Origin of the sequence: Streptomyces sp. NPDC048278 (genome assembly GCF_040652195.1) — a bacterium.
Lineage (GTDB): Bacteria > Actinomycetota > Actinomycetes > Streptomycetales > Streptomycetaceae > Streptomyces.
Genome location: NZ_JBEZLP010000002.1, coordinates 55869 through 111674 on the forward strand (window position 1 = coordinate 55869; position 55806 = coordinate 111674).

The 55806-nt window shown below is 73.7% G+C and carries 52 protein-coding genes and 1 pseudogene (1 of these 53 cut by a window edge); 22 read left to right on the plus strand and 31 right to left on the minus strand.

All coding sequences use genetic code 11. The annotated features are described in order from the left end of the window. The first annotated feature begins 27 nt into the window (after window positions 1–27). Window positions 28–357: an antibiotic biosynthesis monooxygenase gene (locus AB0D74_RS03870; RefSeq protein WP_362580274.1), complete on the plus strand. Its 330-nt coding sequence runs from the start codon at window positions 28–30 to the stop codon at window positions 355–357. A 120-nt stretch (window positions 358–477) separates the two neighbouring features. Here AB0D74_RS03870 and AB0D74_RS03875 read toward each other — a convergent pair whose 3' ends face one another. From AB0D74_RS03875 to sigJ, 3 genes are all read right to left on the minus strand, one after another. After that, entirely contained in the window at window positions 478–1080 is a 603-nt protein-coding gene (locus AB0D74_RS03875) for a hypothetical protein (protein ID WP_362580276.1), read from the minus strand. Window positions 1081–1323: 243 nt separating this feature from the next. Then, window positions 1324–2574 (minus strand): FAD-dependent oxidoreductase, encoded by a 1251-nt coding sequence (locus tag AB0D74_RS03880; protein WP_362580278.1) that lies wholly within the window; start codon window positions 2572–2574, stop codon window positions 1324–1326. 129 nt (window positions 2575–2703) lie between these two features. Beyond that, the gene (gene sigJ, locus AB0D74_RS03885) at window positions 2704–3651 is read right to left on the minus strand and encodes an RNA polymerase sigma factor SigJ (protein WP_362580280.1); all 948 of its coding nucleotides are present in this window, start codon (window positions 3649–3651) and stop codon (window positions 2704–2706) included. Window positions 3652–3915: 264 nt separating this feature from the next. On the opposite strand from sigJ, the gene AB0D74_RS03890 reads away from it, so the two are divergent. Further along, on the plus strand, window positions 3916–4356 hold the full coding sequence (locus tag AB0D74_RS03890; RefSeq protein ID WP_362580281.1) for an HIT family protein: 441 nt from the start codon (window positions 3916–3918) through the stop codon (window positions 4354–4356). 49 nt (window positions 4357–4405) lie between these two features. Here the strand turns inward: AB0D74_RS03890 and AB0D74_RS03895 are convergent, their stop codons facing one another. Continuing rightward, window positions 4406–5797, minus strand: coding sequence for an aminotransferase class V-fold PLP-dependent enzyme (locus AB0D74_RS03895; protein WP_362580283.1), 1392 nt, complete (start codon window positions 5795–5797; stop codon window positions 4406–4408). Between the two features lie 195 nt (window positions 5798–5992). On the opposite strand from AB0D74_RS03895, the gene AB0D74_RS03900 reads away from it, so the two are divergent. The 5 genes from AB0D74_RS03900 to AB0D74_RS03920 all read left to right on the plus strand — a co-directional run bounded on the left by AB0D74_RS03900 (window position 5993) and on the right by AB0D74_RS03920 (window position 12184). Then, window positions 5993–6484: a MarR family transcriptional regulator gene (locus AB0D74_RS03900; RefSeq protein WP_362580284.1), complete on the plus strand. Its 492-nt coding sequence runs from the start codon at window positions 5993–5995 to the stop codon at window positions 6482–6484. Window positions 6485–6570: 86 nt separating this feature from the next. Beyond that, a complete protein-coding gene (locus AB0D74_RS03905) occupies window positions 6571–7683 on the plus strand; it encodes a substrate-binding domain-containing protein (RefSeq protein WP_362580286.1) in 1113 nt (370 codons plus the stop codon). Between the two features lie 27 nt (window positions 7684–7710). Then, window positions 7711–8490, plus strand: coding sequence for an ATP-binding cassette domain-containing protein (locus tag AB0D74_RS03910; protein ID WP_362580288.1), 780 nt, complete (start codon window positions 7711–7713; stop codon window positions 8488–8490). Then, window positions 8487–9689, plus strand: a complete 1203-nt coding sequence (locus AB0D74_RS03915; RefSeq protein WP_362580290.1) for a sugar ABC transporter permease — start codon at window positions 8487–8489, stop codon at window positions 9687–9689. Before AB0D74_RS03910 ends, AB0D74_RS03915 begins: the two co-directional genes overlap by 4 nt. A 95-nt stretch (window positions 9690–9784) precedes the next feature. Next, complete coding sequence (locus AB0D74_RS03920) at window positions 9785–12184, plus strand: SpoIIE family protein phosphatase (protein ID WP_362580292.1); 2400 nt, start codon at window positions 9785–9787, stop codon at window positions 12182–12184. A 17-nt stretch (window positions 12185–12201) separates the two neighbouring features. On the opposite strand, the gene AB0D74_RS03925 is transcribed toward AB0D74_RS03920, so the two are convergent. Both AB0D74_RS03925 and AB0D74_RS03930 read right to left on the minus strand, forming a co-directional pair. After that, a complete protein-coding gene (locus AB0D74_RS03925) occupies window positions 12202–12612 on the minus strand; it encodes a hypothetical protein (RefSeq protein WP_362580294.1) in 411 nt (136 codons plus the stop codon). 132 nt (window positions 12613–12744) lie between these two features. After that, window positions 12745–13764, minus strand: a complete 1020-nt coding sequence (locus AB0D74_RS03930) for an aldo/keto reductase (protein ID WP_362580295.1) — start codon at window positions 13762–13764, stop codon at window positions 12745–12747. A gap of 130 nt (window positions 13765–13894) precedes the next feature. On the opposite strand from AB0D74_RS03930, the gene AB0D74_RS03935 reads away from it, so the two are divergent. Beyond that, window positions 13895–14473, plus strand: coding sequence for a TetR/AcrR family transcriptional regulator (locus tag AB0D74_RS03935; protein WP_362580296.1), 579 nt, complete (start codon window positions 13895–13897; stop codon window positions 14471–14473). Window positions 14474–14658: 185 nt separating this feature from the next. Here AB0D74_RS03935 and AB0D74_RS03940 read toward each other — a convergent pair whose 3' ends face one another. The 7 genes from AB0D74_RS03940 to AB0D74_RS03970 form a co-directional block, all read right to left on the minus strand. After that, the gene (locus AB0D74_RS03940) at window positions 14659–15369 is read right to left on the minus strand and encodes a 2'-5' RNA ligase family protein (protein ID WP_362580298.1); all 711 of its coding nucleotides are present in this window, start codon (window positions 15367–15369) and stop codon (window positions 14659–14661) included. After that, window positions 15366–16751: an extracellular solute-binding protein gene (locus AB0D74_RS03945; RefSeq protein WP_362580299.1), complete on the minus strand. Its 1386-nt coding sequence runs from the start codon at window positions 16749–16751 to the stop codon at window positions 15366–15368. Before AB0D74_RS03945 ends, AB0D74_RS03940 begins: the two co-directional genes overlap by 4 nt. Before the next feature lie 57 nt (window positions 16752–16808). Beyond that, window positions 16809–17621: a carbohydrate ABC transporter permease gene (locus AB0D74_RS03950; protein WP_362580301.1), complete on the minus strand. Its 813-nt coding sequence runs from the start codon at window positions 17619–17621 to the stop codon at window positions 16809–16811. Continuing rightward, a complete protein-coding gene (locus tag AB0D74_RS03955) occupies window positions 17618–18460 on the minus strand; it encodes a sugar ABC transporter permease (RefSeq protein WP_362580303.1) in 843 nt (280 codons plus the stop codon). The genes AB0D74_RS03950 and AB0D74_RS03955 overlap by 4 nt, the downstream gene beginning before the upstream one ends. Window positions 18461–18769: 309 nt before the next feature. After that, window positions 18770–19789: a LacI family DNA-binding transcriptional regulator gene (locus AB0D74_RS03960; protein ID WP_362580305.1), complete on the minus strand. Its 1020-nt coding sequence runs from the start codon at window positions 19787–19789 to the stop codon at window positions 18770–18772. Continuing rightward, on the minus strand, window positions 19779–20483 hold the full coding sequence (locus AB0D74_RS03965; RefSeq protein WP_362580307.1) for an HAD family phosphatase: 705 nt from the start codon (window positions 20481–20483) through the stop codon (window positions 19779–19781). The genes AB0D74_RS03960 and AB0D74_RS03965 overlap by 11 nt, the downstream gene beginning before the upstream one ends. A gap of 344 nt (window positions 20484–20827) precedes the next feature. Then, window positions 20828–21427, minus strand: a complete 600-nt coding sequence (locus AB0D74_RS03970; RefSeq protein ID WP_362580309.1) for a TetR/AcrR family transcriptional regulator — start codon at window positions 21425–21427, stop codon at window positions 20828–20830. 113 nt (window positions 21428–21540) lie between these two features. Between AB0D74_RS03970 and AB0D74_RS03975 the strand changes: the two genes are divergently transcribed. Both AB0D74_RS03975 and AB0D74_RS03980 read left to right on the plus strand, forming a co-directional pair. Then, a complete protein-coding gene (locus AB0D74_RS03975; protein WP_362580311.1) occupies window positions 21541–21990 on the plus strand; it encodes a 4-oxalocrotonate tautomerase in 450 nt (149 codons plus the stop codon). Beyond that, on the plus strand, window positions 21983–23005 hold the full coding sequence (locus tag AB0D74_RS03980) for an alcohol dehydrogenase catalytic domain-containing protein (protein ID WP_362580313.1): 1023 nt from the start codon (window positions 21983–21985) through the stop codon (window positions 23003–23005). The genes AB0D74_RS03975 and AB0D74_RS03980 overlap by 8 nt, the downstream gene beginning before the upstream one ends. Window positions 23006–23008: 3 nt before the next feature. Here AB0D74_RS03980 and AB0D74_RS03985 read toward each other — a convergent pair whose 3' ends face one another. Further along, window positions 23009–24172, minus strand: coding sequence for an NAD(P)/FAD-dependent oxidoreductase (locus tag AB0D74_RS03985; protein ID WP_362580315.1), 1164 nt, complete (start codon window positions 24170–24172; stop codon window positions 23009–23011). A 126-nt stretch (window positions 24173–24298) separates the two neighbouring features. Between AB0D74_RS03985 and AB0D74_RS03990 the strand changes: the two genes are divergently transcribed. The 3 genes from AB0D74_RS03990 to AB0D74_RS04000 all read left to right on the plus strand — a co-directional run bounded on the left by AB0D74_RS03990 (window position 24299) and on the right by AB0D74_RS04000 (window position 26788). Continuing rightward, complete coding sequence (locus AB0D74_RS03990) at window positions 24299–25045, plus strand: TetR family transcriptional regulator (protein ID WP_362580316.1); 747 nt, start codon at window positions 24299–24301, stop codon at window positions 25043–25045. A 29-nt stretch (window positions 25046–25074) separates the two neighbouring features. Further along, entirely contained in the window at window positions 25075–25959 is an 885-nt protein-coding gene (locus AB0D74_RS03995; RefSeq protein ID WP_362580318.1) for a PhzF family phenazine biosynthesis isomerase, read from the plus strand. Window positions 25960–26044: 85 nt separating this feature from the next. Beyond that, complete coding sequence (locus tag AB0D74_RS04000; RefSeq protein WP_362580319.1) at window positions 26045–26788, plus strand: TOPRIM nucleotidyl transferase/hydrolase domain-containing protein; 744 nt, start codon at window positions 26045–26047, stop codon at window positions 26786–26788. 10 nt (window positions 26789–26798) lie between these two features. Here the strand turns inward: AB0D74_RS04000 and AB0D74_RS04005 are convergent, their stop codons facing one another. After that, a complete protein-coding gene (locus AB0D74_RS04005; protein ID WP_362580320.1) occupies window positions 26799–27653 on the minus strand; it encodes an LLM class F420-dependent oxidoreductase in 855 nt (284 codons plus the stop codon). A gap of 198 nt (window positions 27654–27851) precedes the next feature. Between AB0D74_RS04005 and AB0D74_RS04010 the strand changes: the two genes are divergently transcribed. Further along, entirely contained in the window at window positions 27852–29024 is a 1173-nt protein-coding gene (locus AB0D74_RS04010; RefSeq protein WP_362580322.1) for a right-handed parallel beta-helix repeat-containing protein, read from the plus strand. A 68-nt stretch (window positions 29025–29092) separates the two neighbouring features. On the opposite strand, the gene AB0D74_RS04015 is transcribed toward AB0D74_RS04010, so the two are convergent. Continuing rightward, window positions 29093–30499 carry an FG-GAP repeat protein gene (locus AB0D74_RS04015; RefSeq protein WP_362580324.1) on the minus strand — a complete coding sequence of 469 codons (1407 nt, stop codon included), beginning with the start codon at window positions 30497–30499 and terminating at the stop codon, window positions 29093–29095. A gap of 112 nt (window positions 30500–30611) precedes the next feature. Further along, window positions 30612–31649: pseudogene (locus AB0D74_RS04020) on the minus strand (chitinase); the annotation flags it as partial. 234 nt (window positions 31650–31883) lie between these two features. Between AB0D74_RS04020 and AB0D74_RS04025 the strand changes: the two are divergent. After that, window positions 31884–32924: an NlpC/P60 family protein gene (locus tag AB0D74_RS04025; protein ID WP_362580326.1), complete on the plus strand. Its 1041-nt coding sequence runs from the start codon at window positions 31884–31886 to the stop codon at window positions 32922–32924. A gap of 6 nt (window positions 32925–32930) precedes the next feature. On the opposite strand, the gene AB0D74_RS04030 is transcribed toward AB0D74_RS04025, so the two are convergent. Further along, a complete protein-coding gene (locus tag AB0D74_RS04030; RefSeq protein WP_362580983.1) occupies window positions 32931–33593 on the minus strand; it encodes a response regulator transcription factor in 663 nt (220 codons plus the stop codon). Between the two features lie 151 nt (window positions 33594–33744). Continuing rightward, window positions 33745–35073 carry a sensor domain-containing protein gene (locus AB0D74_RS04035; protein ID WP_362580328.1) on the minus strand — a complete coding sequence of 443 codons (1329 nt, stop codon included), beginning with the start codon at window positions 35071–35073 and terminating at the stop codon, window positions 33745–33747. Window positions 35074–35263: 190 nt separating this feature from the next. Here AB0D74_RS04035 and AB0D74_RS04040 point away from each other — a divergent pair, with 190 nt between their 5' ends. Genes AB0D74_RS04040 through AB0D74_RS04050 form a run of 3 tightly spaced genes read left to right on the plus strand, consistent with a single transcriptional unit; the run spans window position 35264 to window position 38801 of the window. After that, window positions 35264–35506: a hypothetical protein gene (locus AB0D74_RS04040; protein WP_362580330.1), complete on the plus strand. Its 243-nt coding sequence runs from the start codon at window positions 35264–35266 to the stop codon at window positions 35504–35506. Continuing rightward, window positions 35503–36252, plus strand: coding sequence for an ABC transporter ATP-binding protein (locus tag AB0D74_RS04045; RefSeq protein WP_362580332.1), 750 nt, complete (start codon window positions 35503–35505; stop codon window positions 36250–36252). The genes AB0D74_RS04040 and AB0D74_RS04045 overlap by 4 nt, the downstream gene beginning before the upstream one ends. A 2-nt stretch (window positions 36253–36254) precedes the next feature. Then, a complete protein-coding gene (locus AB0D74_RS04050; protein ID WP_362580333.1) occupies window positions 36255–38801 on the plus strand; it encodes an ABC transporter permease in 2547 nt (848 codons plus the stop codon). Window positions 38802–39063: 262 nt separating this feature from the next. Here AB0D74_RS04050 and gndA read toward each other — a convergent pair whose 3' ends face one another. Together gndA and AB0D74_RS04060 are read right to left on the minus strand one after the other, a co-directional pair. After that, window positions 39064–40503: an NADP-dependent phosphogluconate dehydrogenase gene (gene gndA, locus AB0D74_RS04055; protein WP_362580335.1), complete on the minus strand. Its 1440-nt coding sequence runs from the start codon at window positions 40501–40503 to the stop codon at window positions 39064–39066. A gap of 79 nt (window positions 40504–40582) precedes the next feature. Further along, window positions 40583–41548 carry a zinc-binding alcohol dehydrogenase family protein gene (locus AB0D74_RS04060; RefSeq protein ID WP_362580338.1) on the minus strand — a complete coding sequence of 322 codons (966 nt, stop codon included), beginning with the start codon at window positions 41546–41548 and terminating at the stop codon, window positions 40583–40585. 106 nt (window positions 41549–41654) lie between these two features. Between AB0D74_RS04060 and AB0D74_RS04065 the strand changes: the two genes are divergently transcribed. From AB0D74_RS04065 to AB0D74_RS04075, 3 genes are all read left to right on the plus strand, one after another. Further along, complete coding sequence (locus AB0D74_RS04065; RefSeq protein WP_362580340.1) at window positions 41655–42122, plus strand: MarR family transcriptional regulator; 468 nt, start codon at window positions 41655–41657, stop codon at window positions 42120–42122. Between the two features lie 88 nt (window positions 42123–42210). Next, window positions 42211–43206, plus strand: a complete 996-nt coding sequence (locus tag AB0D74_RS04070) for a M23 family metallopeptidase (RefSeq protein WP_362580342.1) — start codon at window positions 42211–42213, stop codon at window positions 43204–43206. Between the two features lie 76 nt (window positions 43207–43282). Further along, complete coding sequence (locus AB0D74_RS04075) at window positions 43283–44230, plus strand: glycosyl hydrolase (RefSeq protein ID WP_362580343.1); 948 nt, start codon at window positions 43283–43285, stop codon at window positions 44228–44230. Window positions 44231–44255: 25 nt separating this feature from the next. Here AB0D74_RS04075 and AB0D74_RS04080 read toward each other — a convergent pair whose 3' ends face one another. The 8 genes from AB0D74_RS04080 to AB0D74_RS04115 all read right to left on the minus strand — a co-directional run bounded on the left by AB0D74_RS04080 (window position 44256) and on the right by AB0D74_RS04115 (window position 52333). Continuing rightward, window positions 44256–45623 (minus strand): zinc ribbon domain-containing protein, encoded by a 1368-nt coding sequence (locus AB0D74_RS04080; RefSeq protein WP_362580345.1) that lies wholly within the window; start codon window positions 45621–45623, stop codon window positions 44256–44258. Beyond that, on the minus strand, window positions 45620–46132 hold the full coding sequence (locus AB0D74_RS04085; RefSeq protein ID WP_362580985.1) for a phage tail protein: 513 nt from the start codon (window positions 46130–46132) through the stop codon (window positions 45620–45622). The genes AB0D74_RS04080 and AB0D74_RS04085 overlap by 4 nt, the downstream gene beginning before the upstream one ends. A 76-nt stretch (window positions 46133–46208) precedes the next feature. Next, entirely contained in the window at window positions 46209–48170 is a 1962-nt protein-coding gene (locus AB0D74_RS04090; protein WP_362580347.1) for a putative baseplate assembly protein, read from the minus strand. Window positions 48171–48175: 5 nt separating this feature from the next. Then, the gene (locus tag AB0D74_RS04095) at window positions 48176–48619 is read right to left on the minus strand and encodes a GPW/gp25 family protein (protein ID WP_181806072.1); all 444 of its coding nucleotides are present in this window, start codon (window positions 48617–48619) and stop codon (window positions 48176–48178) included. 64 nt (window positions 48620–48683) lie between these two features. After that, window positions 48684–50594: a VgrG-related protein gene (locus AB0D74_RS04100; protein WP_362580349.1), complete on the minus strand. Its 1911-nt coding sequence runs from the start codon at window positions 50592–50594 to the stop codon at window positions 48684–48686. Next, complete coding sequence (locus AB0D74_RS04105; protein ID WP_362580351.1) at window positions 50594–51316, minus strand: LysM peptidoglycan-binding domain-containing protein; 723 nt, start codon at window positions 51314–51316, stop codon at window positions 50594–50596. Before AB0D74_RS04105 ends, AB0D74_RS04100 begins: the two co-directional genes overlap by 1 nt. A 15-nt stretch (window positions 51317–51331) precedes the next feature. Beyond that, window positions 51332–51754 (minus strand): phage tail protein, encoded by a 423-nt coding sequence (locus AB0D74_RS04110; RefSeq protein WP_089100302.1) that lies wholly within the window; start codon window positions 51752–51754, stop codon window positions 51332–51334. Window positions 51755–51835: 81 nt separating this feature from the next. Then, window positions 51836–52333: a hypothetical protein gene (locus tag AB0D74_RS04115; RefSeq protein WP_362580354.1), complete on the minus strand. Its 498-nt coding sequence runs from the start codon at window positions 52331–52333 to the stop codon at window positions 51836–51838. Between the two features lie 2098 nt (window positions 52334–54431). Between AB0D74_RS04115 and AB0D74_RS04120 the strand changes: the two genes are divergently transcribed. Next, window positions 54432–55469 carry a hypothetical protein gene (locus tag AB0D74_RS04120; RefSeq protein ID WP_362580356.1) on the plus strand — a complete coding sequence of 346 codons (1038 nt, stop codon included), beginning with the start codon at window positions 54432–54434 and terminating at the stop codon, window positions 55467–55469. On the opposite strand, the gene AB0D74_RS04125 is transcribed toward AB0D74_RS04120, so the two are convergent. Both AB0D74_RS04125 and AB0D74_RS04130 read right to left on the minus strand, forming a co-directional pair. Further along, window positions 55406–55576 carry a DUF6760 family protein gene (locus AB0D74_RS04125; protein ID WP_181808453.1) on the minus strand — a complete coding sequence of 57 codons (171 nt, stop codon included), beginning with the start codon at window positions 55574–55576 and terminating at the stop codon, window positions 55406–55408. The genes AB0D74_RS04120 and AB0D74_RS04125 overlap by 64 nt on opposite strands. After that, on the minus strand, window positions 55573–55806 hold the final stretch of the coding sequence (locus tag AB0D74_RS04130) for a hypothetical protein (protein ID WP_362580358.1). 237 nt of this gene lie beyond the right edge of the window; 234 of the gene's 471 nt are visible here — the last part of the coding sequence; its start codon lies beyond the right edge, outside the window; its stop codon occupies window positions 55573–55575. The genes AB0D74_RS04125 and AB0D74_RS04130 overlap by 4 nt, the downstream gene beginning before the upstream one ends.

Consider the following 55806-nt stretch of genomic DNA (forward strand, 5'->3'; position numbering starts at 1 on the left):
TGATCACCCTTGCGGCAGGATGGGCCCATGAGCGTAGTGAAGATCAACGTGCTGACCGTGCCCGCCGAACAGCGGGAGGTCCTGGAGAAGCGGTTCGCCTCGCGGGCGCATGCCGTGGAGAACTCCGACGGATTCGAGTGGTTCGAGCTGCTCCGTCCGGTCGAGGGCACTGACAGCTACCTCGTCTACACGCGGTGGCGCGACGAGGAGTCGTTCCAGGCGTGGATGGAGGGGCCCATGAAGGCGGCGCACCAGGGCGGCGGTGCGGAGGGCGCGGAGAAGCCGAAGCCGGCGGCGTCGGGGTCGACCCTGTGGTCCTTCGAGGTGGTTCAGCAGGCCGAACCGAAGCGCGCCTAGAAGTCGCCGGCGACCAGTCCGCGTTCGCCGTGGTGTTCGGATGTGGCGGCGGGTGAACGTCACGCTTCGGCTGGGCGTCGCTGCCCGCCGCCTGGGTGCTCCTCGGTTCTCGCCGGAGGCCTAGGCGGGCTTGCCCGGGGTCCCCGTCCACGGCCAGTAGGAGAAGCCGTTGCCGGTGTACCAGTCCAGGCGGGTGCTGCCGCAGGCACCGCTGTGCACGTCGAGGAAGTCGTAGTCGACAGCCTTGACGGACTTCTTGGGGAAGGTCACGGAGATCTCCGTGGTGACGGTGGCGCGCGCGGGGATCGTGCCCACGGCCAGGGCCGGGGAGTTCCACAGGGGCAGCGAGCCGTTGGTCCTGCTGTTCCAGTGCAGCGTCATCGCATGCCAAGAGCCCTTGCCGACACGCCACCGGACGTGGGGCGCGGGGCCCCGGTTCTTCATGAGGTTGCCGATGGCGAAGACGTACGACGCCTTGGTGAGCGCTGTGTTCTCGGTGTTGTGCAGCCGCAGCGTGGCGTAGAGCGCAACGCCGGGCTTGCGTGCGGTGGGTGAAGCCGATCCGGCCGCGTCCGAGACCGATACCGCTCCGTACCGGCAGGTGTACCCGGTGGCGGCGGCCTTGGGCTGAGCGGCAGCCGCGGCACCGTGGGCGGCGAGCGCGCCGAGGACCCCGGCGGTGGCGGCCAGAACGGCGCCGTGGCGCAAAGTGGTGTTCAACATCTCCTCCTCGTCGCCCTGATGCGACAGTGGCCGCGGCCTGCCGTCAATGATCTTTACGTGATCATTGCGAACTGGAGGACCGGCCCTGGCCCGTGCTTGACGGCCCGTGCTTGACGGCCCGTGCTTGACGGCCCGTGCTTGACCGCTCTGGTTCGCCGACTGGAGCCGGCGGCTTCCGCGGTGGCGCCGGTGCCTGTCGGGGGCACCGGCGCGATGGGGGGGTCAGGACGGGGTTGTGGGAGGTCAGGACGGGGTTGTGGTCCTGGGCTCGGTCGTGGATGTGGTCGTGAGCGGTGTGTGCGGTCGGGGCGGATTCGGTACGGTGCGGCGGCGCCGCGTCGGGAGGCCGAGGGTCGGGTGGGCGACGGCCCAGGCGGCGCCCTTGCAGATCAGTTCCTTGTAGCGGGCGGCGGTCCGGCCCGTGAGCGCGGCCCGTACGGCGCGGTCGTCGGCCGTGACGTACTGGATGAGGCCCTGCCTGCGGCCGAGCGAGACGCACTGGTTGAAGTAGCGCAGCGGGGTGTCGGGGAGCTTTCCGCCGGTCAGGCGGGCCGCGATGGCGTCGGCGGCCTGCCAGGCCATCGGTTGGCCCGAGGCGCAGGACATGCGGAGCGGGTTGCCGGCCGGGCCCGTCGCCTGGGCCGCGTCGCCGATGGCATACACGTCCGGGTGCGAGACCGAACGCATGGTCCGGTCGACGACGATCCGGCCGGAGTCGGTGACCTCCAGGGAGGTGGCCCGCGGGATCGGGTGGACGGCGAAGCCGGTGGTCCAGAGGGTGAGCGCGGCCGGGACGGAGGCGCCCTCGGCCGTGGTCACGTGGTCGGGTGCCACGGCGGTGACGGCGGTGTGCTCGTGCACGGTGACGCCGAGTCCGTCGACGACCTTCCGCAGGTGCCGCCGGCCCTTCGGGGAGAGCCAGTCGCCGAGGGCGCCGCGGGCGGCGAGGGCGACGTCGAGATCCGGGCGGGCCTCGGCGATCTCGGTCACGGCCTCCAGGCCGGTGAGCCCGCCGCCGACCACGAGCACCTGCTGCCCGGCCCCGAGGGCGGCGAGGCGCCGGCGCAGCCGGAGCGCTCCGGGGCGGCTCGCGATCTCGTCGGCGTGCTCGGCGGCGCCGGGGACGCCCTGGTCGTTCCAGGCGCTGCCGAGGGCGTACACGAGGGTGTCGTACGGCAGTTCCTGCGGCTCCGAGGGCTCCGGTGCGGCGGCGTCGGTGGTGGGGATCGTCGTGACCGTCCTGCGGTCGACGTCCACCGCCGTGACCCTCGCGAGCCTCAGCCGCACGCCGGTCCCGGCGAACATCTCGGCGAACGGCCGGGGCCGCAGCTCCTGGCCGGTCGCCAGCTGATGCATCCGGACGCGCTCGACGAAGTCGGGTTCGGCGTTGACGAGGGTGATGGCGACGTCTTCGGGGCGCAGCCGCCGGGCGAGGCGGCCGGCGGCGACGGCTCCGGCGTATCCGGCGCCGAGGACGACGATGCGGTGCTGCATGTCCGTGCTCCTGTCATCCAGCTCTTCAGCGGGTCGCCTCCTGAACCGGGCGGCCCGCCGTTTCCTGACAGAAGTGCGGTGTGAAGCGGCTCACATCAAGAAGCGGCTCACGTCAAAGCGGGCGGCGCGTCAGAAGAGGCGGAGCAGGGGTTCGCCGTGGTCCGTCGCCGCCCACTGCCTGGTCGCGCGCTCCAGCTTGTCGGGGTTGACCTGGTTGCGGAACGCGGCGATGCCCTCGGCGGTGATCTCCAGGCACATCACGCCGAAGACCCGGCCGCCGCCGGTGACCGCCACCAGGGCGGGCCCGCCGTTGGCGGTCGAGGCGTACAGGTGGACGGGGCCGCCGGCCAGGGCACGCTGCGCCGGGCCCTGTTTGAACAGGCCCCGCATGAACTTCGCGACCGCGAGGGCACCCTCGAACGCCCTCGCCGCCGCCGGGACCTTCCCGCCGCCGTCACCGACCGCGACGGTGTCCTCGGTGAGCAGCCGGACGAGCGGCTCGGTCCGGCCACTGGTCGCGGCCTCCAGGAACTCCTCGATGACGCGTCGGGCGGCGGCCTCGTCGACCTCGGCGCGGACCCTGCCCTGCGCGACGTGCTTCCTGGCCCGGTGCAGGATCTGCTGGCTGGCGGCCTCGGTCAGCCCGAGGATCGTGGCGATCTCCCGGTGCGGGTAGTCGAAGGCCTCCCGCAGCACGTACACCGCGCGCTCGGCCGGGGCGAGACGCTCCAGCAGGACCAGGACCGCGTACGACACCGACTCCCGCCGTTCCGCGGTGTCGGCGGGGCCGAGCAGCGGGTCGCCGGCGAGCAGCGGCTCGGGGAGCCACTGGCCCACGTAGGTCTCGCGCCGGGCGCGGGCCGAGGTGAGCCGGCTGAGGCACAGGTTGGTGAGCACCTTCGTCAGCCAGGCCTCGGGGACCTCGATACGGCCGGTGTCGGCGGCCTGCCAGCGCAGGTACGTGTCCTGCACGGCGTCCTCGGCCTCGCTCGCGGAGCCGAGGAGGCGGTAGGCGATGGCCGCCAGGCGCGGCCGGGCCGCCTCGAACCGGTCCACGTCGGTCACCGTCACAGCCATGCCCCGGATCCTAGCCCGCACGTCCCGCACGGGACCGCCGGCGCCGGAGGGAACGGCCGGCACCGGTGGGAACGGCCGGCACCGGTGGGAACGGCCGGGCTCCAGGCCTCCGGGCTCCGGGCTCCAGGCCTCCGGGCTCCGGGCTCCAGGCCTCCGGGCTCCGGGCTCCAGGCCTCCGGGCTCCGGGCTCCGGGCTCCAGGCCTCCGGGCTCCGGGCTCCGGGCTCCGGGCTCCGGGCTCCGGGCTCCGGGGGATACTCACCGCATGCCGACGCTCTTTTCCCGGATCCTCGCCGGAGAACTCCCTGCCCGCTTCGTCTGGCAGGACCCCGAGGTCGCCGCGTTCCTCAGCATCGCCCCGCTCACCCCGGGGCACACCCTGGTGGTGCCCCGGCGGGAGGTGGACCAGTGGACCGACGCGGACGGCGAACTGCTGGCCCGCTGCGTCACGGTGGCCCAGGCGATCGGCCGCGGGGTGCGGCGCGCCTGGGACGCGCCCCGGGCCGGTCTGGTCATCGCGGGCTTCGAGGTGCCGCATCTGCACATCCATGTCGCGCCCGCCTGGGGCATGGCCGAACTCGACTTCACCCGGGCCGCCGTCGAGAAGGACGAGGCCGCGCTGGACGACGCCGCGGCCCGCCTGCGCACCGCGCTGCGCGAACTCGGGTTCGCCGAGCAGGCCGGGCAGGCGTCGTCCGGCGGCTGACCGCGGCTGACCGCCGCCGGCCGGGGGTCCGGTGGGCGCGTCACGCGGGCTACCGGGCGGCCTCCCGAGGCCCGCTCCGCTGTGCGACCAGCCGCTCCACCCGCTCGTGCAGGTCCTCGACGTGGTCCTCCGACTCCGGCTTCATGAGGACGCTGCGCAGGACCCGGGCGCCCTCCGCGTCCGCCGTGATCTCGGGGTGGCGGGCGGCGAAGGCGGCGCGGTCGGCCTTGAGGGTGCTGAGGAAGACCGGGTCGGGGGCGGTCATGCCGTCGGCCAGGACGCGGGCGGAGGCGGCGTCGATCGCGGTGAGGGCGGCCGGTGCGGTGGCCGGGAAGTAGGTGACGATGTCCAGCTGGGGGCGCTGGTAGAGCTCCAGGACGTCCGACGCCTCGATCAGGTCCGCCCAGCGCAGGGCGGCCCGGCGCCCGGCCGCCAGCACCTGGCCGAGGCCGTCGGGCGTGGGCGGCAGCAGCCGGAAGGTGAGCCACAGGGCCGCCGCCGCGGCACCGGCGCGGGAGCACTCCAGGCTGATCTCGCCCAGGTGGAGCTCGCCGGAGGTGAAATAGGTGTACGGCGAGTCGTGCAGGTAGAAGCGGCCGACCTCCGGGTCGCGGAAGAGGACGGCCCCGCAGCCGTACGGCTGGAGTCCGTGTTTGTGCGGGTCGACGACGATCGAGTCGGCCCGGGCGAGGGCCCGCCAGGGCTCGGGCTCCAGCCCCTCCGGGCCGTCGGCGCCGGCGAGGAGCGTGAAGAAGCCGCCGTAGGCCGCGTCGACGTGGACGCGGACGCCGTACCGCCCGGCGAGCGGCAGGATCTCGTGGACGGGGTCGACGGCGCCGAGCCCGGTGGTGCCGGCGGTGACGACGACGGTGCCGACGTCACCGGTCTCCAGTACGTCCGCCAGCGCGTCGAGGTCCATCCGGCCCCGGTCGTCGGTGCGGACGGGGTGGCTGGTCATGTCCAGGACGTGGCACATGCGGCCGTGCGTGTAGTGCGCGTCGGCGCTGTGCGCGATGCCCCGGCCGGGGTGGAGTTCGCGGGCGACGAAGAGGGCTTCGAGGTTGGCGATGGTGCCGCTGGTGGTGAGGTGGCCGAGGTGGTGGGTGTCGTAGCCGAACATCGCGGCGAGTTGCGCGACCGTCTCGCGTTCCATCGCCGCGGTGGCGGGGCCGCCGTCCAGGGCGTGGTTGTTGGGGTTGATCAGCATCGCGGTGAGGTGGCCGACCACCGCGGCGGGGTGCGGGGGCTTGAGCATCTGGCCCGCGTAGTGCGGGTGGAAGAAGGGGTAGTTGTCCTTCAGCCGGTCCGTGAACTCCGCGAAGACCGGAGCGAAGCGGTCGTCGGTGACGTCGAGGGACGGGTGGGAGCGGTAGGGGCCGAAGGTGCCGGCCCACTCCTGTATCGCTTCGGTGGCGCGGCCGAGCCAGTGCTGCAGATCCACGGGTCCGCCTTCCTCTCGTTCGCGGGTGCTCCTCCACCGTACGATTTCATTGATCAGTCAGCAATTGACTGATCAGCGATTGAGACAGCAGTTACTGATACGGCAGTGACTGATGCAGCAGTGGCTGATGTAGCAGTGGCTGATGTAGCAGTGGCTGATGTAGCAGTGGCTGCGATCGCAGTAAGGTCGCCGGCGATGAACCCCACGCCCCAGCACGACGACGAAGCCGCCGCCCGCGCCGCCAACAGCCCGCTCGTCCGGGACTTCGGGCTGCTGATCAAGTCCGCCACCCGGCTGGAGCAGCGCATCGACAGCGCGCTGCGCCGCGAATGCGGGATCAGCCACACCATGCTGGAGGTGCTGATACGGCTCTGCCGCCGGCCCGGCGAGGAGGTCTCCCAGCGGCAGCTGGCCGACGATCTGACCCTCACCAGCAGCGGCACCACCCGGCTGATCGACCGCATGGAGGAGGCCGGTCTCGTCCGGCGCGCACCGTCCCCCGGAGACCGGCGGGTGGTGCTGGTGGAGCCGACCGACGAGGGGCGCACGGTGTTCCTGGGCGCGGCGGCCGTGCACGCCCGGGTGGTCGAGGAGTTCTTCGTCCGACCGCTGGCCGCCGACGACTACACCCGGCTGACCGCCGCGCTGGGCACGATCGACCAGGCGCTGCGGGAGGAGACCGGCTGACCGCTTGGCTACCCTGACATCAGACCCCCATAGAGGGTGATTTCAGGCGGAACCCCACAAGGGCGGAACCCCACAAGGAACGGAAGATGGGCCTCGGTGTCGACGTTCCGAAGCGCAGGCGTCTGTCCCGTGCGGCCGTGGCGGTCGCGGTCGGCGCCGGGCTGGCGCTGACCGGCGCCTGCGGCGGGAGCGGGCACGGCGACGGCAGCCGCGGCGGCGGCCTCAGCGTCGGTGTGCTGCTGCCCGGCGGCGGGGCCTCCCGGTTCGGGCAGTTCGACCGGCCGCTCATCGAACGGAAGCTGAAGGAGCTGTGCCCGGACTGCCCGGCACCGGCCGTCGCCGCCACCTCCGAGCCGGACGTCCAGCAGCAGCAGCTCGACGCCATGATCACCCGGGGTGTGGACGTCCTGATCCTCGCCGCCATCGACCCCAAGGCGCTGCGCTCGTCCGTCGAGGCCGCGCACCGGGCCGGCATCCCGGTCGTCGCCTACGACCGGCTCGCCCAGGGCCCGGTCTCCGGTTACGTCACCTTCGACGGCGCGGCGATCGGCAGGCTCCAGGGCGAGGCGCTGCTCAAGGGCATGGGCGCGAAGGCCGACGGCGGCCAGATCGTCATGGTGAACGGCGCCGCGATCGACCCGAACGCCGCCTGGTTCGAACGGGGCGCGCTCTCCGTACTCCGGGGCAAGGTGAAGATCGGCAAGTCGTACGACACCGCCGGCTGGCGGCCGGAGAACGCCTTCGCGGACATGACCGGCGCCATCGCCGCCCTGGGCGCCGACCACATCGACGGCGTCCTCGCCGCCAACGACACCCTCGCCGGAGCCGCGATCTCCGCCCTCGACGCCAGTGCGGTCCGGCCGCTGCCCCCGGTGACCGGTCAGGACGCCGACCTCTCTGCGGTGCAGCGGATCGTCGCGGGCCGCCAGTACATGACCGTCTACAAGTCCTACCGGGCCGAGGCCGACGCGGCGGTCGAGATGGCCGTGGCCCTGGGGCACCGCGAGCCGGTCGGATCCCTCGCCACCGCCACCGTCGACAGCGCGACCACCAGGGGGATCCCCTCGGTGCTGCTGCCGTCGTCCTCGGTGACGGTCGGCACGATCAAGGACACTCTGGTAAAGGACGGTATATACACCATCGACCAGATATGCACCCCCAAGCTCCGGTCCGCCTGTGCCCGGGCCGGACTCACCTGACGCCCCGCGGAGGAAGGAGGTGGCCCCTTGGTTCAGCCGCTGCTGGCGCTGCGCGGCGTCTCCAAACGCTTCGCCGCCGTCCAGGCACTGGCCGACGTCGAGCTGGAGATCCGGGCCGGGGAGGTGGTCGCCCTGGTCGGCGGCAACGCCGCCGGCAAGTCCACCCTGGTCAAGGTGATCTCGGGGGTCCTCTCCCCGGACCGGGGCGTCATCCTGTGGGAGGGCCGTCCCGTCCAGATCAGACGCCCGCACGACGCCCGTGCCCTCGGGATCGCGACCGTCTACCAGGACCTCGCGATGTGCGGGAACCTCGACGTCGTCGGCAACCTCTTCCTCGGCTGGGAGATCCACCGCTACGGCCTGCTCGACGAGGTCGAGATGGAGCGCCGCACCCGTGAGCTGCTGCGGACCCTGCCCATCGACATCCCCGACGTGCGGGCGCCGCTCGCCACCCTGTCCAGCGGCCAGCGCCAGGTCGTCGCGATCACCCGCTCGTTCCTCAGCGCGCCGCGGCTGCTGCTGCTCGACGAACCCACCGCCTCCCTGGGCATCGAACAGACCAACCAGTTCCTCGACCTCGTCGAGGAACTCCGCGACCGGGGCACCGGGGTGCTGCTGATCAGCCACAACATGGGGGACATCAAGGCCGTCGCCGACCGGGTCGCCGTACTGCGGCTCGGCCGCAACAACGGTCTCTTCGACGTGGGCCTGACGTCACAGGAGCAGATCATCGCCTCCATCACGGGTGCCTCGGACCGCTCCGGCCGGGACCGTCCCTCGACGGACCCGGAGGAGCGATGGTCGTGAGAGGGCGGCCCTCCGGACGGCTCAGGAACTGCGCGGGTACCGCCCGCCGCCGACTGCACGAGGGCGGCCTCGGCCCGGCGCCGGTGCTGCTCGCCCTCGCCGTGATCTGGGCGGTCTTCCAGTCCCTCAACGCGAACTTCCTCTCGCCGCGCAACCTGTCCGTGCTCAGCGTGGACATCGTGGGGACCGGCATGGTCGCCGTCGGTGTCGTCTTCGTGCTGCTGATCGGCGAGATCGATCTGTCGGTGGGCTCGCTCGCCGGCCTGTCGGGCGCCCTGTTCGCGACACTGAACGTGAACCACGGGATGCCGGAGGGGCTCGCCGTGCTGGTCGCGGTGGCGGTGGGCGGGGCGGCCGGTGCCTTCCACGGGTTCGTCTTCACCAAGACCGGGGTCCCGGCCTTCGTGGTGACCCTCGCGGGGCTGCTGACCTGGAACGGTCTGATGCTCTACCTGCTCGGCACAGAGGGATCCATCGGCTTCAGCGGGGACGGTCTCGTCGCCATGCTCACCAGCCGCCACTTCACGACCGCCGGCGCCGCCTACGGCCTGGCCGCGCTCGCCACGGCGGCCTACCTCGGCGTCTCCCTCCACGACCGCGGTCGGCGCGCCGCCGCGGGAATGCCGTGCCGCCCGGCGGCCGAGATCTGGGGCCGTACGGCCCTGCTCGCCGTGGCCGCCTTCGCCGCCGCGTACGTCCTGACCCGGTTCGAGGGCCTCCCCCTCGCGCTCCTCGTCTTCCTCGCCGTCCTCGTCGCCTCCGACCTGCTGCTGCGCCGCACCACCTACGGCCGGCAGGTGCACGCCCTGGGCGGCGGCGCGGAGGCGGCCCTGAGGGCGGGCGTCAACGTGGCGCGGGTCCGGGTCTCGGTGTTCCTCGTCTCGGGCGCGCTGGCCGCGGCCGGCGGCCTGTTCGTGGCCTCCCGGCTCACCTCCGCGACCCCGGTGGCAGGCTCCGGCATGCTGCTGATCAACGCGATCGCCGCCGCCGTCATCGGCGGCACCAGCCTCTTCGGCGGTCGCGGCTCGACCTGGTCGGCGCTGCTGGGCGTCCTCATCATCCAGTCGATCGCCTCGGGCATGGCCCTGCTGGGCGTCGAGCCCTCGGTCCAGTTCATGATCACCGGCGGGGTCCTGCTCATCGCGGTGGTCTTCGACGCTCTGGCCCGCCGGACCGTGGCGGCCCGGGGGCGGGCCTAGGAACGGCCCGGAGGCCCGGACCCGGGGCGCCGTCGGTTGAAGGGGGCACGGCGCGGCGCGATCCTGGGAGGGGTACCCGCACAGCCGGAGGCACCATGGAGGGTCGCGTACCGGAGGACCTGGCCGTCGTCGTCGACGCCGACGGGGCGGTCCTGGTGTGGAGCCCGGGTGCCCGGCGGCTGCTCGGATACGAACCCGGCGACGTCGTCGGCCGCTCCGTGCAGACCCTGCTCGCCACCGACCTGCCCGTGTCCGCGCGCCGCCACCTCACCGACGGGCGGCGCTGGTCCACCGAGGTGGCGCTGCTGCACCGCAACGGCGACCGGATCGTCGCGCACCTGCGGGGCATTCCGCTCGACGCCGGCACCGGCCGCCCGCTGTGGCTGGTGACCGGTGCCGTGCCGGGGTCCCTGTCCGGACGGGACCAGCCCGGGGCGGAACCCCTGTGGGACCTCACGCTCGCCCAGCTGCCGATGCCGGTGGCGATCTACGACCGGGCGGCCCGGCTCGTCTCCGCCAACGACGCCATGACCCGGATCATGGGCCTGCCCGTGGAGGAGATGCGGGGCAAGACCCTCTCGGAGATCGAGCCCAGGCAGCCGTGGATGGAGTACGACCGCCTCCAGCGGCAGGTCCTGCGCACCGGGAAGCGGATGTTCCTCGAGGAGCAGAGCCAGGCGCCCGGCGAGATCCGGGAGCACTCCTGGTCGATGTACTTCTCCGCGCTGACGGACGAGACCGGCGCCGTGCAGGGCCTGTCCGCGGTCGTCTTCGACACCACGGAGCAGTACTGGGCCCGCCGCCACCTGGCCGTCCTCAACGACGCCGGCATGCGCATCGGCACCACCCTGGACGTGACCCGCACCGCCGAGGAACTGGCCGAGGTGGCCGTCACCGGCTTCGCGGACTTCGTCACCGTCGACCTGCTGGAGTCCGTCGCCCTCGGCGACGAGCCGGAGCCCCTGACACCGGGCGAACCGGTCGCCGTGCGCCGGACGGCCCAGCGCTCGGTGCTGGCGGGCTGCCCGGAGTCGGTGGCCGACCCCGGCGACGCGTTCCGCTACCCGGTGAACACGCCCCCGATGTGGACGCTGCTGGCCGGCCACGGCACCCGCCACCGGCCCGGCGACCCCGGCATGCAGGAGTGGCTCAGGACCTCCCAGGCCCGCGCCGAGTCCGTCGCCCGGCACCGGATCCACTCGGTGCTGATGGTCCCGCTGCGGGCCCGGGGCGTCACCCTCGGCCTCGTCCACTTCCTGCGGCACCGCACGCCCGAGTCGTTCACCGAGGACGACCAGCGGCTCGCGGAGGAGATCGTCGCCAGGGCCGCGGTGAGCGTGGACAACGCCCGCCGCTACACCCGCGAACGCCGCACCGCGCTCGCCCTGCAGCGCAGCCTGCTGCCCGGCCGGCCACCGGGCCTGGCGGCGACGGAGGTGGCCTACCGCTACCTGCCCACCGGGTCCGGCGCGGACGTCGGCGGCGACTGGTTCGACGTGATCCCGCTCTCCGGTGCCCGGGTCGCCCTGGTCGTCGGCGACGTCGTCGGCCACGGCATCCGCGCCTCGGCCACCATGGGCCGCCTGCGGACAGCGGTCCGGACGCTGGCGGACGTCGACCTCGCCCCCGACGAACTCCTCACGCAGCTGGACGACCTGGTCATCCGGCTCGACCGCGAGGAGGGCCCGGAGGCACCCGGCAGGGCGGAGACCGCGTCGTCCGGGGACGTCGGCGCGACCTGCCTGTACGCCGTGTACGACCCGGTGTCCCGCCGCTGCACCATGGCCCGCGCCGGTCATCCGCCGCCCGCCCTGGTCACCCCCGGCGGCGAGGTCCGGCTCCTCGACCTCCCGGCTGGACCGCCGCTCGGCCTGGGCGGCCTGCCCTTCGAGTCCGCCGAGGTGGAGCTCGCCGAGGGCAGCATCCTCGCCCTCTACACCGACGGCCTGGTGGAGACCGCCGACCACGACATCGAGGTGGGCCTCGGCCTGCTCCGCCGGGCCCTCGCCGACCCCGCCGCGCCCCTGGAGGAGACCTGCGACCACGTCCTGCACACGGTCCTGACCGACCGGCCGGCCGACGACATCGTCCTCCTGCTCGCCCGCACCTCCGGCCTGGACACCGCGAAGGTCCGCACCTGGCAGCTCCCCCGGCACCCGGCCGCCGTCGCCGGCGCCCGCAAGGCCGCCTGCGCACAACTGGAGGCCTGGGACCTGCCCGACGCGGTCTTCGCCACCGAACTGATCGTCAGCGAACTCGTCACGAACGCGGTCCGCTACGGCGACGGCCCGATAGCCCTCCGTCTGATCCGCGACGCCTCCCTCATCTGCGAGGTCTCCGACGGCAGCAGCACCGCCCCGCACCTGCGCCGGGCCCGCGTCTACGACGAGGGCGGCCGGGGCCTCCTCCTGGTCGCCCAGGTCTCGGAACGCTGGGGCAGCCGCCAGACCCCCACCGGCAAGACGATCTGGGCGGAACAGCCTCTCCCGGCGTAGGCGGCGTGGCCAACGGCCTACCGGGTGAGCGGCCGGTCGTGCCGCAGGGTGTCCGTCAGGGCGGACACGACCGCCGAGGCGACGGCGCAGGCGACGAAGCTCCCCACCATGACCAGCGCCACCCCGACCATAAACAGCCCACTGGCGTCGTCCGCCCAGTCGACGTAGGCGGCGAGCGTCAGCCCCACGGTCGGACCGCCCACGGCGGCGGCGCTGTGGTCCCGGGCCGCCGCACAGCACACGGCAGCCAGCAGGGTCGCCACCAGCCCGGCGACCTGCCACACCTCGTACGGCCCGCCGACCGACCCGTCGGCCCGCACGTCCTGGTCCTGGTCCCAACCCAGCCAGGCGGCCCAGGCCACCACCGACACCCCGGCCAGCACGAGTGCCGGCACCACCGCCCGGAGAACGGGCCTCTGAAGTCGCATGCCCCCAGCGTTCCGGCCGGGACGGGCGCCGGACAGAGCGCGGATACTCAGACCGACCCGAGTACGCGTGCCGGTGCGGAGACCGCCCGGCGGACGCGCCGGGCCCTCACGTCCTCACGCCCCGTCAGCCCGTCAACGGCGGCGCAGGGTCGGGTCGAGCAGGGCGGGCGGGGTGTCGTACTTCTCGTGTGCGGCCAGGTCGGTGCCGGGGGCGACGATCGCGTCGACCGCGTCCAGGACGTCCGCGGAGAGGACGGTGTCGGCGGCGGCGAGCTGGGAGCGCAGGTGGTCCTGGGTGCGGGGGCCTATGAGGGCGCTGGTGACCGCGGGATGGGCGGTCACGAAGCCGAGGGCGAGCTGGATCAGGGTCAGCCCGGCCTCGTCGGCGACCGCGGCCAGCCGCTCCACGGCGTCGAGCCGGGCCTGGTTGACGGGCAGGGTGAGGTCGAACCGGTCGGGAAGAGACGTGGCGCGGCTGGTGGTGACGGCCCGGCCCCTGCGCACGGCGCCGGACAGCCAGCCGGAGGCCAGCGGGCTCCACACCAGCACGCCCATCCCGTACTCCTCGGTCACGGGCAGGACATGGGACTCGACGCCCCGCTGGAGGAGGGAGTAGCTGGGCTGTTCGGTGACGTACCGGCTCAGGCGGTGCTCACGGGCCGCCCACTGGCCCTGCACGATCCGGTACGCCGGGTAGGTCGAGGACCCGAAGTGGCGGATCTTCCCGGCGCGTTGCAGATCGGTCAGCGCCGACAGGGTCTCCTCGTCGCTCGTGGCCGGGTCCCAGCGGTGTATCTGGTAGAGGTCGACGTGCTCGACGCCGAGCCGCCGCAGGCTGTTCTCCAGCTCGGTGACCAGCCAGCGCCGTGACCCGCCCCGGTGGTTGGGCTCGTCCCCCATCGGCATGCCGGCCTTCGTGGCCAGCACGATGTCGTCCCGGCGGCCGGCGATGGCCTTGCCGACCATCTCCTCCGACTCGCCCTGCCCGTACATGTCGGCGGTGTCGATCAGATTGATCCCGGCGTCCAGGGCGGCGTCGACGATCGCGGTCGCCTCCTCCTGGGTGGTCCGGCCGATCGCCCCGAAGTTCATCGCGCCGAGCCCGAGCGCACTGACCTGCACACCGGTACGGCCCAAGGTGCGGTACTGCATGGCTGATCCTCCTCACGGAACACAAGCGGGACGACGTCCCGTTTCCCGTCTCCGAGAATACGGAACGCTGTCCCGTTTCGCAACGCCCCGATAGAGTGACGGCGACGGAGCACCCGACGAAGGACGCGCGATGAAGGACGAGGAGCAGGCGGTCCGCCCCCGGCGGGCGGACGCCCGGCGCAACGAGCTGACGCTGCTGGAGGCGGCGGCGGCGGCGTTCGTCGCGTCCGGCGTGGAGGCGCCGGTGCGCGACATCGCGGCCCGCGCGGGCGTCGGCACGGCGACGATCTACCGGCACTTCCCGACCCGCGCCGACCTGATCATCGCCGTCTACCGGCACCAGGTGGAGGCGTGTGCCGAGGCCGGCCCGGTCCTGCTGGCCGACGCCCCGAGCCCGTACGACGCGCTGCGCCGCTGGATCGACCTCTTCGTGGACTTCCTCGTCACCAAGCACGGGCTCGCCGCGGCCCTGCGCTCCGACCAGGCGGGTTTCGACGCCCTCCACGCCTACTTCCTGGACAGCCTGGTCCCCGTCTGCACCCGCCTCCTCGACGCGGCGGCCGAGTCCGGCGAGATCCACACCGACCTGCCCGCCATCGAGCTGATGCGCGGCGTCGGCAACCTCTGCATCGGCGCGGAGAACGACCCCGCCTACGACGCCCGCCGTCTGGTCGGGCTGCTCGTCACGGGGCTGGGCTCACCGCGCTGAGGCGTGGCAGGGGACGCGCCGGCAGAAGCCGACAGAAGCCGTCAGAAGCCGGAAGGAGCCGGGAGACGCCGGCAGAAGCCGGCCGCGGTCGGAGCCGGGTTCGGGGCCGGGGCCGGGGCCAAGGCCGTCGAAGGTGATCCCGGAGAAGTCACACGGCGCACGGTCCTTGCAGCACCCTTGCCGGGTCAGCCCGAAAGCCGCCAGGTGTGGACGTGGTCCCACGTGAGGGTCGTCCACCAGCGGCCCGTCCAGTCCTCGCTGGCGGTGCGGTAGAGGGTGACGGTGTCGCCGGGGAAGGCGTCGGGGAAGGGCACCGGGAGCCCGCGGACGTACGCGTCGGCCTCCTCCAGCAGGTCCGGGCGGACGTACATGTCGTGCGAGAGCAGGGACAGGTGCGGCCGGAACGCGGCCGGGTCGAAGCTGTGGTCCGCGGGGTTCGGGGCCGGGGCCTCCAGGGGTACGACGGCCGCGTCGACCCGGGCCGCCAGTTCCGTGAACGCCGTGTTCGGGGTGGTGCCGTCGGCGAGGTGGGCGACGTCGTAGACCACGCCGACGCCCTGGCGCCGCACCCCGGCGTTGTGGACGGTGAAGGGGACGGCGCCGTCCAGGGCCCGGGTCACCGCGGCGACGATCTCCGGCTCCGGGACCGGCATGTGCCGGCTGCCCACCAGGGTGGCGTGCGGCGGGAAGGCGCCCGCCGACACGAACCCGTACTGCGCCCGCAGCTGCCCGGTCACGGCGGTGACCGCGGCGCAGGTCGCGGGGTCGGGGCGGAGGTAGACGCCGTAGCGGTACGGGTCCCCCGCGGCCCGGTCGAAACGGGCCGTCGCCCGTACCTTGACGTCGATGTCGGTGAGTCCGGGAACCTGGCCCGGTACCTGGGTCGTGTCCGTCACTGTCCTGCCTGCTTCCGGTAGTCCTGGATCTTCTGGGTCGCCGCCTTCTCTGCGGCCTTCAGCGCGCTGTCCAGCGGGACCTTGCCGCTGAACGCCTGCTGCATCTGCGGCACGACCACGTCCCGGACGCCCTGCATGGCACCGCTGAGGCAGCCGGAGGTGGCCGTCGTCGCCGGGGTGTCGGCGAACTGCTTCGCGAGCACGGCGTACGGCTTGTTCTTCGCGAGGAACGCCTTCCAGGCCGCCGAGTCGTCGACGCCCGTGTTGATCGGCGCGTACCCGGAGGCCTCGGCGAACCGTTCCTGGGCGGGCGCGGAGGCCAGGTAGCTGATGAGCTTCCAGCCGGCGACCTGTTCGGCCGCGCTGTGCCCGGCCTGGTCCAGCCACATCGCGGCCCCGCCGACCGCGGCCCCGGCGGACGGCGAGGAGAGCGGGTACGGCAGCGCCGTGTACCCCTTCATGCCGGCTTGGGTGAGACCGCCGATGGCGCCGCTGGAGTTGAACATCATGGCGGTCTTGCCGGCCACGAAGGCGGACAGCGCCGCGTTCCCGTCGGTGCCGGTGTCGAGGCCGACCCCGTCGGTGTACAGCTCGGCCATGGTGCCGATGGCGGTGCGCTGCGCGTCGCCGGTGAGCGACGCGGCCGTGGCCCCGGTCCCCTTCCGGCCGTTGTCGGGCGTGCAGTACGGCGCCCCGGCCGCCGCCGAGAGCTGCTCGAACCACCAGTCGTCGAAGGGCTGGTCGATGCCCTTCACGGACGGGACCGCGGTGTGGATCTTCCGTGCGGCGGCGGCCACCCCCTGGAGCGTCCCGAGCGTCGAGCGGTCCACCCCGGCCTTGGCCAGCAGCTTGTCGTTGACGTACAGCAGGGGCATCGAGGTGTTCAGCGGAACGGCGAGGAGCTTGCCGTCGGCGGTGTAGTAACTGCGTGCGGCCGGGCGGAGCTTGTCGAGATCGAGGTCGTCCGGGTTGGCGGCGGCCATGGCCTGGGCGGAGACGGTCTGCCCGGCGTCGCGCAGGTAGCCGGTGGTGATGTCGTTGGTGACCATGACGGTCGGGGTGCCGTCGCCGCGGACGGCGGAGGTGTACTTGGCGATGGCGTCGGCGTAGCTGCCCTGGAAGGACGCCTTGACGACGATCTTCCCGCTGTTGGCCTTGTTGAAGGCGTCGATCTCCTTCTGCAGGGCCTCACCGGCGGGCCCGCCGAGCCCGTGCCAGAGGGTGACCGTCACGGCTCCCTTGGCCGCGGCGAGGGCGGAGGGACCGGGGGCGGCACCGGAGGCCGTACCGGTGCCGGTGCCGCCGCAGGCGGTCAGGGAGAGGGCGAGGGCGGTGGTGAGAGCGGCGGCTGCGAGATGCAGTCGTCTCGGGTGTGCGGGCATGACGAACTCCTTGAGCAGATGCGAATGGTGTAAGCAAGTGGCGTATGCGGCCGGCGCTCAGGCGGTCACCCTCGACGCCAGCCCCCGAACCAGGAACCGCTGTCCGAACAGCACCAGCACCAGCGTCGGCAGCAGTACGAGCAGGGTTCCCGCGTAGATCACGGCAGGCGACGTGGCCTGGTCGACGACCAGCTGGGCCAGCCCCACCTGCACGGTCCGCCGCTGCGGCGAGTCCGTGATGAGCAGCGGCCAGAAGTAGCCGTTCCACGCGGACAGCGCGCACCACATGGCCGCGGTGACCAACTGCGGCCGGATCATGGGCAGGACGACGTGCAGCAGCGTCCGCAGCTCCCCGCACCCGTCCAGCCGTGCCGCCTCCCAGACCTCCCTCGGCAGTGCGAGGAACGCCTGCCGGAGCAGGAACACGGCGTATCCGGCGGCGAGGTAGGGCACGACGATCCCGAGCAGCGTGTCCCGCAGGCCCAGTGCCGTCGCGGTCTCGAAGTTGGGGATGACGAGGCTCTCGCCCGGGAACGCGAGCGTCGCCAGGACCAGGCCGAACACCAGCCCCCGCCCCCGCCATCGGGGAAACACCAGCGCGTACGCGGCCAGCGCGGCGGTGCCCAGTTGTGCGGCCGACTGCAGCGCCGTGACGGCCACGCTGACGCCGTACTGGCGGGCGAGCGGCGCCGAGTCCAGTGCCGTACGGACGTTGGCCAGGGTCAGCCGGCCGGGGACCGGGACCAGCCGGCCCGCGGCGACGTCCGCCGGGGGCAGCAGCGCCGTGACGACGGTGACGTACACCGGGAAGGCGACGATCACGACCACCGCGCCGAGCCACAGCCACCGCAGTACGGAGACGGGTTTCATGCGGCCCAGCTCCTCAGCACCCGGAACTGCAGTGCGGTGACGGCGAGGACGAGGAGCAGGAGGACGACGGCGAGCGTGGCGGCCGAGCCGACCTGGGGCAGCGCCTCGCCGAAGGCGCGCCGGTACAGCTCGTAGACGAGCGTCGAGGTCGCCCCGGCCGGGCCGCCCCGGGTGAGCACCTGGACCTGGGTGAACACCTGCAGCCCGCTGATGGTCTGGGTGACGAGGAGGAACACCAGGCTGGGCCGGAGCAGCGGGATGACGACCGACCGGGCCATCCGCAGCCCCGACGCCCCGTCGAGGGCCGCCGCCTCGATGACCGACTGGTCGAGCTGGGACAGCGCGGCCAGCAGGACGAGGAAGGCGAAGCCGAACTCGTACCAGGCGGTCGCGACCGACACCGCGAGGACGGCCAGGGCCGGGGAGCGGAGCCACTCCGGGCCGGTGACGCCGACGTGGGCCAGTACCTCGTTGAGCGTGCCGACGGCCGGGGCGAACAGGCCCGCGAAGACGGCGGCGGAGGCTGCCGCCGAGTAGGCGAAGGGGAGGGAGAGCAGCACCGAGACGACGGCCCGGGGGCGGGCCGCCGCCTGGCGCAGCGGGAGCGCGGCGGCGAGCGCGCCGCCCACCGAGAGCAGGACGCCGAGCCCGGCGATGGCCGCGGTGGCGAGCAGGGCCCGGCGCAGGTCGGGGTCGGTGACCAGGTCGGCGTAGTGGGCGAGGCCGACGAAGCGGGTCGGGTCGCCGAGGAGGTCGGTGTCGTAGAGGCTCAGCACGACGCCCCGGACCACCGGCCAGTACGCGAAGACGAGCAGCAGTACGACGCACGGCAGGACCATGAGCGGCCCTGCCAGTCGGCCGCGGGATGGGCGGCCGGCGCGAAGTGGAACGTTCCCAAGCATGAGTGGAACGTTCCCATTGGTGGTGGGTCGAGGACAGCGGTGGTTGGGTGAACAGTCGGCAAAATCCGGCGCGGGGCTGCCCCGGGGGACCGGTCGGTCTGCGGGTGCGGGTGCGTTGTGGCTGGTCGCGCAGTTGCCCGCACCCCCAAACAGGTGGGGGTCCGCTGGACGGCCCCGAAAGGGGCGCGGGGAACTGCGCGACCAGCACCCACCGACCCGCACCCGGAAACGACCGACGGCCGGGAATCAGGCGGAGGCCGGGCGGGCGGTGGTGCGGCCCGGGACGAGGGCGCCCGGCAGGGACTGGTGGTGGTCGGGCGGCTGTTCGCCGTCGAGGAGCTGGACCAGGGCGTCGACGGCGCGGCTGCCGATCAGGTCGATCGGCTGGCGCCAGGTCGTCAGGCCGATCAGGGACGTCGTCAGCTCGCCGATGCCGTCGTAGCCGGTGACGGACAGGTCGCCCGGCACGTCCACGTCCCGCAGCCGGAGCTGTTCCATCAGGGCGAGCGCGTGCCGGTCGCTGGGGGCCATCACCGCGGTGATCCCGGGCTGCCTCAGCACCTCGGTCACCATCGCGCCCGCGGACTCACGGGGCCGCTCCGCCACCTCCAGCACCCGGGCGCCCCGCTCGCGCAGCCGCCGGGTCATGGCGGCCGTCCGCGGGCCCAGCGTCACGGACTTGCTGAACGGCACGGTGACCACCGCGACCTGGCGGTGCCCCAGGTCGAAGACGTGGTCGGCGAGCGCGGCGCCGCCCTCGTCCTCGTCGCAGTAGACGCTGGTGATGCTCGGATGGGTCTCCGGGCGCCCCGCCACCACGGTCGGCAGCCGCGCGGCGAACGGCACGATCTGCTCGCTGGGCAGCAGCCCGCTGCACACGAGCAGCGCCTCGACACGGAGCATCGCCAGGGTCTCCAGGGCGCGGTACTCGTCGCTCACCTCGAACCGGCCGGACCCGGTGGCGGTGACCACCCGGTAGCCGTGGAAGGCCGCGCGCTCCTGCATGGCGGTGAGCAGGTGGCCGTAGAACGGGGTGGCCGCGTCCCGGACGAACGCGCCCACGGTGTACGTCCGGTGGGCCACCATGGCCCGCGCGGACGCGTTGACGACGTACCCGAGTTCCTGCGCGGCCCGGATGACCCGCTGCCGGGTCTCCTCCCCCACGCTGCCGCGTCCCGAGACGACCCGGGAGACGACGGACTTGGAGACGCCGGCCTGCCGGGCGACGTCGATGATCGTCGGATTTCTCGGCCGGTCAGCAGCCATCGGCGGGCACGCCCTCCCCGGCGAGTACGGCGCGGGCCGCCGCGGCTCCGCTCCATATGTGGGCGCGCCAGCCGTGGGCGCGGGCGGCGGCCACGTTCTCCGCGCGGTCGTCGAAGAAGACGATGTCCGACGCCGCCCGGCCCAGCCGCTCCTCGGCGCCCCGGTAGATCCGCGGGTCGGGCTTCATCAGGCCGAGGTCGGAGGAGAACACGAGCGTCTCGAACCGGGCGCTCCAGTCCGCCCGGCGGACGGCCGCCGCCAGCGAGGCCGGGGCGTTGGAGAGGACACCCAACGGCGTTCCGCGGTCCGCCAGCCGGTCGAGCAGGCCGCTCGCCTCGGCGCCGAGCACCGCCCACGCCCCGGTGTCGATCGCGTCCAGCCGTTCGGCCCACGCCGCGTCCAGCGGGCGCCCCAGTGCCTCGCCGATCCGCGCCCAGTAGGCGACGGGAGAACCGCCGAGGTCGTAGGCGTCCCGGTGGGCCCAGTACGGCTCAGCGAGCACCGCCTCGGGTATGCCGAGGGCGTCGGCCAGCGAGGTCAGGGCCCGGCCGGAGGGAGCCAGCACACCACCGAGGTCCCACACGACGACGGGCGACGACGGGTGGGGCGACGGGCGGAGGGGCGAGCGGGGCGACGGGCTGGGCGGCAGTGGGGGCGCGTGCTCGGACGAGGGCACCTCTTGGGAACGTTCCACACGGCGGATGATAGCCGCAACGACGCCCCGGCGTACCGGCGTCCCCGTACCGACGCCCCGACGTACCGGCGTCCCCGTACCGGCGCACCCGTACCGACGTACCGGCGCACCCGTACCGGCATACCGCCGGAGTGATCCACGCCCCGCCGACAGCCGCACCCCGCGCAGCGACGCACTCGGGCCGGGGTGCCGCTCCGGCCGGAAAGCCCTTCGGCGCGACGGCGGTCGACGTAGGCGCCGTCCGCGCAGGAGGGCGGAGCAGAGCTGTCGCATCGAGAACCGGGCGACCTCGACCCAGCGGCTCAGCGCCTGATGCCGGGCCGCGCTCGGCGCCGGGACGGCCCCTAACTCCGGGCCCGCCCGTCGAGTGCGGCGGCGAGCAGTGATTCGAGTTGGTGGGCGACCCGGTCCAGCGGTGCGGTGTCGCGTCGGGCTCGGCACATGGCGATCGCGCCCTCCGCCGAGGCCACGACGAGGGTCGCCAGCTCGGGGGCCTGGTCGGGGTCGGCACCGTGGTCCCGCAGGGCGGCGGTGAGCAGCGCCTCCCAGGCGTCGAACGCCTCGGCCGCCGCGGTGAGCGCGGGCGGGATCTCGTCGCCCGGGGGCGGCTCCTCGACGGAGACGGCCAGGACCGGGCAGCCGGCCCGGAAGTCGCTCGCCACCATAATCCCGCGCCAGAGCCCGAGAAACGCGCGCAGCCCGGCGACCGGACCCGCGTCCAGCTCCTTGCGCAGCAGCCGCTCGACGGACGTGCCCGCGTACCGCACGGCCTCGGTCGCGAGCTGCTGCTTGCCGTCGGGGAAGTAGTGGTACGTCGAACCGAGCGGCGCCTCGGCGTGTTTGGCCAGCTCGCGGATGCTCGTGGCGTTCAGACCGCGGCGGCTGATCAGGTCGGCCGCCCCGGCCACGATGCGGTCCCGCGACGGCGCACTGGACTTGGCCAAGCTCCCGCTCCCTCCGGCTCCCCGGCCCCCCTGGTTATAACGCTCGTCATAGTCTAGCGTGACCTCGCTCTATAACGATCGTCATAACCCCTGCTTCGCCATGGAGGACACCCATGCCCCTGATCCGGCTCACCGTCCCGTCCGGCGCACTGACCGAAGAGGGCCGCGCGACCGTCCAGCGGGACCTCGCCGCCGTACTCCTGCGCTGGGAGGGCGCGCCCGACACGCCCTTCTTCCGCGCCCAGGCCTGGAGTCACCTGGTCGAGCTGCCGGACGGCGCCCAGACCACCGCCGGGGACGACGCGCCCCGCTTCCTGGTGGACGTCACGGTTCCCGCGGGCGCGCTGTCCGAGCGCCGCCGGGCCGGTCTGGTCGAGGAGGCCACCCGGACCGTCCTGACGGCGGCCGGACTCGCCGCGGACGACACGGCCGACCCGGCCGACGCCCTGCGGGTGTGGGTCCTGGTGCACGAGCAGCCGGACGGCACCTGGGGCGCGGGCGGCTCGATCGTCCGCCATGCCGACCTGGTGGCGCTGGCGAAGGGTGCGCGGGCCGATGCGTGAACTGACCTACGTGGCCCGCAACACGGTGGAGTGGCGCGAGGTCCCCGATCCGAGGCTGCGTGGCGACGGGGAGGCGATCGTGGCGCCCGTGGCGGCGACCTCCTGCGATGTGGACACCGCGATCCTCGCCGGGCACGGGTTCGTGGACCCGCCCTTCGCCCTCGGCCACGAATGCGTCGCGCGGGTCGTCGAGACCGGCGACTCCGTCACCGCCGTCTCCCCCGGCGATCTGGTGGTCGTCCCCTGGTCCGTCAGCTGCGGCGGCTGCGGCCACTGCCTGGCCGGCCGCACCGCCCACTGCACCTCCGTACCGCACATGGCGATGTACGGCGCCCCGATCGGCGGCGCCTGGGGCGGCCTCTTCTCCGACCTGGTCCGGGTCCCCTACGCCGACGCCATGCTCGTACCGCTCCCGGCCGGTCTCGACCCGGTGGCGATGGCCTCGGCGAGCGACAACTGGTCGTTGGCATGGCGCCTGGTCGCTCCGCACCTGCGGAACCGGCCGGGCGCCCGGGTGCTGGTGGTGGCCCGCGGCAGCATCGGGCTGTACGTCGCCGACATCGCCCGCGCGCTGGGCGCCGCCACCGTCCTGCACGTCGATCCCGACCCCGGGCACCGGGAGATCGCCCGGGGCTTCGGCGCCGCCACGGCCGACACCCTCGACCCGCCCGTCCACCACGGCTTCGACATCGCGGTCGAGGCGACCGGCCGCGTCGACCAACTCGCCCTGGCGCTGCGGTCCCTGGCCCCGGAGGGCATCTGCGAATCCGCGGGCAACCACTTCCGCCCCGGCGAACTCCCCCTCCTCGACATGTACCTCACCGGCGTCACCCTGCGCGTCGCCCGCGACAACGTCCGCGCCCACATCCCCGACGCCCTCGCCCTGGCCGGCTCCGGCAGGGTCGACCCGGGCCGGGTCGTCTCCCACGTCCTCGACTGGGAACAACTCCCCGAGGCCCTGCCGGAGAAGCACCTCAAGCCGGTCTTCGTACGGGATGGCCGCGCCATGGCGTGACGCTCATTCCGTCCGCCCGGCTCCTGCCCCCGCAGCCGCTCCGGCTCCCGCTCCCGTGAACATGGCGATCAGGCCGTGCGGGGAGTCGTCGCCGAACATGTGCTCGTGCAGCTCGGCGGCGCCGGCGGCCTCCGTCGCGCTGCGCACGAACATGGCCTGCTCGTAGGCGGCCAGCGCGGCCTCGGTGTCGTCGGGGCGGGCGGCGAGGGCCCTGCCGAGTTCGGCGCCGTCGTACATCGCCAGGTTGGCGCCTTCGCCGCTCGGGACCATGAGGTGGGCCGCGTCGCCGACCAGGGTCACGCCCGGCACCCGGTCCCACCGGTGCCCGGCGGGCAGGGTGTGCAGGGGGCGCAGCACCGGAGCGGTGTCGGCGTCGGTGATCAGCGCGGTGAGCTCCGGGGCCCAGCCGTCGAACTCCGCCGCGACGGGACCGGCGGGACCGGTCGGCCCGGTGAAGCCGGCGTCGGTGAACCACTCCGGCGGCCTGCGCAGGGCCACGTAGGTGTGGAGGGTCCCGCCGGTCTCCCGGTGGGCCTGGATCCCCTTGCCCGGCGCGAGCGCGAACATCGCCCCCTCGCCGACCGCCTTCGCGGCGGCCGGGTGCCGGGTGTCGGCGTCGAACAGGTAGGTCTCGACGAAGGAGGTGCCGGTGTACTCGGGCACGGCGGCGGACAGCAGCGGCCGTACCCGTGACCACGCGCCGTCGGCGCCGACCAGCAGGCTCGTGGCGACGGCGGTGCCGTCGGCGAACGTCACCTCGTGGCGGCCCGCGCCCAGGGCGCGGACGGCGGTGACCTTGTGGCCCCAGCGGACGGTGCCGGCCGGAAGCGATGCGAGCAGGATCCGGCGCAGCTCGCCGCGCAGCACCTCGGGGCGGCCCCCCGTACCGTCGTCGGCCTCCTCGAAGAGGACGGTGCCGTCGGCGGCGAGCGCCCGGGTCGCCTCGCGGCCGGCCAGGACGAGGGCGCGGAACTCCTCGTACAGGCCCGCCTCCCGGAGCGCCGGCTGGCCGTTGTGCTCGTGGATGTCGAGCATCCCGCCCTGGGCACGGGCCGCCGGAGAGGCCTCCGCCTCGTAGACGGCGGCCGGGATGCCGTGGACGTGCAGGACGCGGGCGAGGGTGAGGCCGCCGAGTCCGGCTCCGATGATCGTGACGGGCGTACGCATGGTGACTCCTCGGGGTGGACGGGGCCGGCCTCTCGGGGACGACGGCCGCGCACGGCTGGAACGGCATTCCAGACTGGAACGTCGTTCCATGTTGGAACGGTGCTCCAGCCGTGTCAAGATGGCGCCATGGCAACGCGGACACGCCGGTCACAGCGGCGCACCGACGCGCTCTCCCGCGAGCGCATCGTCGAGGCGGCCGTCGGGCTGCTCGACACGGCCGGCGAGAGCGGGCTGACGTTCCGGGCACTGACCGAACGCCTCGCCACCGGACCCGGCGCGATCTACTGGCACGTGGCGAACAAGGACGAGCTGCTCGCCGCCGCCACGGACGCGGTCGTCACCGCCGCCGTGATCCCCCGGTCAGGGGAGTCCGGCACCCCTGCCTCACCGCGGGACGGGATCCGGAGCGTCGCGCTCGGGCTGTTCGACGCGATCGCGCGGCATCCGTGGCTCGCGACGCAGCTCGCCGCGCAGCTCTCCCGCAGCCCCGCGGGTACGGTCACGCCACGGATCTTCGAGAGCATCGGCCGGCGGGTCCAGGCCCTCGACGTGCCCGAGAGCAGCTGGTTCACGGTGACCTCGGCGCTGGTGCACTACGTCCTCGGCGCCGCCGGCCAGAACGCCGTGAACGGCGCGATCGGCCGCGCGCTCCCGCCCGGCGTGGACCGGGCCGGGTTCCTCGACACCGTGTCGGCGGCGTGGAAGGACCTCGACCCCGACGAGTACCCGTTCACCCGGGCCGTCGCGGACCAGATGCGCGGGCACGACGACCGCGAGCAGTTCCTCGACGGCGTCGATCTCGTCCTCGCCGGCATCACCGCCACCCACCGGCACCGCCAGGACGGCACGGGCGGCGGCCTCGCCCAGGAATAGCCTGCGCTCCGCCCCACGTTGCCGCGAGCATGACGACGAACGCGCCGCGACCCGAGATCCTGCGCTACACCGCCTTCTCCGGCTCACCCGACGGCGGCAACCCCGCCGGGGTGGTGCTGGACGCCACCGGTCTGGACGACGCCGGCATGCTCGCCATCGCCGCCGAACTCGGCTACTCGGAGTCCGCGTTCCTGACCGCGCCCCCGGAGGGTCTCGGCGGCCGGAACGGCGAGGCCGGACGGGCGTACACCATCCGGTACTTCAGCCCCAAGGCCGAGGTGCCGTTCTGCGGGCACGCCACCATCGCGACCGCCGTCGCGCTCGCCGAGCGGAACGGCCCCGGGGAGCTGGTGTTCGCCACCCGCGCGGGCACCGTGCCGGTCGCGGTGACCGAGGAGGGCGGGACGGTCCGGGCCACGCTCACCAGCGTCGAGCCGCACACCGAGGAGATCGCCGACGCCGACCTCGCGGAGGCACTGGCCGCGCTCGACTGGCCGGCCACCGATCTCGACCCGGCCTTCCCGCCGCGCATCGCGTTCGCCGGCGCCCGCCATCTGGTGCTCGCCGCCGCCACCCGCGCCCGGCTCGCGGACCTCGCGTACGACTTCGCGCGCCTCGAAGCGCTGATGCACCGCCTGGACCTGACCACCGTGCAGCTGGTGTGGCGCGAGTCGGCGACCGTCTTCCACGTCCGTGACCCGTTCCCGGTGGGCGGGGTCGTCGAGGACCCGGCGACCGGTGCGGCGGCTGCCGCGTTCGGCGCCTACGTCCGTGAACTCGGCCTGGCCCCCGAGGAAGCCGTCCTCACCCTCCACCAGGGCGAGGACCTGGGCCGCCCCGGCGAACTCACCGTGACCCTGCACGCGGGCGACCCGCGCGTCCACGTCGGCGGCACCGGAACCCGCATCGCCTGAGCCCGCCCGCCCGGGTCCCCCCGGATCCGGCGGCGCCCCGGATATTCCGTGGCACCACCGCCGGACCCGGGCGGAGACTCGTCCCATGACTCACACGCCGAACGCCCCGGACGCGCCGAACGAGCCGCCCGAAGCAGCCGCGGCGCCCGCAACGCACCCCACCCCCGCGCCCGCCATGGCCGCCTTCCGGGAAGCCGTCCGTGACCGGGTCGGCGGCGGTGGGATCGGCGACGGTGAGGGCGGTGGCGGTGAGGGCGGCGGCGGTTCCGAGGCGGGGGTGCGGGAGCTTGCCGGGCGGCTCGGTGTGCGGGGCGTCGTGCTGCTGGAAGGGCCCAGCGATCTCGCGGCCGTCGACGCGCTGGCCGCCCGGCGCGGCCGGGACCTGGCGGCCGAAGGGGTCTGCGTGCTGGCGATGGGCGGGGCGATGAACGTCGGCCGCTACGCCCGCCTCCTCGGGCCGACCGGCCTCGGCCTGCGCCTGACCGGGCTCTGCGACGAACGCGAACACCCCTACTACGCCCGCGGCCTGGAGCGGGCCGGCGCCCCGCAGCACGGCGTCTTCGTCTGCGCGGCCGACCTGGAGGACGAGCTGGTCCGTGCCCTCGGCCCGTCGCGCGTCGCCGAACTCGCGCATGCGGAGGGCGACCACCGCGCCCTGCGCACCTTCCTGAACCAGCCCGCGCAGCAGGGCCGCACGGCCCAGCAGCAGTTCCGCCGTTTCCTCGGCACGACGTCGGGCCGCAAGATCCGTTACGGCCGGGTCCTCGTGGAGGCCCTGGACGCCGACCGGGTACCCGCTCCGCTCGACGCCCTCCTCGCCGCCCTGTGAGCCCCCGGGCCTACTCGCCGCCCAGCTTCAACGCCTCCGCCAGCGCCCGGTAGCCCGGCAGCGGGTCGGTGCCGTCGGCGTGCACCAGCTGCACCGCCACGTGGTCGGCGCCCGCGTCCAGATGGGCCTGGACGCCCGCCGCCACCCGGGCCGTCCCGCCGTGCACGAAGAGCGCGTCGAAGAGGCGGTCGCTGCCGCCGTCCGCGAAGTCGGCGTCGTCGAAGCCGAGGCGGCGCAGGTTGCCGACGTAGTTGGTCAGGTTCAGGTAGAAGCCGAGCGTGGCGTCGCCGAGCGCGCGGGCCGCGGCGCGGTCGGTCTCCAGGACCACCTTCTGTTCGGGGGCGAGGAGCGGTCCGGCGCCGAGGAGGTCGCGGGCCAGGCGGGTGTGGTCGGGGGTGACCAGGTAGGGGTGCGCGGCGGCCGTGCGGTCGCGCGCCAGGCGCAGGACGCGCGGGCCGAGGGCCGCCAGCGCCCGCCGGGCGACCGGGACACCGCCCGCGTCGAGGACGTCCAGGTAGTCGTTGAGGGCCTGGTACGGCCGGACGAACTCCTTCGTCGCCTCCGGATGGCCGGCGCCGATGCCCAGCAGGAAGCGGTCCGGGTGGCGTTCGGCGATGCGCCGGTAGGCCCGGGCGACCCGGTCGGCCGGGTTGGACCAGATGTTCACGATGCCGGTCGCCACCACCAGGCGGTCGGTGGCGTCCAGCAGTTGTTCGGATTCGGTGAGGTCCGGGTCGGTCACGTTGCCGAGCCAGAGGGCGCCGTAGCCCAGGTCTTCCAGCGCGACGGCCAGCTCGGGTGCGGTGCTGTCGTGGCGCCACACACCGACGGCGCCGAGGTCGATCTTGCGCGGGATCTCGTCCATGACCCGCACAACGGAGGGGCCGGAACCCGTATTCCGATCACGGTCGAAATATTCCCCGAGCCCTTCTAGCGATCACACTCATGAACTGCTTTTACATACATGACTCTTGACGCACCCACGCCACCCTCCTAGCTTCGCAGAGAAAGCGCTTTCCGCAAGGTCCCGCACGGAGTTGTACGGAGACGAACGGAGACGAACATGCACGTGAGACCAGTCATCGCGGCCGTCGGCCTGCTCGCCGGCACTCTCGTCGCACTGTCGGGCGGCCCCGCACAGGCCGCGTCCACGGTGCTGTACGTGTCGCCGAGCGGCACGGACAGCGCCGCCGGCACCCAGTCCGCGCCGACCACGCTCACCTCGGCGATCAGCCGAATCGCCGCCGGCGGCACGATCTACCTGCGCGGCGGTACGTACGCCTACTCCTCCACCGTGACCGTCCCGGCCGGTTCCAACGGCAGTTCCGGCGCGCTCACCACCCTCTCCGCCTACCCGGGCGAGACCCCGGTCCTCGACTTCTCGGCGCAGAGCGAGAGTTCGTCGAACCGGGGCATCCAGCTCTTCGCCAACTACTGGCACCTGTACGGCCTGACCGTCGAGCACGCGGGCGACAACGGCATCTACGTCGGCGGCAGCAACAACGTCGTCGAGCGGACCGTGACCGCGTACAACCGCGACACCGGACTGCAACTCGGCCGGATCTCCTCCAGCACGTCGAGCAGCGCCTGGCCGGCGAACAACCTGGTCGTCAGCTCCGAGTCGCACGACAACGCCGACAGCGACGGCGAGGACGCCGACGGCTTCGCGGCCAAGCTGACCACGGGCACCGGGAACGTGTTCCGGTACGACGTCTCGCACAACAACATCGACGACGGCTGGGACCTGTACACCAAGACCGACACGGGAGCCATCGGCCCGGTCACCATCGAGTACTCGCTCTCCTACCGCAACGGCACGCTCAGCGACGGCAGTCAGAGCGGGGACGGCGACCGCAACGGCTACAAGCTCGGCGGCGACGACATCGCCGTCAACCACGTGGTGCAGCACAACATCGCGTACGGCAACGGCCACCACGGGTTCACCTACAACAGCAACCCGGGCACGATGACCGTCTCCAACAACGTGGGCATCGACAACGCCGAGCGCAACTTCTCCTTCGACAAGGGCACTTCGGTGTTCCGGACCGACACCTCGTGCCGGTTCGCCGTCAGCGGCTCGAACGACAAGACCGTGGGCGACGCCGACAGCTCCAACCAGTTCTGGACGGGCACCAACGGCTCGCGGTGCTCCTCCTACTCGGGCAGCCTCGGCTGGTCCTTCGCCTCCAGCGGCAAGCTGAACGTCACGTTCGGCGGGACGGTCGTGAACCCGTAGCCCCCTGCACGGTCCGGCCCGGGCATCCACAGGGTGTGGACGCCCGGGCCGAGGTGTCGGCCGCCCGGTCAGTCGGCCAGGGCCGCTCCGAAGTACGGGCGGTCGCCCAGGCCCAGGTCCTTGACGGTGTGCAGGGTGGAGCCGGTGCCGGTCGGGCCGGCGGAGGTGCCGGGGAGGTGGTAGAGGCGGCCGGCCTCGTCGGCGGAGACGATCAGCTCGGCGCGGCCGTCGTGGGTGAAGTCGCGGAGCAGGACGGAGGCGCCGAACCAGGCGCTGTCCTCTTCTCCGGGTTCGCCCGCGACACCGGGGGTCCTGACGTCGTACTGGCGGGAGCCCTTGCCTGTGAGGCCCGCGGTGCCGCCGCGCAAGACGGTGACCGCGCCGGGGTAGATGCCGCCGGTGGTGAACTGCTCCGTCGGGATGCCCACGGCGAGGTCCGGGTAGCCGTCGTTGTTCACGTCGCCCGCGGAGACGTCGTATCCGAAGTAGTCGGGGGACTCGCTCGTGCCGGGCACGCCGGTGGTGTTCTGGGTGATGGTCCTGACGGTGGTGCTGGGGCCGGCCGAGGTGCCCTTGAGGATGTGGACGGCACCGCCCTTGCCGGAGCGGGGGACGCCGATCGCGAGATCGCCGTAGCCGTCATGGTCGAAGTCCGCGATCGCGGCGCTCGCGTGGGCGTCGTCGGCCGAGTTCGGCAGGCCGATCTTGCGGGGCGGGGCGGTGGGGCCGCCGGAACGGCCGCGGTAGAACCAGACGCGGTTGGTCCCCTTGTCCACGTCGTAGCCGAGGACCGCGAAGTCGGCGGTGCCGTCCTTGGTGACCTTGCCGGAGACCACGAGGTCCGGCTTGATGTTCTCGCCGTCGACCGGGTCGAGGTTGGTGGCCCTGCCGTGACCGCCGGTTCTGGTGAACGGCCCGCGCTCGACGTAGACGTAGTCGTCGGTGATCGACACGACGTCCTGCTTGCCGTCGCCGGTGAAGTCGCCGACCGCGACGTCCTTGGCGTAGCCGCAGTCCTTGCAGCCCGGGCTCTTGAAGGACGTCCCGGACTTCAGGCCGGACTTGGAGCCCCACAGGATCGTGAAGGTGCCGTGGTAGGCGCCGTCGTCCTCGCCGGGGGCGGTGACGACGACGTCGCCGTAGCCGTCGCCGTTCATGTCGGCCGCGGTGACCTTCGTGCCGAAGGAGTCGCCCGTCTCGGCGGTGCCCGCGATGTACGGGGTGTTCTGCGTGATCAGCGAGCGCTTGGCGAAGTCGGGGCCGTGTGCCGTGCCCCAGACCACGACCACCGCGCCCGCCCCCTTCTTCCCGCCGACGGTGGCCGTGCTGTCGCCGATGACGAGGTCGCGGTGGCCGTCGCCGTTGAAGTCGTCCGGGAACTTCGCGGTGGCGGCGACCGCCGGCGCGGAGAGCGCCAGCGGCGTCAGCCCCGAGGCGAGCAACGCGGCGGCGAGCAGAGCGGTGCGCGTACGCAAGGGGTCTCCCGTGGTGGGTGCGGATGCCGTCGGTGGCACACAGGAGACCTCCGGTCGCGGACCTGGGTTGTACGGCGGTTCGGTGAACGTCGGGAGTTTTTCAGGCCCGCGGGCCGGTGAACCGGGCGAAGGTGTGGCTGAAGTACCAGGTGTCCTGGGCGATTCCGGAGCAGGAGTCGGAGCCGCCGGTGCCGACGCAGGTGCCGTTGTCGCGCTGGAGGGCCCAGAAGGAGAGGGTGCCGATGCCCTGGGCGGCGGCCCAGCGGGCGACGGTGGCGGCGTTCTGGGTGGTGAAGGTCTCGGCGGGGCCGTAGTCGTCGATGCCGGGCATCTCGGTGACGCCGACCATGCCCCACAGGTCCTTGGCGCTCTTGTGCGGGTAGAGGGCGTGGAGTTGGCCGTGGAGGCCGGTCGCCGCGGTCTTCGTGTCGGTGGCCATGTCGTGGGTGGCGCCGTCGTAGTAGTCGAAGGTCATGATGTTGACGACGTCGACGCGCGCGTGGTTGGCGACGGCGTTCTGGAGGACGGCGAGGCCGTCGTCCTCCAGGCCCTTGGTGGTGGTCGGCAGGGTGTAGGAGAACTGGAGCGGCCGGTGGGTGCGTTCGGCCCAGCGCTCGGCCTTGGCGATCGCCTTGTTGCGGCGGTCGATGCCGGCCGTGTTCGCGAGGGAGTCGGCCTCGACGTCGAGGTCGATGCGGCTGATGCCGTACGTCGTGACGAGCTTCTCGTAGACCCCGGCGATGGCGTCCACGTCGGTGCAACTGTCGGCGAGTTCGGTGCCGGTGGTGTCGGCGCTGTAGCCGCCGAAGGAGGGGATGGCGTCGCCGCCACGGGCCTGGAGGGTGGCGATGTCGGCGCCGAACACCGAGGGGGAGACGGGCTGGGTGGCGTCGCCGTTCCAGTCGGCGGTGCAGGAGCCCGCGGCGGGCGTCTGGAGGAAGGCGAAGGTGAGGTACTTGTTGCCGGACCGGGCGGCGAGCGCGGCGGGGCTCTGGCCGGTCCAGGCCTCGAAGTAGGGGGCGGAGACGTGCGCGGGCAGGGGCTTCGCGCGGTGCTGGGCCGAGGCGTGCGCGGCGCCGGCCCCGAAGGCAACGAGCGCGGCGGACAGGGCGGTTGCGGTCAGGGCGTGCAGGGCACGGGTGCGTCTCATGGGCGCCCATATTTGGACTAGACCACTTAACTGTCAAGGTTCCTAACAGTCATGGGCGGGGCACCCCGTGACCCGGTCGGCGAAGAAGCCCTGTTGGCGACCCCTGGCCAATTTTTTTCATGCGGAGATTTGAACTGATCATTAGTGAGTCATTAATGTCTGATGCTCGTACCACTAGTTGACCCTTCAGCTGACCCGTCGCTCGACTCATCCGCTCGGAAGGAGCTCGCCTCCGTGGCGTCCCACCGTCGTATCAAGCAGCCGAGCCGCGCTCGCGTCACCGTGCTCACCACCGCCGCCGCGGCAGCCGTGGTCCTCTCCTCGCAGGCGGCCGAGGCCGCGCCCGCCGCCAAGCCCAAGAAGGACGAGGTCAAGTCCCGGGTCGACAAGCTCTACGAGGAGGCCGAGCAGGCCACCGAGAAGTTCAACGGGGCCAAGGAGAAGCAGGAGAAGCTCCAGAAGCAGATCACCGCGCTCCAGGAGTCGGTCGCGCGCGGCCAGGACGAACTGAACGACCTGCGCGACGGCATCGGCTCCATGGCCACCGCCCAGTACCGCAGCGGCGGCATCGACCCGTCCCTCCAGCTGTTCCTCTCCTCCGACCCGGACAGCTACCTGGACAAGGCGACCGCCCTCGACCAGTTGAGCAGCCAGCAGGTCGAGACGCTGAAGAAGATCCAGGCCAAGCAGCGCGAACTGGCGCAGGAACGGGCCGAGGCCACCGGCAAGCTCAAGGACCTGGCCGCCACCCGCACCGAACTCGGCAAGAAGAAGACGGAGGTCCAGGCCAAGCTCGCCGAGGCGCAGAAGCTGCTCAACAGCCTCACCGCCGCCGAGAAGGCCTCCCTCGCCGCCGAGCAGGACCGTGCCAGCCGCTCCGCCAGCGACCGGGTGGACCTCGGCAACGACACCTCGGCCACCGGCAGGGCCGCCGCCGCCTTCGCCGCCGCCAAGACCCGGCTCGGCACCCCGTACGTGTACGGCGCCACCGGCCCGTCCTCCTTCGACTGCTCGGGCCTGACCTCCTGGGCCTACGCGCAGGCCGGCGTCTCCATACCCCGTACCTCCGAGTCCCAGTCGACGATCGGCACCAAGATCTACTCGACGTCCGACCTCCAGGTCGGCGACCTGGTCTTCTTCTTCAACGACCTGCACCACGTGGGCCTGTACGCGGGCAACGGCCAGATCCTGCACGCCCCGCGCACCGGCACGGTCGTCCGCTACGAGTCGATGTCCACCATCGGCGGCCCGTTCATGTTCGGCGTCCGCGTCTGAGCCGCGTCAGCGGGACCTGACCCGGGCGTCCTCCAGGTAGTGCAGGACCGCCGCCACCCGGCGGTCCACCCGGTCGGCCGGGGACAGGTCGAGCTTCGCGAAGATGGACCGGATGTGCTTGTGGACGGCGCCGTCGGTGACGACGAGCCGTTCGGCGATCGCGGAGTTGCCGAGGCCTTCCGCCATCAGCGCCAGCACGTCGCGCTCGCGCGGGCTGAGCCGTTCCAGGCGGGTGTCCTGGCGGGACCGGGTGAAGAGCTGGGCGACGACCTCGGGGTCGATCGCGGTGCCGCCGCACGCCACCCGGTGCAGGGCGTCCAGGAACTCCTCGACCCGGCCCACCCGTTCCTTCAGCAGGTAGCCGAGCCCGCCCACCCCGCCGGTGAGCAGCTGGGTGGCGAAGCTCTGCTCGACGTACGCCGACAGGACGAGGACGGAGAGCCCGGGGTGGCGGCGCCTGGCCTCGACGGCCGCGCGGATGCCTTCGTCGGTGTGCGTCGGCGGCATCCTGACGTCGAGGATGGCGACGTCCGGCGCGTGCGCCTCCACGGCGTCCAGCGCCTCCTCCGCGGTACCGGCGGTGGCGGCCACGTCCATCGACTCGGCCCGCAGCAGCAGGGCCAGCCCCTCACGGAGCAACGGGTCGTCCTCGGCGATCACGATCCGCAGCGAGGGCCGCACCCCGTCGGACACCTCCGCATCGACGCGGGCAGAGGTCTCGGGGCGCGCTGAGGCATCGGGGGGCGCGGGTGCTTCGCCGGGTACGGGGCCGGGTGCCGGTACGGCGCCTCGCGCGGGTACGGCGCGGTGCGCGGGTGCTTCACGATCCACTGGGCAGGTCCACTTCCAGGGTTGTCGGGCCGCCGGGCGGGCTGGCCAGGCGGAGGGTGCCGTCGTGGGCCGCGATGCGGCGGCGGATGCCGGTGAGTCCGGAGCCGCCGGCCTCCTCGGCGCCGCCCCGGCCGTCGTCGGCGACGGTCAGGCGCAGCCGCCCGCCCCGGGCCCGGACGGCCACGGTGACCGACCGGGCGCCGCTGTGCTTGGCGACGTTGGTCAGGGCCTCGGCGACGACGAAGTAGGCGGTCGCCTCGGCGGAGGCGGCACAGCGTTCGGGTGCGTCCACGTCGATCCGGCAGGGCACCGGGCAGTCGGCGGCGAGGCCGGACAGCGCACCCGCGAGCCCCCGGTCGTCCAGGACCGGCGGCAGGATGCTCCGCGAGACCGTGCGCAGTTCGGCCAGCGCCTGTTCGGCGGCGGACTGGGCGCGCTCCAGGATCTCGTCGGCGCGGGACGGGTCCCGCGCCACCTGCCGGCGGGCGGCGCCGAGCAGCACGGTGACCGAGACCAGCCGGTTCTGCGTGCCGTCGTGCAACGCCCGCTCGATGCGCCGCAGTTCGGTGGCGTGGGCGTCGAGGGCGGCGGCCCGGGTGGCGGTGAGTTCCGCGACCCGCAGCGAGAGGTCCTGGTCGGGTCCGGCGGCCAGCAGCCGCCGGCCGGGGTCCGCCTGGAGCCGGGCCATGCCGGGGGTCAGGCCGAGGATGACGGCGGTGGAGCCGATCCCGAACGCGCAGACGGCGAAGGCCTCCGCCCAGGAGTGCGCGACGCCGTAGCCGAAGGAGGTGGCGGTCATGTCCATGGGCATGAACCGCCAGTACAGCGGGAACGCGGTGTCCCGCACCGCGGACAGCGGCAGCAGGAAGCCCGCCAGGCCCAGCAGCAGGCCCACCGTGCCGTGCCGGGCCAGCCAGTGCAGCTCCCGCCGGGTGGTGGGGTCGGCGAGGGCGAGCCGCAGCCGGACCGGCGGGGCCGGATCCGGGGCGACGATCTCGGGGCCGTGCCTGCCGAGCCGTTCGCGTTCCCGGCCGGCCAGGGCGTGCAGCGCGCGCAGCAGCGGGGCCGCCAGGAGCAGTCCGGCGCCCAGCGGCGCGGTCACCGCGGCGACCGCGAGCAGCAGGAGCAGGGCCAGGGCCGGGACGGCCGTACCGAGCCCGCCGACGAGTTCCGCGAGCGCGGCGCCCGAGGCCCGCACCGCCCGCCCGGCGACCGTCCTCAGCCCCTCACGGCCGGACCCGACGCCGCGCTCGCCCCCGTGCTCGTCGTCGCCCCCGCCCTCGTCCGTGCGGTCCGGCCGGGTGCCGGTGACAGCCATCCTCGGCCCCTCCTCTCGACACCGACGACCCTAGGGCGTACGGCAGTTCGCCGGGCCCCGGAGCCCCGGAAAGTACAGCCTGCTGTACCCGCGATCCGGCGGCACACGGGATCGGCCGCCGGGGGTCACGGTCCGTAGCGTCGGTGCCCGAACCCCACCCAGGACATCGGCCCCCAGCAGGAGGTTTCCCGTGGCCCACCCCGACCCGTACCGCCTCACCGGCACACCGCCCGCCGACCACCGGGGCGGCACGGCAGACGGCGGCGTGGACCTCACCCGCACCCTGCTCTGGTCCCTGCTCGTCCTGAGCGCGGCGGCCAACATGGCGACCTCGTACGGCGGTGTCGACGCGTGGGTCAACGTGACCTGCGGCGTGCTGACCCTGCTCAGCGCGGGCGCCCTGGTCGTACGCCGGCTGCGGGGCCACCGGTGAACGCGACACTGACGGACACCGCCCGCCGGGCCCCGGCCATCGCGCTCGCGGCTGTCGGCAAGACGTACCCGGGCGGGGTGCGGGCCCTGGACGACGTGACGCTCACCGTGGAGCACGGCACGTTCCTCGCCGTGATGGGCCCCTCCGGCTCCGGCAAGAGCACGCTGATGCACTGCGCGGCGGGCCTGGACGCGCCGACCTCGGGCAGCGTCCGGATCGACGGCCGGGAGATCTCCGGGCTGAACGAGACGAAGCGCACCGAACTGCGCCGGGAGCGCGTCGGTTTCGTCTTCCAGGCCTACAACCTGATCCCGTCCCTCTCCGTCGAGGACAACATCACGCTGCCGCTGCGGCTGGCCGCCCGCCGACCCGACCGGGACTGGATCCGCACCCTGGTCGAACGGGTGGGCCTGGCCGACCGGCTGCACCACCGCCCCGCCGAGCTCTCCGGCGGCCAGCAGCAACGCGCCGCGCTGGTACGGGCGTTGGCCGCGCGTCCCGCGGTGGTCTTCGCCGACGAACCGACCGGCGCCCTCGACCTGCGCAGCGCCCACCAGGTCCTGGACCTGCTCCGGGACCTCGTCGACGACCTCGGCCAGACGGTCGTGATGGTCACCCACGACCCGGCCGCCGCCGCCCGCGCGCACACCGCGCTGGTGATGGCCGACGGCCGGGTGGTCGAGGCCCTGCACCACCCGGTGGCGAGCCAACTGGCCGCCAGACTTGCCATGTTGGGAGAACACTGACCATGTTCCGGTTCGCCCTGCGGATGGCCGCGCACCGGATCGCCTCGCTGCTCGCCGTGGCCTGCGCGGTCCTGGGCGCCGCCGCCCTGATCACCACGACCGGGGTGCTGGCCGAGTCCGGGCTCCGTTCCCAGCTGCCCCCGGGCCGCCTCGCCGGTGCGGACGTCGTGGTCGCGGCCGATCAGGAGTACCACGTCTCCGGGGACCTGCCGATCGCGCTGCCCGAACGGGCCGGCGTCCCGGCCGGTCTCACCGCCCGCCTGGCCGGGCTGCCCGGCGTCGTCCTCGCGGTCGGCGACCTCGGTTTCCCGGCCGCCGTGACGGACGCGCGGGGCCGCCTGCGCCCGGTCGGCACCGACGGCCAGGACCCGACGGCGGCCGGGCACGGCTGGTCCTCGACGAAGCTGCTCGCCGGCGCCCGCGTCGAGGGCCGGGCCCCGGCGGACCCGGCCGAGGTGGCGGTGGCCGCGACGACCGGCCTGTCCGTGGGCGACCGGGTCCGCGTCACCGCCGACGGCCGTGCGGCCACCGCCTACCGGGTCTCGGCCGTGGTCCACGACCCGGACGCGGGCCTCTACTTCACGGACGGCAGGGCGGCGGAGCTGGCGGCCCCCGACGGCACGAGGACGGCCGCCGCGGGCGCCCGCACCGTCGATCTCATAGGCCTCCGCACCCGGCCCGGCGCCACCGGCCAGGTCGCCTCCGCGGTACGCGCGGCGGTCGCCGGGACCGGTCTGCGGGTCCTCACCGGAGCCGACCGGGGTACTGCGGTCGCTCCCGGGGTCGGCTCGGCCCGTTCCCTCCTCGTCCTCCTGGCCGGCTCGCTCGCCGGGATCGTCCTGCTGATCACCGGGTTCGTGACGACCGGCGCCCTCGGCGTGGCGATCGCCGGGCAGCGCCGCGACCTTGCGCTGATGCGGGCCGTCGGCGCGACCCCGAGGCAGATCCGGCGGCTGGCGGCGGCCCAGTCGACGGCCGTGGCCGCCGTCGCCCTGGTCCCGGGCGTCGCCCTCGGCTACCTGCTGGCCGGCCGCTTCCGTACCCTGCTCGTCCACCGGGAGGTGCTCCCGGCCCGACTCCCCCTCACCCTCAGCCCGTTGCCGGCCCTGGCCACCGTCGTACTGCTCCTCGCGGCCGTCCGCCTCTCGGCCCGCTGCGCGGCCTGGCGCACGTCGAGGATGCCGGCCACCGAGGCGGTCGCCGAGTCCCGCAGCGAGCCCCGCGCGCCCTCCCGCCCCCGCACGGTCGCGGGCCTCCTCCTGATCGCCGCCTCCTGCGCCCTGTCCGTCCCCCCGCTGCTGCAACGCACCCTGATCGGCGCCTCCGCCACCTCCATCGCGGGCATCGTCGCCGCGATCGGCCTGGCCCTGGCCGGACCCGCACTGGTCCGCGCGGCGGGCGAGGCGGTCGTACGACGGCTGCGGCCCGGGGTGTCCGCGGCGACCTGGCTGGCCATGTCCAACGTGCGGGCGTACGCGCAGCGCGTCACCGGGGTGGTCAGCCCGCTCGCGATGGCGGTGGTGTTCGTGCTGACGTACACGCTCACGCAGACCACCGTGCTGGCCGCGACCGCGGACGACACCCGCGCCGGGACCCTCGCGCAGTACCGGCTGAGCGCGGCGGCGCTCGGCGGACTGCCGGCGGACACGCTCGCCGAGGTACGGCGGGTGCCCGGGGTGCGGGCGGCGGCGCCCGTCGGCAGCACCACCGTCGTCTGGCCGTACCGCATGTTCGGCGACACCGAGACCGAGTCCGCCGCCGCACTGATCCTCACGCCCGCCGCGCGGGACGTCCTCGACCTCGGGGTGACCCGGGGCAGCCTGGCCGGGCTGACCGGCGCCACGGTCGCCGTCAGCAGCGAGGTGGCGGGCCCGCGGGACGCGCGACTCGGCGCCCGCATCAAGCTGTTCCTCGGCGACGGCGCGCCCGTCGAGGCGAAGGTGGTGGCCGTCTACGCCCGCGGGCTCGGCTTCGGCCCGGTCGTCCTCTCCCACGACCTGGCCGCCGGGCACACCACGTCCGGGCTCGACCAGAGCGTCCTCGTCCGCACCGACGGCACGGCGACCGCGGAGCGCGGGCTCACGGCGCTGGCCGGCGCCCGCCCCGGGCTCGCCGTGTCGGACACGGCGCCGCACGCGGGCGCGTCCACTCCGCCCGAGGTGTGGGTGAACCTCGCCGTCGTCGTCGTGCTCCTCGGCTACCTGCTGCTCAGCATCGCCAACCGGCTGGTCGCGGCGACGGCCCAGCGCCGCACGGAGATCGCCGCGCTGCGGCTGGTCGGTACGACGCCGCGGCAGGTGCTCGCGATGATGCGGCGGGAGGCCGGGGTGATCGCGGCCTCGGCGCTCGTCTCGGGGGCGGCGCTGTCCGCGGTGCCGCTGGTGCTCCTGGGCGAGGGGTTCCTGTCCCGCCCCTGGCCCGCGGGCCCGACGTGGCTGTTGCCCGCGGCGGCGGTGACGGTGGTGGTGACGGCGTACGTCACGATCGAGCTGCCGACGCGCAGGGCTCTGCGGGTGCCGTCGGCGGAGGCGATGCGGGTGCCTGTCTGACGGGGCCGCCCGCCCTTGGGGGGGCGCGGGGAACTGCGCGATCGGCCACGCCGAACCGGCAGCCGACAACGTGCCCCGAAGGGGCGCGGGGAACTGCGCGACAAGCCACGACGGGCCCGCAGCGGACGACGCTCCGCCACCCGCCGGACGGTGCCACGGCCGAGAGTGCCGCGAAATGCCGTCGGCGGTCTGCGACATCGTCGTGGCTGGTCGCGCAGTTCCCCGTGCCCCTTGCGGGGCGCTTTGCTTGCGGGGTGCTTGGTCAGGACTCTGTTTCCGGGCGGCCCTCGGTTGCCCAGTGGGTGTGGAAGGTGCCGGGGCGGTCGGTGCGGGTGTAGGTGTGGGCGCCGAAGTAGTCGCGTTGGCCCTGGAGGAGGGCTGCGGGGAGTCGGGGGGCGCGGAGGGTGTCGTAGTGGGAGAGGGCCGCGGAGAAGGCGGGGACCGGGATGCCCCGGCGGGCCGCGGACGCGACCGTCTCCCGCCACGGCACCTGCGCGTCGGCGATCTCCTTCGCGAACTCCTCCTCGGCCAGCAGGCTGACGAGGTCCGGGTCGGCCCGGTAGGCCGCGCGGATCCGGTCCAGGAAGGAGGCGCGGATGATGCAGCCGCCCCGCCAGATCCGGGCCACCGCGCCGAGGTCGATCTTCCAGCCGTACTCGGCGGCGGCGTCCTGGATCATCGTCCAGCCCTGGTCGTAGGCGATGACCTTCGAGGCGTACAGGGCGTGTTCGACGCGGGAGGCGAAGCGGTCGGCCTCGGTGGCGCTGAGCGGCGGGGTCGTGCCGCCGGACAGTCCGGCGTAGGCGGCCCGCAGGGCACTGCGGCCGGAGGCGGCGCGGGCGAAGGTCGCCTGGGCGATCGCGGTGACCGGGGAGGCCAGGTCCAGCGCGGTCTGCACGGTCCAGCGCCCGGTGCCCTTCTGCCCGGCCGCGTCGGCGACGATGTCGACGAAGGGGGCACCGGTCGCGGCGTCGACGTGGGCGAGCACGTCCGCGGTGATCTCGATGAGGTAGGAGCCGAGCCGGCCGCCGTTCCACTCCCGGAAGATGTCGGCGATCTCGGCCGGCGCGTACCCGCCGACCTGGCGGAGCAGGTCGTAGGCCTCGGCGATGAGCTGCATGTCGGCGTACTCGATGCCGTTGTGCACCATCTTCACGAAGTGCCCGGCGCCGTCCGCGCCGACGTGCGTGGCGCACGGTTCGCCGCCCACCTTGGCGCTGATGTCCTCGAACATCGGCCCGAGCACGGCGTACGACTCGGCGGAGCCGCCCGGCATGATCGACGGCCCGTGCAGGGCGCCCTCCTCGCCGCCGGAGACGCCGACGCCGACGAAGTGCAGGCCCTTCTCGCGCAGCGCGGCCTCGCGGCGGCGGGTGTCGGCGAAGTGGGCGTTGCCGCCGTCGATGACGATGTCACCGGGTTCCAGGAGCGGCACGAACTCGTCGATGACGGCGTCGGTGGCGGCGCCCGCCTGCACCATGATCATGAGCCGGCGGGGACGTTCGAGCGCGGCGACGAACTCGGCCGCGGTCTCGGCGCCGACGAAGTCGCCCTCGCCGCCGTACTCCTCGATCAGCGCGCGGGTGCGGGCCGGGGTGCGGTTGTGGACGGCGACCGGGTAGCCGTGCCGGGCGAAGTTCCGGGCCAGGTTGCGGCCCATCACGCCGAGGCCGGTCACGCCGATGGCTGCGGATGCGTTCACGGGGGGACTCCGTTCTGCGGACACGTGCTGTGCCCGGAGGTACGGGTGGACGGCGGGCGGGCGTTCAGTTCCGGGACGATCACCTGGGAGAAGTCGTGAAGACCAGGCGCCGGCCGGGCTCGGCGGGGGCGGTCCAGGCCTCCTCGACGTCGGCGAGTGGCACCGGCCGGGCGTCGGCGGTGAGGGTGCCCCGGGTCAGTTCGGTCATCAGGGACGGCAGTTCGGCGACGATGCCGCGGGCGGTGACCGAGCCCTGGCCGCTGCCCATGAGCCGCAGGTTCGCCGCGCGCAGCACGGCGGAGGGGAGGGCGATCTCCGGGCCGGCCGTGGCGCCGATCTGGATCCAGTCCAGCGGGGCGCTGCGGTCGGCGCGGCGGGTGAGGACGGCCGGGAGGGCGCGCTCGGTGGGTGTGCCCCAGGTGTAGTCGAGGACGACGTCGACGTCCGCGGCGGCCTCGCCGAGCCGGGCGTCGGCCTTGTCCGGGTCCCCGGCCAGCGGGACCACGTCGGTGGCGCCGAGGCCGCCGAGCAGGGCCAGGCGCTCGGGGTCGCGGCCGGCGGCCACGATCCGGCCGGCGCCGAGGTGCCGGGCGACCTGTACGGCCATCCGGCCCGCGTTGCCGGTGGCGCCGAGGACCAGGATGCCCTGGCCCGGCTGGAACGTGATCCGGCGGCGCAGTGCCACCCAGGACGACATGGCGGGGTTCATGGCCGCGGCGACGGTCACCGGGTCGGCGCCGGCGGGCAGCGGGACCGCCCGGCGCGGGTCGAGGACCGTCCGCTCGGCCATGGTGCCGGGGTCCCCGTCGTCGGCCACGAAGTACACGACCTGCCCGTCGGGCAGCCGGCCCACGCCGTCGACGCCGGGGACCAGGGGGAGACGGCCGTCGCTGGTGTAGTGGGTGCCGGCGGCACCGGAGCGGACCCTCGGGTGCAGACCGGCGGCGATCATCTCCACCGGCAGCCTGCCCTCGCCCGGTTCCGGGGCGGGGAACTCCTCGAAGCGCGGCGGGCGGTCGAACGAACGGACCACGGCGGCATGCATGGCGACTCCTCGACTCGGATTAGTTCGTGACACCAATCAAATTAGTTCGCACCACGTACCAAGTCAAGTAGTTGGGGGCGCGTACTACCGCTCGTAGGATGGAGCCATGCAGAACAAGCCAACCGCCGAATCACCGGACGCGGGCATCGAGGGCATCGAGGACCTGGGGCTCGTGGACGGTCTCGCCCAGCTGTCGTTCCTGGTGCAGGGCGCGCTCGGGAAGGTCGCGGCGGAACACGGACTGTCGGTCGTCCAGCTGCGGCTGCTCGGCGTGCTGCGCGACCGCACGCCCGGCATGCAGGAACTCGCCCACCACCTCGGCCTGGACAAGTCCAGCATGACCGGCCTCGTCGACCGCGCGGAGCGCCGGGACCTGGTCCGCCGTACCCCGGCCCCGCACGACCGGCGCAGCGTCCTGGTGTCGATCACCCCGCAGGGGCGGCAGCTGGCCCGGCAGTGCGAGGAACTCGCCGACCGGGAGCTCCGGGACCTCGCGGCCCACCTCACCGACGCCCAGCGCGCCCGGCTCTCGCTGCTCGCCAGCGCGGTGGTGAACCGGCACACCCGAATCTGAGCCGGGCCGATCATCCGAACAGGCGAAAGTCGGGGCGCCGGGCGCGTGGGGCCGCCTTCCGGCGGGCCGGTCGTCAGAGGATCCGAAGATGCGAACGGATGATCTACGGCTGCTCACCGCCGCGCTGGTACTCCTCCTGACCGGCGCGTTCCTCACCACACCCGCCAAGGCCGCGGACCAGCGCCCGGCCCGCTGCGCCTTCGGTACGCGCAGCACCCCGCCGGCCGGCGCGCAACAGGACGGCACCGACCACGCCGCGCGCTGGACCGCGCCCACCGTCCGCTACCGGCTCTCCGCCCGCTACTCCGCCAGGGGGCACCTCTGGAGACACCGGCACACCGGCCAGGACTTCGCCGTCGACACCGGTACGCCCGTGTATGCCGTCGGCCCCGGCCGCGTCGTGGCCGCGACCTGCGGCGACGCCTTCGGCAACCAGGTCGTGTTACACCATCCCGACGGCTACTACACCCAGTACGCCCACCTGTCCGTCATCAACGTCCGCCGCGGCCAGCGCGTCTCGACGGGCCAGCGGATCGGCGCCGCCGGCTCCACCGGCAACGCGGACGGTCCCCACCTGCACTTCGAGGTACGGACCACCCGGCACCTGGGCTCCGAGGTCCCGCCGCTGCCGTGGCTGCGGCGCCACGGCGTGAGCGTGCCCGGAACCCCGTCCCCGGAACACCCCCACCCGGCACCGAGCACCCCGGCCGCCTCCGCCTCCGCCGTCGCGGTCGCCTCCGCCGGCGCGACCGCGACGGGCGCCACGGCCGCGAGTCCGGCGGCGTCGCCGGGGGCCGTCGAGCCGTCCGCGCGGACGCGGACCGCCCCGTCGGGGCACGGCCGATGGGCGAGGCCGAAGAGAGTCCGGAAGCCGCACAGAAACCCGAGGCCGCACAGGGACCCTGGGCCGCACAGAGATCCGAGGCCGCACGGGACCCCCGTGCCCCAGGCGGCACCGACGCGCCAGGGACCCCCGGTGAAGCAGTGGAGCCCGGCGGCGATGTGGGATCCGGCGGGACTGTGGAACATGACGGCCCTGCGGCACCCGCCGGCCCTGCGGATGCCGTCGGGCGAACGGCTGTAGCACGCCGGGAGCGCACAGGGTCACGGTATGACCACATGGCGTGGCCCCTGTGCGCCGAGCGGCGAGACTGCCTTCCATGGCACGTCTGAGGTTCCTGTGGGTCGCCGTGCTGGCGGCCCTCCTGCTGCTGCCCGTGTCCCGGCCGGAGATCCCGCGGCCCGCCGCACCCGGGCCCTTCGGGGCGTACGTCGGGTACGGCGGGGACGGGGTACGGCGGGTGGCGGCGCTCGGGAACTGGCTGCGGGACCGGCCCCGGGTCGGACACACCTACCTGCCCGGCGACGTGTGGCGGAACATCGAGGGGGCCCCGGACTTCGTACGGCTGTGGGCCCGTTGGCGGCAGGCCGAACCCGACCGGCTCCTCGTCCTCAACGTGCCGATGCTGGAACAGACCGAGGCCCACGTCCCGGACGCCGAGGTGCGCCGCCGGCTGCGGCTCGGGGCGGGCGGCTCGTACGACGTCCACTTCCGTGCGCTGGCCCGCCGGCTGGTCTCGGTCGGCGCGCCGGACACCGTCGTGGTGCTCGGCTGGGAGATGAACGGGGACACCTACACCCATCGCTGCGGACCCGACCCCGCCGCCTGGCAGGCGTACTGGCGGCGGATCGTGACGGCCATGCGGTCGGTGCCGGGCGCCCGGTTCCGGTTCGACTTCGCGCCCAACCGGGGCCGGGACGCCGTCCCCTGGACCAGGTGCTACCCGGGGGACGGGTACGTGGACGTGCTGGGGATGGACGCGTACGACGCCCCGCACGGGATGTCCTTCGAAGAGCAGGTCACCGAACCGTACGGGCTGCGGGCCCAGGTCGACTTCGCCCGGGCCCACGGCAAACCGGTCTCGTACCCCGAGTGGGGGCTGTACGAGAACGGCGACGATCCGGCGTACCTGCGAGGCATGCTCGACTGGTTCGCGAGCACCCGCCCGCTGTACCAGACGATCACCGACTACTGCCCGCACGGTGTCTGGGGCTGCCGGAGCAACCCCAGGTCCACGGCGGTGTACCGGTCCCTGATGCGGAGCTGAACCGGCCGCCGCCGCACCGGAGGTACTAGGAGTTGGCGCTCGACGGGCCGAAGAACTCGATCTCGGCGATGGCGACCTGGGTGTGGGCCGACGACTGGTACGACGAGTCGATCGTGAAGCGGACGGAGACGACGTCCGCGGCCCGCAGGTCGCGGGTCTGGCCGCCGGCCGCCTGGTCGAGGGTCAGTTCGCGGGTCTCGGTCTTGCCGTCGGAGGTCTTGATGGTCGCCGTCAGGCGGTGCGGCAGGGCCGACTTGTTCAGCTGCTCGTTGTGGGTCGACTCGCCGGAGGTGATGACGACGTTCAGGAGCCGGACCGGCTCGTCGAAGTGCGCCTCGACCCACTCGCCCTCGCCGGCCCCGGCGATGCCCGGGCCCCACCACGTGTTGTTCAGCTTGTCGAAGAGCAGCTCCGGCTTGTGGCCGGCGTACGCGCGGGAGGCGCGGTAGCTGTCCGGGGAGACCGGGGCGCGCTTGGCGAAGTGGTCGCGGGTGGCGCTGACCGCCTTCGGCGTGTTGATCGCCAGGACCGTGACGCCGGTGAGGACGACGGCGGCGACGATCCAGGTGACGACGCGGTCGAAGGTGCGGCGCAGGCGGGGGCGGTCGCCTGCCCACGGGGTCGCCCTGTTGCGGAAGTCGAAGATGCGGCGCCACCAGGGGCGGCGGGCCGCGGGGCCGGTGTCGGGGTGGCCGGCCATGGGCATGGCGCAGCGGGTGCAGAAGTGGCGGTCGGGGCGGTTGGGGGTGGCGCACCAGGGGCAGGGGGTGCCGCCGTGGGCGCCGAGGTCCTCGCCGGGGGCGCGGACGGCGGCGGGGCGTTGGGGGGTGGGGCGGCCGGGGAGTACCGGAGCGATGGGTTGGGGGGCCGGGGTGGGGGTGGGTTCACTCACCGGGATGAGGAGGCGGCGGGCGCGCTCCTGTTCGGGGGTGGGGGTGGCGGCGGCTGCTTCGGGCTGCGGGTGGGGAGTGGGGAGTGGGGTGGTTTCGGCTGTGGGGGACGTGACGGCGGGTGGGGGCTGGTCGCGCCCACGCGGCGGCAGCCGCACATCCGATTCAGCCCCGCGCCCCTGAAGGGGCGCTGCCGTGCGCGGTGTTGACAGGTCGCCGTGGGGCTGAAGGGGCGCTGCCGTGCGCGGTGTTGACAGGTCGCCGTGGGGCTGGAGGGGGGGTTCTGTCGGGGCTGTTGTTGTTGCGCGTGTGTCGCGTTGGGGGAGGCCGGTGCCGCCGTCTCTGCGGGTGAAGGCGTCCCAGCCGGGGTTGGGGGTCGGCGGCTGGGGGGCGGGGTCCTCGTCGGTGCCGGTCCAGCTGAGGACCGCGCCGCAGTCGTCGCAGAAGGACTTGCCCGGTTCGGCGACCGCGCCGCACTCCGTGCAGTTCCGGTTGGTCGTCATCGCTGCGGGGTCCTCTCGGCGGACGCGGTCACCTGGACCGTGTAGGGCATGTGAGCGGGGCGGGCGGCGGCCACGAGGTGTTCCAGACGGACCTCGTCGGCCGGGGTGGGGGCGGGGAGCGTCAGGTGGACGTGGAGGTGGGGGCGGGCGGCGCCGGGGAAGGCGCCGAGCGGGCGGGCGCTCCAGTCGGCGCCGCCGCTCTCCGTGATCTCCGGCGGTACGCCGAAGGCCAGCCGGACCGTCTCGGACAGGCCCCAGCGGGTGCCCCGGATGCGGTGCAGGTAGGCGGCGGCGGCCACGGCGGCCCGGAGCAGGGGCTCCGATTCCGTGCCGTCGGTCTCCGCGCCGACCCAGGTGCCGAGCCACTCCGCGAAGTCGAGCGGGGCCAGCGCCGGGTCGAAGTAACTGGGCAGGCAGTCCAGGACGTTCGGGATCGGGGCGATCACGTCGTCCAGTCCCGCGACGAAGCGCAGCGCGAGGTCGTCGTCGGCGAAGACGGCGGGGAGCATCGCGCTGATCGGGACGGAGGAGCCGAGGCCGTCGATGGAACCTCTCAACGGAGGCCTCCGGTCGGCTTGTTGCCGGTCATTCGCCGATCACCCTCACCCGGTGGTCGTAGGAGAAGACCAGGGACGGGGCGTCCAGGTCGATACGGTCGGTCGGGTCGCCGCGCTTGCCGGTGAGCGGGTCGGCGGGGTGCAGGACGACCTCGTCGACGAGTTCGATGCCGGGGACGCGTTGCAGCACCGCGAAGATCTCGCCGGACTGCACCGGACGCCCGAACGGCCAGCCCTTGCCGTCCGCGCCGCCGGTCAGCGGGTCCAGGTGGCGGTAGAGGGCGTCGTGGGCCTGGCGGCGGACCCGGTCGACGTCCACGCCGCGGAAGGCGTGCACGGTGGCGACGACCGTGACGCCCTGGTAGAAGGGCGGCCCGACCGCGAGCCGGGTGCCGATCAGCCGGCGTTCGTCCAGGTAGCGGGTGATCCGGTCCAACAGGGCGTCGCCGGGCACGAGTTGCTCGAAGCGGAGCCGGCCGCCCGGGTCGGAAACCGCCTGGGGCACCACCAGGACCCGTACCGCGTACGAGCCGTGCTCGCCCTCCTCGCCCTCCAGGCAGGTGATCCGGGCCGTCTCGGGCGCGGCGCGGCGGGCCAGCTCCTCGTAGTCGCGCAGGGTCACCGCGCGTTCCTGGGCGCGCAGTGTGATCGGCGCGCGCACCTTCGCCTCGGCGACCGTCTCGCCGTCGACCCCGCCGCGCGCGGCCTCCCGGTTGACCACGTCCGCGACGTACGGGATGGAGGAGCGCAGGATCTGTACGGCGCCGCGGGCCACGTTGCCGTCCCGGCCGCCGCCGGTGCGGTAGCGGCGGGCCCGGATGACCGCGCCCTTCGGGGCCACCGCGCCGTACTGGCGCAGCGAGCCGTCCGGTTCGCGGACCGCGGGGCCGAAGGCGATCTCGCCGGTGGTCGCGTCGAGGACGAGGTGCCGGTCGTACGGCCCGGAGGCCGCGAAGTGCGGGACGACCTGCCAGTCCACCCAGCCGCCCTCGCCGTCGTGCTCGGCGGTCTGCAGGAGGAGCGGCGGGTTGTCCCCGACGACGGGGGCGTGGGCGAGCCTGAGGCGCTGGCCGGGCAGGCCGGTGGACTCGCCGAGCGCCTCGTCCTCGACGGTCTCCGCGTGAACGGCGGCCGTGGTGCCGCCCACCGTGCAGGCCTCGACGAACCGGACCGTCGGGGAGGTGGTGTAGAAGGGCTGGTCGGCGTGGGGTTCGGTGACCCGGCAGCGCAGCCAGCTGGCCTCCAGGCCGCCGTTGCGGGAGAGCACGTGGCCGCCGGGGACGTGCAGCACGACCTCGCCGGGGCGGTTGAGGCCACCGGTGCCGTCCCGGTCGACCTCGCACTCCTTCCAGCCGTCCTCCGTCCACGCCTCCCAGACCAGCGGGGGCTGCCGCGGGTCCACGCCGACGCCGTCGACCCTGCTGTCCAGGTCCAGGGCGACCGCGCAGTGCGGGACGGCGGCGGAGAGGCCGAGCAGCATGCAGTCACCGGGGTTCGGGGACTCGGTGAAGCACAGCAGGTCCTTGCCCTCGGCGAGCTCGTGGGTGAGGTCGACGACGGCCGCGCCGTTCTGCTGGCGCAGCAGGTGCCGCAACTCGCTCGGCACGATGGTCAGTTCGCGCTCGGTCGCGAAGACCACCGCCTCCTGCGTCTCGGTGCGGCGGGTCGCCACCTCGGTGCCGACCGGCACCGGGACCGCCTCCTCCTGGGCCGCCGACAGCCAGAGCGTCACGTCCGTGCGGGCGGCGGACGGCGGGAACAGCGTGATGCCGACCAGGTCCAGGAAGGCGAGGTGGTTCTTCTCCGGGACCCGGTTGAGGCGGTACACGATCTGGTCGGCCATGTGCGCGACCGTCTCCACCAGCGTGATGCCGGGGTCGGAGACGTTGTGGTCGGTCCACTCCGGGGCGCGCTGCTGGATGTAACGCTTGGCGTCGTCGACGAACTGCTGGAAGCGGCGGTCGTCGAGGTTCGGGGAGGGCAGGGCCATCGGGATCAGCGGTCGCTTTCGGAGGAGTCCGGGGAGGCGGGGGGCAGGTCCGGCTCGTCGTGGGAGGGGATGACGTAGAAGGGGAAGACCAGGCTGCGCGGGTTGTTGGTGCCGCGGATCGAGTAGCGGACGTCGATCATCAGCACGCTCGGGTCGGCCCCGGTGGTCACCTCGACGTCCTCGACCTCGATCCGCGGCTCCCAGCGGTCGAGGCTGGCGTGCACCTCGTGCTGGATCCGGCCGGCGGTCTGCTCGTTGACGGGGGCGAAGACCAGGTCGTGGATGGCGCAGCCGAACTCCGGCCGCATCGGGCGTTCGCCCGGGGCCGTGGAGAGGATGAGCCGGATGGCCTCCTCCACCTCCTTCTCGCCGCTGACCAGGGCGATGCCGCCGGTGGGCCCGATCCGCAACGGGAACGACCAGCCGGAGCCGACGAACTGCTCTGCCATCAGCCCCGCACCCGCCCCTCCGGGAAACCCTGCCGGCCGCTCGTGCCGGGATCGCCGTGCCCGCTCATGCCGGGATCACCATCACCGTCAGGCCGCCCATCATCAGGTTGCCAAGGACCGGTACCTCGGGGGCCTGGATCGCCACGGTGGCCAGGGAGCTGATCGCGACGGCGGCGTTGCCACGCAGCGACAGGGCCGCGTTCGCCATCAGGCTCACGGCGGCGGCGTTCACGGAGACCGCGCCCGCGGGCGCCTTGATGTCGACGAGTTCCGCGCTCTGCAGGGACAGCGGCCCCCCGCTCCTGATGCTGAGCGCGCCCCCCGCCTTCAGCGACAGGTTGGCGCCCGCCTCGACCGACACCGACGTGCTGCCCTTGATGGAGACGCTGCCCTTGCTGTCCACGGTGATCTCGGTCTGCTGCCGGTCCAGGAACACGGTGAGCTTGTCGTCGCCGCTGGCCAGCCGGACGCCCTGTTTGCGGCCCCGCTGGTCGAGCAGGTCCATGCGGTTGCCGACCCGGTCGGAGACCGTGTGCCGGGTGGCCCGGCCGCGCATGCCGTCGTGCAGCGGCACGTCCTTGACCCGGGTCGGCTTGTCCTTGCCGTTGTAGAGGCCGCCGATGACGTACGCGTGGTCGAGGGCGCCCCGGTCGAAGGCGACGAGCACCTCGTCCCCGACGTCCATCGGGAAGACCCCGCCGCCGCGCACCCCGCCCCACTGCATGGTCCGGGTCCAGTCGCTGACGTAGGTGTCGTCCAGCCACGGGAACTTGAGCTTCACCCGGCCCTGCTGGAGGGGGTCCTGCACATCGGTGACGAGGGCCTGCGCCACGCTGAGCTGCCGGTCGCCGCCCGCGTCCCCGCCACCGCCGGAGGCGACGCCGTAGAGCGAGCGCCACTGACGGCCGCTGACCGTCACCCAGGTCTCGTAGTGCTTGGCGTCGCCGAAGACGTGCCGTACCGAGGTGACCGTGTACTTCCCCTCGAAGGGGTCCCCGACGTCCGCGAGCGCCACCGGAACCCCCGGCCGCAGCTTCGGGTTGCCGCGCACGACGACCTCCACCTCGGCGAAGGTCGACGTGACGTCGTCGGAGAGGGCGTCGGCCGCGAACTTCACCTCGTTCTGCTTGTCGTACGGCGTACGCGTCTCGACCAGCTTCGACGTCTTGAACTCGCCGGCCGCCGCGCCCGGGGTGGTGCCGATGCTGTAGCCGGTGTTGCTCGTGGGGGTCGCGGTCGCCGTGAGCGTCTTCTTCGTCCGAACGTCCCAGCCCCGCGACTCGACCTTGTTCACCTGGTCGGAGGCGGTGACCGCGGTGCGCAGCCGCAGGATGTCGTGCCGGGCCTCCAGCACGAACGGGCTCTTGCCCCCGTCGGTCTGCGGCGAGGGCGCCCCGGAGGCGCTCTTCTGCTGCACGAACTGGAACTTGCCGTCGGCGTCCACCGACATGACCATCTCGTTCTCGTCGGCGAGGCGGGCCAGGAAGTCCCAGTCGGTGACGTTCGACTGGCTGATGAACTCGTAGACGGTCTTGGTGGCCTGGATCCGCCCGATCGGCACGCCGTCCTGCGCGGCCAGCTTGCGGGCGATGTCGGAGGCGGTCTGGTTGCGGTAGGCGACGACGCGGCGCTGCCGCATCAGCCGGAACCCGTAGTCGTAGCCCCGGACCACCGCGTAGCTTCCGGTGCCGTCGTACTCGGCCTCCATCGCGGTGACCTCGCCGGTGAGCAGCGGGTCGCCGGTGCCCTGCCCGTCGGAGACCGGCGTGATCACCACCGGGGTGCCGAACTGCACGCCCAGCTTGCCCAGCAGTTTGCGGCCCGGGTCGCGGAAGGTCAGCTGGAAGGCGGCCGGCACCCCGACGCCCTGGTCCACGTGGGCGTCGACGAGATACCGCCCGTACTCCGAGGTCGCGGTCAGCTCCTTGCCGCCGATGACGACCTTGATGACGTTCGAGAAGGCATGCTTCACCATCAGGACCGCACCTCCTCGGCGGCCGGCAGCACCAGTTCCGTCCCCGTGGGCAGCCACCCCGGGTCGTCGATGTCGTTGGCGTCCGCGATCGCCCGCCAGGCCGCCGCGTTGCCGTACTCCCGCCAGGCCAGCGACTGGAGCGAGTCCCCGGCCACGACGCGGTGCACGCGCTGCGCGGTGAGCGCGCCGGACGTCGGGTTCTGTCCCGCGGTCTTGCTCGGGATCTCGTGCAGCTGGAGCTGGCAGCTCGCCCGGATCGGCATCCCACTGGTCCCGAAGAGCGAGTAGGAGACGTCCGCGGAGGCGACGTACGCCGTGAAGTTCGCCGTCGAGAACGAACCCCACTGGAAGACCACCCAGGGCGGCGACGGCTGCTTGGCGGCGATGCTCTTGCTGGTGACCTCGCAGCAGGCCAGCAGCGACTCCACCTTCTTCATCACGTCGTTGCTGTCCGGGTCGTCGGACCGGTCCAGGAAGATCTCCACGCTCATCTGGCGCGGATGGGTACCGAGGAACTCCGGCAGCGCGCCGTCCCGTTCGATCGGCGCCGCCGACGACTTCCAGTCCGCGCGGCGGCCGATCGACAGCTGCGCCGGGTTGAACTCGAAGCCGAACGTCTTGATGATGCCGCCCGGGCTGGTGCTGGTGCCCACGGGCGGCTCGTGAATCGCGAGGGTGGCCCGCACGAGGCTCTTGCCGGCGCCCCGGCTGCTCCTGGCCATGATCTGGTCTGCCTCTCAGTCCGTGAATCCGTGGTGGGCGATCTCCAGGACCTCCGTGGCCACGGACGGACTGCCCGCGTCCAGGGAGGGCCCCTGCCAGCTCACCGGCAGCACGTCGAGCAGTCCCCAGCGGGCCACCTCCGAGCCGTCCGCGCGCAGCGCCGTGATCTGCCCGGTGGGCCGCTCGATCCCCGTCTGCACGGACGAGATCCACTTCGCGACCTTCGAGGTGTCCGGGGTGAGCGGGCGGGTCAGCCGGATGTGGGAGAAGGTGACCCGGGTCGGCAGCTGCCACACGAACCCGTTGTTCCCGCCCTCCTGCCGCTGCTCGATCTCCACCTGCGACGACAGCCCCTCGCACCCGTTGAAGTAACCGAGGTCCTCACCGTCGATGGAGAGGCTGAACCAGACTGTGGTTCCCGGGTCCTGGCGATCCATCGGGAGGCCTTTCTGCTGTGGGGTGCTGCGCGGTCGTCGTGATCGGGGCGGTCAGGGCCGGTCAGGCATCGTCGGGGGTCATCAGGGCCGGAAGTCGCGGAGCTTGCCGACGCGTTCGCGGTCGCGGCGGAGTTCGGTGCGGACGTGCCGGGTGATCCGGTCGATGATCCGGTGCACGAGGGCGTCCACCTGGAACTCGGTGAGGGCCCGCGGATCGAACCCGCCGCCCTCGACCGCCGTGTAACCGGGCGGCGGATCGTCGGCGCCCGAGGCGGCGGCGGAGTACCCGGGCGGCGGCGGGTCGTCGGAAGGCGGGGGCTGCCTGGACGTCTGGGTCCGGGGCGCCACGGCACGCGTGGTGTGGGTGAGCGGCGCCTTCTTCAGCGAGGTCGTCGGGTGGTGCCCGACGCTGAGAGCTTCCCGCTGGACGGTGACACGGCCGAGGGGGGCGACGGGGAGGGGCTCGGTGGCGGAGATCGGCGCGGTCGGGCGCAGCGGAACCGCTTGCGCGGGCGTGGCCGGGGTGGCGCCGGCCGGCTTCACCGGCAGCGCGGCGGCCGGAGTCGCGGCCCGCTGCACGAAGAGGGGCAGGGGGGCCGCCGGACGGCCGCCGGGACCCGGCCCGACGGCCGGGGCGGAAGGGGAGGGGCCGACGGCCCGCTGAACGAAGGGGGAAGAGAGGGGAGGAAGGGGAGGAAGGGGAGAAGGGGGAGGTAGGCGAGGGGTCGACGGCGGTACGGCCGTCGCCGACGTGGCCGCCGTGGCGGCGGGGCCGGGAGGAGCTGCTGGGGGCGGCATCGAGGGGCCGGTGAGGGCGGGCGGTGCAGGCTGGGCACGCCCGGCCGTCGTCGTGGGCAGGCCCGTCGCCGAGGCTCGCTGCACCGGCCGGGACACTGCCGTCACCGGACGGGCAAAGACGGCCGCCCGGTCAACCGGAGATCCACTCCCCGGAGCACTCGAGGAACCGGGCGAAGAGCCGGCCGACGAGCCCGGCGAGGAACCGCCCGAAGAACTGAGCGGAGAACCCGGCAAGGAACCGAGCAAGGAACCAGCCGAAGAACCGGCCGAAGAACCCGGCAAGGAACCGGCCGAAGAACTGAGCGGAGAACCCGGCAAGGAACCGAGCAAGGAACCAGCCGAAGAACCGGACGGAGAACTCGGCACGGAACCAGCCGCGGGACCAGCCGAAGAGCCAGTCGGCGCACCGCTCGACGAACCGCTCGACGCACCGCTCGACGCCTGTTGCCGCTGTACGGGCGGTGGAGCCGACCGGTGGCCGGCGGCCCTCGTGGCAGCCGCACTCGCGACCGGGCCCGCGACCGGGGCGCCGAGGCCGAGGCGGGGCGCGCGGGGAGGGGTCGTGCCGGCAGCACGCTGCACGGAGGCGGAAGGGGAAGCGGGGGCCGGAGCGGGCCCGGCCGCCGGTGCGGGTCCCTGTGCACGCGGACCAGGCGGAGTCTGCGCATCCGGCACGGAGGAGGAGGAAGCCTGCGGGCCCTGCGTGGCCCGTCGCTGTACGGGCAGTTCACGGCCGCCGCTCCCGGCCGCGTTCGGGAGCGGAGCGCCGAGGCCGGGGCGCTGGACGTCCGCGGTCGTCGCGGCACGCTGCACGGGAGCCGGCGCGGAAGCGGGCGCTGGAGTGGGTGTGGCCGACGCCGTCGAGGTACCGGCCGTGGCGTCGCGAGCGGGCTCGTTCGGGGTCATCGGCGGGGCAGCCGGTACGGCACTCCGCCCTGCCGGACGGGGCGCTTCCCGTACGGCATCGGTTGCGCCGGCGCCCTCCTTCGCCATGCGCTGCACAGACGCCTCGCGGCCACCGCTCGCGGCCGGGGACGCCGAGGGCCGCGCGCTCTGCGGGAGGTCCGAGGCGGGTGGAGCAGGGGGCGTTGCCCCAGCCCTGGGGGATGCCCCCGCCGTGGCGGATCCGGTGCCGGGCGTCGGTGCCGAACTCGTCGCTGAGGCACCGCTGTTCGGCGACGGCGGCGTGGGACGGACGGCGGCCGGGCCCGTGACGCCCGTGCGCTGCACGGCGGGCACACCGGGTTCGCCGGGGCTGCCGGGCGAGGGCTTCGAGACCGCCGCCGACTCGCCGGGCACGGTCGGCGGGACCGGGGTGCGGCTGCTGCTCACCGCCTGCCGTTGCACCGAGGTCCGCGCCCCGGCGCCGGACATGCCGGAAGGCCCGCCGTTGCCCGGGGGCGTCGCGGATGCCACGGGTGACGCAGGGGTGGCGGCAGGGGCGGAAGGGGGTGTCGGCATCGGCGACGCGGGGGCGGTAGGGGCCGTAGCGCCAGGCGGCACGGATGCCGCGCCAGCCGTACCACCGCCGCCACCGCCACCGCCGGAGGCCGCCTTGGCCGGAGTAGGACCCGGACCCGGAGTAGGACCCGGAGCAGGACCCGGACCCGGAGCCGTCGTGCTCGGTCGGGTGGTCGTCGGTCCGGCGGCGGACGCGGATCGCTGTACGGGGGCCGGTGTCGGCGCCCGTCCCGGGGCAGCGGCTCGCGGGGCACCGGCGGAGGGGGTACGGACGTCACCGCGCGGGCGCGACCAGCCCCCGCTCACCCGTACCGGATCCCCGCCGCCGCCCTCGACCGCCCGCTGTACGGAGACCCCGTCCGCCGCCGGTTCGCCGCCCGCTCGGTCACCCTCACCCGGCGTCGGTGCCGCGCCCTCGGTGGCCGTCACCCGCGGCGCCGACGGCAGCGTACGCCGCTGCACAGCCGTCACCGAGGGGCTCGCCTGCGCCGTCGTGAGCGCGCTGCGGCGCGGTGGGACGGGAGGTGCGGGCGCGACGCGCGGACCGGTGGCCGGGGCGGGCGCCACCGGAGTCGGCTGCGGAGCCCACGCGACCGGCACCGCCGTCGGAACGGCGGGAGAAGCTGCGGGAGAAGCTGCGGAGGAAGCGGCTGCCGAGGCGGCGCCCGTCGGCGTGGCCGACCGCTGGACGGCAGGCGTGGCCCGCTGCCCCGTCCCCGCCGCGGAGGGCGCCGAAGCCGCCCGGCCCGGCGCGCTGTTGCCGTTCCGTACGGGTCCCGGTGCCGTCCCGGTCCGCTGCACGGCCGCACCACCACCGCGCGGCGCCGCCAACGGCACCCGCTGCACCGCGGGCGCCGCCGAACCGGCGGAACCGGCCGAGCCGGAAGCCCTGGCCGAACCAGCGGACCCCGAAGCCCCGACGGCGCCCGCCGAGCCTCCGCCCACCGCCCGCAACGGCACCACCGGAACCGACGTCCTCCGGCCGGCCGCCATGGGCCCCGTCGGTCCCGCCGCTCCCGTCGGACCCGCCAACGGCAGCGACTGCACTGGGCGTTCGAGGCCGGAGACGGCCCCCGCGCCCGAGGTTCCGGTGAGGCCGCCACCGGCGAGACCCGCGCTCCGCGCGCCGTCCAGGACCGCGTGCGAGCGCGTGCCCATGAACGACGGGTTCTGCCAGGTCGGCAGCCGGCCGCCGAACCCGGCGTCGGCGACCGGTCCGCCCGCGCCCAGCGCACGCTGGATCGGCGGCAGCCCGGACCAGGCCGCCGCCACCACGGGACGACGCGGCGCCTCCACGGGTGTCTCAGGGACGTTCCCGCTCCCGGTCTCGCCGGCCCCGCCGGCCTCCGGCCCGCGGTCGCGTCCCCGTACCCGATCCCACAGCCCCACCTGTCAGCCCTCCGCGCCTGCGGAGGCCGTCGCCCTGGTCACCAGAGACGCGATCTCCGCCGTGTAGCGGCGGCGGTCGGCGTGCTCCAGGTCCAGGATGTCCTCCAGGTTCCAGTGGAAGTGGTAGGCGACGTACGCGATCTCCTCGTGCAGCCGGTCGGTCGCGTACGTCACGATTCCCCCAGGCGGCTCCCGCCGAGTTCCACTTCGAAGGGCTCCGAGCAGTGCGGGCAGTTGACCGCGGCCCGGGTGTGCCCCTCGGCGTTGATCTGGCGGTAGAAGTCCTGGAGGAACGCCAGGTCGGAGGCGAACATGTTCTCCACGATCCCGTCGTGGACGAGCGGGAGCGTGCCGAGGCGGGTGATGACCCGGCCCAGCAGCACCACCGACAGGAACGCGGGGTT

Coding starts and splice junctions, on each gene's coding strand:
- AB0D74_RS03945 (WP_362580299.1), bottom strand. CDS start 16,751: ATGCCCGCACACCCGAGACGACTGCATCTCGCAGCCGCCGCTCTCACC.
- AB0D74_RS04035 (WP_362580328.1), bottom strand. CDS start 35,073: ATGGCTGTCACCGGCACCCGGCCGGACCGCACGGACGAGGGCGGGGGC.
- AB0D74_RS04090 (WP_362580347.1), bottom strand. CDS start 48,170: ATGGCCCTGCCCTCCCCGAACCTCGACGACCGCCGCTTCCAGCAGTTC.
- AB0D74_RS03890 (WP_362580281.1), top strand. CDS start 3,916: ATGCCGACGCTCTTTTCCCGGATCCTCGCCGGAGAACTCCCTGCCCGC.
- AB0D74_RS04095 (WP_181806072.1), bottom strand. CDS start 48,619: ATGGCAGAGCAGTTCGTCGGCTCCGGCTGGTCGTTCCCGTTGCGGATC.
- AB0D74_RS03980 (WP_362580313.1), top strand. CDS start 21,983: ATGCGTGAACTGACCTACGTGGCCCGCAACACGGTGGAGTGGCGCGAG.
- sigJ (WP_362580280.1), bottom strand. CDS start 3,651: ATGGCTGTGACGGTGACCGACGTGGACCGGTTCGAGGCGGCCCGGCCG.
- AB0D74_RS03905 (WP_362580286.1), top strand. CDS start 6,571: ATGGGCCTCGGTGTCGACGTTCCGAAGCGCAGGCGTCTGTCCCGTGCG.
- AB0D74_RS03900 (WP_362580284.1), top strand. CDS start 5,993: ATGAACCCCACGCCCCAGCACGACGACGAAGCCGCCGCCCGCGCCGCC.
- AB0D74_RS04010 (WP_362580322.1), top strand. CDS start 27,852: ATGCACGTGAGACCAGTCATCGCGGCCGTCGGCCTGCTCGCCGGCACT.
- AB0D74_RS03870 (WP_362580274.1), top strand. CDS start 28: ATGAGCGTAGTGAAGATCAACGTGCTGACCGTGCCCGCCGAACAGCGG.
- AB0D74_RS04070 (WP_362580342.1), top strand. CDS start 42,211: ATGCGAACGGATGATCTACGGCTGCTCACCGCCGCGCTGGTACTCCTC.
- AB0D74_RS04005 (WP_362580320.1), bottom strand. CDS start 27,653: ATGGACGAGATCCCGCGCAAGATCGACCTCGGCGCCGTCGGTGTGTGG.
- AB0D74_RS03960 (WP_362580305.1), bottom strand. CDS start 19,789: ATGGCTGCTGACCGGCCGAGAAATCCGACGATCATCGACGTCGCCCGG.
- AB0D74_RS04075 (WP_362580343.1), top strand. CDS start 43,283: ATGGCACGTCTGAGGTTCCTGTGGGTCGCCGTGCTGGCGGCCCTCCTG.
- AB0D74_RS03880 (WP_362580278.1), bottom strand. CDS start 2,574: ATGCAGCACCGCATCGTCGTCCTCGGCGCCGGATACGCCGGAGCCGTC.
- AB0D74_RS03955 (WP_362580303.1), bottom strand. CDS start 18,460: ATGGTCCTGCCGTGCGTCGTACTGCTGCTCGTCTTCGCGTACTGGCCG.
- AB0D74_RS03920 (WP_362580292.1), top strand. CDS start 9,785: ATGGAGGGTCGCGTACCGGAGGACCTGGCCGTCGTCGTCGACGCCGAC.
- AB0D74_RS04065 (WP_362580340.1), top strand. CDS start 41,655: ATGCAGAACAAGCCAACCGCCGAATCACCGGACGCGGGCATCGAGGGC.
- AB0D74_RS03995 (WP_362580318.1), top strand. CDS start 25,075: ATGACGACGAACGCGCCGCGACCCGAGATCCTGCGCTACACCGCCTTC.
- AB0D74_RS03930 (WP_362580295.1), bottom strand. CDS start 13,764: ATGCAGTACCGCACCTTGGGCCGTACCGGTGTGCAGGTCAGTGCGCTC.
- AB0D74_RS03990 (WP_362580316.1), top strand. CDS start 24,299: ATGGCAACGCGGACACGCCGGTCACAGCGGCGCACCGACGCGCTCTCC.
- AB0D74_RS03950 (WP_362580301.1), bottom strand. CDS start 17,621: ATGAAACCCGTCTCCGTACTGCGGTGGCTGTGGCTCGGCGCGGTGGTC.
- AB0D74_RS04050 (WP_362580333.1), top strand. CDS start 36,255: ATGTTCCGGTTCGCCCTGCGGATGGCCGCGCACCGGATCGCCTCGCTG.
- AB0D74_RS04105 (WP_362580351.1), bottom strand. CDS start 51,316: ATGGCCAGGAGCAGCCGGGGCGCCGGCAAGAGCCTCGTGCGGGCCACC.
- AB0D74_RS04085 (WP_362580985.1), bottom strand. CDS start 46,132: ATGCTCCCCGCCGTCTTCGCCGACGACGACCTCGCGCTGCGCTTCGTC.
- AB0D74_RS04080 (WP_362580345.1), bottom strand. CDS start 45,623: ATGACGACCAACCGGAACTGCACGGAGTGCGGCGCGGTCGCCGAACCG.
- AB0D74_RS03975 (WP_362580311.1), top strand. CDS start 21,541: ATGCCCCTGATCCGGCTCACCGTCCCGTCCGGCGCACTGACCGAAGAG.
- AB0D74_RS04060 (WP_362580338.1), bottom strand. CDS start 41,548: ATGCATGCCGCCGTGGTCCGTTCGTTCGACCGCCCGCCGCGCTTCGAG.
- AB0D74_RS04100 (WP_362580349.1), bottom strand. CDS start 50,594: ATGGTGAAGCATGCCTTCTCGAACGTCATCAAGGTCGTCATCGGCGGC.
- AB0D74_RS03925 (WP_362580294.1), bottom strand. CDS start 12,612: ATGCGACTTCAGAGGCCCGTTCTCCGGGCGGTGGTGCCGGCACTCGTG.
- AB0D74_RS03935 (WP_362580296.1), top strand. CDS start 13,895: ATGAAGGACGAGGAGCAGGCGGTCCGCCCCCGGCGGGCGGACGCCCGG.
- AB0D74_RS03985 (WP_362580315.1), bottom strand. CDS start 24,172: ATGCGTACGCCCGTCACGATCATCGGAGCCGGACTCGGCGGCCTCACC.
- AB0D74_RS04000 (WP_362580319.1), top strand. CDS start 26,045: ATGACTCACACGCCGAACGCCCCGGACGCGCCGAACGAGCCGCCCGAA.
- AB0D74_RS04110 (WP_089100302.1), bottom strand. CDS start 51,754: ATGGATCGCCAGGACCCGGGAACCACAGTCTGGTTCAGCCTCTCCATC.
- AB0D74_RS03875 (WP_362580276.1), bottom strand. CDS start 1,080: ATGTTGAACACCACTTTGCGCCACGGCGCCGTTCTGGCCGCCACCGCC.